The sequence below is a fragment of the Eubacterium ruminantium genome, from assembly GCF_900167085.1.
In the GTDB taxonomy this organism is placed as follows: domain Bacteria; phylum Bacillota; class Clostridia; order Lachnospirales; family Lachnospiraceae; genus Eubacterium_Q; species Eubacterium_Q ruminantium.
This window is the reverse complement of record NZ_FUXA01000014.1, coordinates 1-57,671: the sequence shown is the minus strand read 5'-3', so window position 1 is coordinate 57,671 and position 57,671 is coordinate 1. Positions and strand designations below refer to the sequence as shown.

General features: G+C 37.8%; 52 protein-coding genes, 2 pseudogenes and 1 riboswitch (1 of these 55 running past the window's edge). Of the genes and pseudogenes, 7 read left to right on the top strand and 47 right to left on the bottom strand.

Annotated features, from left to right (window positions below; genetic code table 11):
• From B5D25_RS10665 to B5D25_RS10630, 8 genes and pseudogenes are all read right to left on the bottom strand, one after another.
• Nucleotides 1-394: the 5' portion of a LacI family DNA-binding transcriptional regulator gene (locus B5D25_RS10665; protein WP_078787951.1), read on the bottom strand. The gene continues 602 nt to the left of window position 1, outside the view; 394 of the gene's 996 nt are visible here — the first part of the coding sequence; its start codon is at nucleotides 392-394; its stop codon lies off the left edge, out of view.
• A gap of 150 nt (nucleotides 395-544) precedes the next feature.
• The gene (locus tag B5D25_RS10660) at nucleotides 545-1,402 is read right to left on the bottom strand and encodes a sugar ABC transporter permease (protein WP_078787950.1); all 858 of its coding nucleotides are present in this window, start codon (nucleotides 1,400-1,402) and stop codon (nucleotides 545-547) included.
• A complete protein-coding gene (locus B5D25_RS10655; RefSeq protein ID WP_078787949.1) occupies nucleotides 1,402-2,814 on the bottom strand; it encodes a carbohydrate ABC transporter permease in 1,413 nt (470 codons plus the stop codon). Before B5D25_RS10655 ends, B5D25_RS10660 begins: the two co-directional genes overlap by 1 nt.
• 110 nt (nucleotides 2,815-2,924) lie before the next feature.
• Nucleotides 2,925-4,187, bottom strand: a complete 1,263-nt coding sequence (locus B5D25_RS10650; RefSeq protein ID WP_078787948.1) for an extracellular solute-binding protein — start codon at nucleotides 4,185-4,187, stop codon at nucleotides 2,925-2,927.
• Nucleotides 4,188-4,423: 236 nt separating this feature from the next.
• Nucleotides 4,424-6,001 (bottom strand): annotated as a pseudogene (gene malQ / locus B5D25_RS10645) (4-alpha-glucanotransferase); the annotation flags it as partial.
• 148 nt (nucleotides 6,002-6,149) lie between these two features.
• Nucleotides 6,150-7,907, bottom strand: a complete 1,758-nt coding sequence (locus B5D25_RS10640) for a glycoside hydrolase family 13 protein (protein WP_078787946.1) — start codon at nucleotides 7,905-7,907, stop codon at nucleotides 6,150-6,152.
• Nucleotides 7,908-8,009: 102 nt separating this feature from the next.
• Nucleotides 8,010-9,920, bottom strand: a complete 1,911-nt coding sequence (gene pulA / locus B5D25_RS10635; RefSeq protein WP_159444154.1) for a type I pullulanase — start codon at nucleotides 9,918-9,920, stop codon at nucleotides 8,010-8,012.
• 20 nt (nucleotides 9,921-9,940) lie between these two features.
• On the bottom strand, nucleotides 9,941-11,614 hold the full coding sequence (locus B5D25_RS10630; RefSeq protein ID WP_078787944.1) for an alpha-amylase family glycosyl hydrolase: 1,674 nt from the start codon (nucleotides 11,612-11,614) through the stop codon (nucleotides 9,941-9,943).
• A gap of 271 nt (nucleotides 11,615-11,885) precedes the next feature.
• On the opposite strand from B5D25_RS10630, the gene B5D25_RS13160 reads away from it, so the two are divergent.
• Together B5D25_RS13160 and B5D25_RS13155 are read left to right on the top strand one after the other, a co-directional pair.
• Nucleotides 11,886-12,377, top strand: coding sequence for a LacI family DNA-binding transcriptional regulator (locus B5D25_RS13160; RefSeq protein ID WP_242943584.1), 492 nt, complete (start codon nucleotides 11,886-11,888; stop codon nucleotides 12,375-12,377).
• Nucleotides 12,378-12,971, top strand: a complete 594-nt coding sequence (locus B5D25_RS13155) for a LacI family DNA-binding transcriptional regulator (protein WP_341465081.1) — start codon at nucleotides 12,378-12,380, stop codon at nucleotides 12,969-12,971.
• Nucleotides 12,972-13,066: 95 nt separating this feature from the next.
• Here the strand turns inward: B5D25_RS13155 and B5D25_RS10620 are convergent, their stop codons facing one another.
• A complete protein-coding gene (locus B5D25_RS10620; RefSeq protein WP_078787943.1) occupies nucleotides 13,067-13,981 on the bottom strand; it encodes a LysR family transcriptional regulator in 915 nt (304 codons plus the stop codon).
• 238 nt (nucleotides 13,982-14,219) lie between these two features.
• Nucleotides 14,220-15,533 (bottom strand): MATE family efflux transporter, encoded by a 1,314-nt coding sequence (locus B5D25_RS10615; RefSeq protein ID WP_078787942.1) that lies wholly within the window; start codon nucleotides 15,531-15,533, stop codon nucleotides 14,220-14,222.
• Between the two features lie 146 nt (nucleotides 15,534-15,679).
• On the opposite strand from B5D25_RS10615, the gene B5D25_RS10610 reads away from it, so the two are divergent.
• Nucleotides 15,680-16,534: an AraC family transcriptional regulator gene (locus B5D25_RS10610; protein WP_078787941.1), complete on the top strand. Its 855-nt coding sequence runs from the start codon at nucleotides 15,680-15,682 to the stop codon at nucleotides 16,532-16,534.
• Between the two features lie 15 nt (nucleotides 16,535-16,549).
• Here the strand turns inward: B5D25_RS10610 and B5D25_RS10605 are convergent, their stop codons facing one another.
• The 4 genes from B5D25_RS10605 to sufU all read right to left on the bottom strand — a co-directional run bounded on the left by B5D25_RS10605 (nucleotide 16,550) and on the right by sufU (nucleotide 20,527).
• Nucleotides 16,550-16,861, bottom strand: a complete 312-nt coding sequence (locus B5D25_RS10605) for an AzlD domain-containing protein (protein WP_078787940.1) — start codon at nucleotides 16,859-16,861, stop codon at nucleotides 16,550-16,552.
• Nucleotides 16,862-17,563 (bottom strand): AzlC family ABC transporter permease, encoded by a 702-nt coding sequence (locus tag B5D25_RS10600; RefSeq protein ID WP_078787939.1) that lies wholly within the window; start codon nucleotides 17,561-17,563, stop codon nucleotides 16,862-16,864. It lies immediately after the preceding gene.
• Nucleotides 17,564-17,677: 114 nt separating this feature from the next.
• Complete coding sequence (locus B5D25_RS10595; RefSeq protein WP_078787938.1) at nucleotides 17,678-18,865, bottom strand: PP-loop family protein; 1,188 nt, start codon at nucleotides 18,863-18,865, stop codon at nucleotides 17,678-17,680.
• A 12-nt stretch (nucleotides 18,866-18,877) separates the two neighbouring features.
• Nucleotides 18,878-20,527, bottom strand: coding sequence for a Fe-S cluster assembly sulfur transfer protein SufU (sufU, locus tag B5D25_RS10590; RefSeq protein ID WP_090168646.1), 1,650 nt, complete (start codon nucleotides 20,525-20,527; stop codon nucleotides 18,878-18,880).
• Nucleotides 20,528-20,732: 205 nt separating this feature from the next.
• Here sufU and B5D25_RS10585 point away from each other — a divergent pair, with 205 nt between their 5' ends.
• Nucleotides 20,733-22,649 (top strand): substrate-binding and GGDEF domain-containing protein, encoded by a 1,917-nt coding sequence (locus B5D25_RS10585; RefSeq protein ID WP_078787937.1) that lies wholly within the window; start codon nucleotides 20,733-20,735, stop codon nucleotides 22,647-22,649.
• 53 nt (nucleotides 22,650-22,702) lie between these two features.
• Here the strand turns inward: B5D25_RS10585 and B5D25_RS10580 are convergent, their stop codons facing one another.
• The 18 genes and pseudogenes from B5D25_RS10580 to B5D25_RS10495 all read right to left on the bottom strand — a co-directional run bounded on the left by B5D25_RS10580 (nucleotide 22,703) and on the right by B5D25_RS10495 (nucleotide 40,798).
• Complete coding sequence (locus B5D25_RS10580; protein ID WP_090348142.1) at nucleotides 22,703-23,785, bottom strand: SufB/SufD family protein; 1,083 nt, start codon at nucleotides 23,783-23,785, stop codon at nucleotides 22,703-22,705.
• Nucleotides 23,786-23,826: 41 nt separating this feature from the next.
• Nucleotides 23,827-25,236 carry a Fe-S cluster assembly protein SufB gene (gene sufB / locus B5D25_RS10575; protein ID WP_078787935.1) on the bottom strand — a complete coding sequence of 470 codons (1,410 nt, stop codon included), beginning with the start codon at nucleotides 25,234-25,236 and terminating at the stop codon, nucleotides 23,827-23,829.
• Nucleotides 25,237-25,245: 9 nt separating this feature from the next.
• The gene (sufC, locus tag B5D25_RS10570; protein WP_078787934.1) at nucleotides 25,246-25,986 is read right to left on the bottom strand and encodes a Fe-S cluster assembly ATPase SufC; all 741 of its coding nucleotides are present in this window, start codon (nucleotides 25,984-25,986) and stop codon (nucleotides 25,246-25,248) included.
• 262 nt (nucleotides 25,987-26,248) lie between these two features.
• On the bottom strand, nucleotides 26,249-27,952 hold the full coding sequence (locus B5D25_RS10565; RefSeq protein WP_078787933.1) for an ATP-binding protein: 1,704 nt from the start codon (nucleotides 27,950-27,952) through the stop codon (nucleotides 26,249-26,251).
• Nucleotides 27,953-29,014, bottom strand: a complete 1,062-nt coding sequence (locus tag B5D25_RS10560; protein ID WP_078787932.1) for a metallophosphoesterase family protein — start codon at nucleotides 29,012-29,014, stop codon at nucleotides 27,953-27,955.
• Between the two features lie 140 nt (nucleotides 29,015-29,154).
• A complete protein-coding gene (gene dusB / locus B5D25_RS10555) occupies nucleotides 29,155-30,129 on the bottom strand; it encodes a tRNA dihydrouridine synthase DusB (RefSeq protein ID WP_078787931.1) in 975 nt (324 codons plus the stop codon).
• A 12-nt stretch (nucleotides 30,130-30,141) separates the two neighbouring features.
• On the bottom strand, nucleotides 30,142-30,906 hold the full coding sequence (locus tag B5D25_RS10550) for a type III pantothenate kinase (protein WP_078787930.1): 765 nt from the start codon (nucleotides 30,904-30,906) through the stop codon (nucleotides 30,142-30,144).
• 36 nt (nucleotides 30,907-30,942) lie between these two features.
• Entirely contained in the window at nucleotides 30,943-31,257 is a 315-nt protein-coding gene (locus tag B5D25_RS10545; protein WP_078787929.1) for a DUF6145 family protein, read from the bottom strand.
• Nucleotides 31,258-31,446: 189 nt separating this feature from the next.
• Nucleotides 31,447-32,208, bottom strand: coding sequence for a 4-hydroxy-tetrahydrodipicolinate reductase (dapB, locus tag B5D25_RS10540; RefSeq protein WP_078787928.1), 762 nt, complete (start codon nucleotides 32,206-32,208; stop codon nucleotides 31,447-31,449).
• Nucleotides 32,209-32,248: 40 nt separating this feature from the next.
• Complete coding sequence (gene dapA / locus B5D25_RS10535) at nucleotides 32,249-33,136, bottom strand: 4-hydroxy-tetrahydrodipicolinate synthase (protein WP_078787927.1); 888 nt, start codon at nucleotides 33,134-33,136, stop codon at nucleotides 32,249-32,251.
• A gap of 73 nt (nucleotides 33,137-33,209) precedes the next feature.
• A riboswitch (Lysine riboswitch) is annotated at nucleotides 33,210-33,390 on the bottom strand.
• Between the two features lie 64 nt (nucleotides 33,391-33,454).
• Nucleotides 33,455-34,849, bottom strand: a complete 1,395-nt coding sequence (locus B5D25_RS10530) for a carbohydrate-binding domain-containing protein (RefSeq protein WP_078787926.1) — start codon at nucleotides 34,847-34,849, stop codon at nucleotides 33,455-33,457.
• A gap of 150 nt (nucleotides 34,850-34,999) precedes the next feature.
• Nucleotides 35,000-35,680 carry a DUF4956 domain-containing protein gene (locus tag B5D25_RS10525; RefSeq protein ID WP_078787925.1) on the bottom strand — a complete coding sequence of 227 codons (681 nt, stop codon included), beginning with the start codon at nucleotides 35,678-35,680 and terminating at the stop codon, nucleotides 35,000-35,002.
• Nucleotides 35,673-36,446 carry a polyphosphate polymerase domain-containing protein gene (locus tag B5D25_RS10520; protein ID WP_090168650.1) on the bottom strand — a complete coding sequence of 258 codons (774 nt, stop codon included), beginning with the start codon at nucleotides 36,444-36,446 and terminating at the stop codon, nucleotides 35,673-35,675. The genes B5D25_RS10525 and B5D25_RS10520 overlap by 8 nt, the downstream gene beginning before the upstream one ends.
• A gap of 328 nt (nucleotides 36,447-36,774) precedes the next feature.
• Entirely contained in the window at nucleotides 36,775-38,037 is a 1,263-nt protein-coding gene (locus B5D25_RS10515) for a sensor histidine kinase (protein ID WP_078787924.1), read from the bottom strand.
• A complete protein-coding gene (locus B5D25_RS10510) occupies nucleotides 38,037-38,747 on the bottom strand; it encodes a LytR/AlgR family response regulator transcription factor (RefSeq protein WP_143000672.1) in 711 nt (236 codons plus the stop codon). The genes B5D25_RS10515 and B5D25_RS10510 overlap by 1 nt, the downstream gene beginning before the upstream one ends.
• 248 nt (nucleotides 38,748-38,995) lie before the next feature.
• Nucleotides 38,996-39,216 (bottom strand): annotated as a pseudogene (locus tag B5D25_RS13145) (alpha-N-arabinofuranosidase); the annotation flags it as partial.
• 407 nt (nucleotides 39,217-39,623) lie between these two features.
• Nucleotides 39,624-39,878 (bottom strand): helix-turn-helix domain-containing protein, encoded by a 255-nt coding sequence (locus B5D25_RS10500; RefSeq protein ID WP_078787922.1) that lies wholly within the window; start codon nucleotides 39,876-39,878, stop codon nucleotides 39,624-39,626.
• 527 nt (nucleotides 39,879-40,405) lie between these two features.
• Complete coding sequence (locus B5D25_RS10495; protein WP_078787921.1) at nucleotides 40,406-40,798, bottom strand: pyridoxamine 5'-phosphate oxidase family protein; 393 nt, start codon at nucleotides 40,796-40,798, stop codon at nucleotides 40,406-40,408.
• A gap of 224 nt (nucleotides 40,799-41,022) precedes the next feature.
• On the opposite strand from B5D25_RS10495, the gene B5D25_RS10490 reads away from it, so the two are divergent.
• Together B5D25_RS10490 and B5D25_RS10485 are read left to right on the top strand one after the other, a co-directional pair.
• A complete protein-coding gene (locus B5D25_RS10490; protein WP_078787920.1) occupies nucleotides 41,023-41,781 on the top strand; it encodes an SDR family NAD(P)-dependent oxidoreductase in 759 nt (252 codons plus the stop codon).
• A 261-nt stretch (nucleotides 41,782-42,042) separates the two neighbouring features.
• Complete coding sequence (locus B5D25_RS10485; protein ID WP_159444153.1) at nucleotides 42,043-43,755, top strand: bifunctional diguanylate cyclase/phosphodiesterase; 1,713 nt, start codon at nucleotides 42,043-42,045, stop codon at nucleotides 43,753-43,755.
• Nucleotides 43,756-43,850: 95 nt separating this feature from the next.
• Here the strand turns inward: B5D25_RS10485 and pgaD are convergent, their stop codons facing one another.
• The 12 genes from pgaD to B5D25_RS10425 form a co-directional block, all read right to left on the bottom strand.
• Nucleotides 43,851-44,342: a poly-beta-1,6-N-acetyl-D-glucosamine biosynthesis protein PgaD gene (pgaD, locus tag B5D25_RS10480; RefSeq protein ID WP_078787918.1), complete on the bottom strand. Its 492-nt coding sequence runs from the start codon at nucleotides 44,340-44,342 to the stop codon at nucleotides 43,851-43,853.
• An 85-nt stretch (nucleotides 44,343-44,427) separates the two neighbouring features.
• Nucleotides 44,428-45,687 carry a poly-beta-1,6-N-acetyl-D-glucosamine synthase gene (gene pgaC / locus B5D25_RS10475; protein ID WP_078787917.1) on the bottom strand — a complete coding sequence of 420 codons (1,260 nt, stop codon included), beginning with the start codon at nucleotides 45,685-45,687 and terminating at the stop codon, nucleotides 44,428-44,430.
• A 549-nt stretch (nucleotides 45,688-46,236) separates the two neighbouring features.
• Nucleotides 46,237-46,896 (bottom strand): TatD family nuclease-associated radical SAM protein, encoded by a 660-nt coding sequence (locus B5D25_RS10470; protein ID WP_078787916.1) that lies wholly within the window; start codon nucleotides 46,894-46,896, stop codon nucleotides 46,237-46,239.
• A 2-nt stretch (nucleotides 46,897-46,898) separates the two neighbouring features.
• Complete coding sequence (locus tag B5D25_RS10465) at nucleotides 46,899-47,735, bottom strand: pyridoxamine kinase (protein WP_242870241.1); 837 nt, start codon at nucleotides 47,733-47,735, stop codon at nucleotides 46,899-46,901.
• Nucleotides 47,736-48,111: 376 nt separating this feature from the next.
• A complete protein-coding gene (locus B5D25_RS10460; RefSeq protein WP_078787915.1) occupies nucleotides 48,112-49,251 on the bottom strand; it encodes an RtcB family protein in 1,140 nt (379 codons plus the stop codon).
• Nucleotides 49,252-49,266: 15 nt separating this feature from the next.
• The gene (locus B5D25_RS10455) at nucleotides 49,267-49,458 is read right to left on the bottom strand and encodes a hypothetical protein (RefSeq protein ID WP_078787914.1); all 192 of its coding nucleotides are present in this window, start codon (nucleotides 49,456-49,458) and stop codon (nucleotides 49,267-49,269) included.
• A 534-nt stretch (nucleotides 49,459-49,992) separates the two neighbouring features.
• Entirely contained in the window at nucleotides 49,993-51,468 is a 1,476-nt protein-coding gene (locus tag B5D25_RS10450) for a sensor histidine kinase (RefSeq protein ID WP_078787913.1), read from the bottom strand.
• Between the two features lie 93 nt (nucleotides 51,469-51,561).
• Nucleotides 51,562-53,019, bottom strand: coding sequence for a sensor histidine kinase (locus B5D25_RS10445; RefSeq protein WP_159444152.1), 1,458 nt, complete (start codon nucleotides 53,017-53,019; stop codon nucleotides 51,562-51,564).
• A gap of 51 nt (nucleotides 53,020-53,070) precedes the next feature.
• Nucleotides 53,071-53,505, bottom strand: coding sequence for a DUF3021 domain-containing protein (locus tag B5D25_RS10440; RefSeq protein WP_159444151.1), 435 nt, complete (start codon nucleotides 53,503-53,505; stop codon nucleotides 53,071-53,073).
• Nucleotides 53,506-53,544: 39 nt separating this feature from the next.
• Nucleotides 53,545-53,988 (bottom strand): LytTR family DNA-binding domain-containing protein, encoded by a 444-nt coding sequence (locus B5D25_RS10435; protein ID WP_078787910.1) that lies wholly within the window; start codon nucleotides 53,986-53,988, stop codon nucleotides 53,545-53,547.
• Between the two features lie 86 nt (nucleotides 53,989-54,074).
• Entirely contained in the window at nucleotides 54,075-54,650 is a 576-nt protein-coding gene (locus B5D25_RS10430; protein WP_242870242.1) for a DUF6609 family protein, read from the bottom strand.
• Nucleotides 54,651-54,763: 113 nt separating this feature from the next.
• Nucleotides 54,764-55,093: a CPCC family cysteine-rich protein gene (locus B5D25_RS10425; protein WP_078787909.1), complete on the bottom strand. Its 330-nt coding sequence runs from the start codon at nucleotides 55,091-55,093 to the stop codon at nucleotides 54,764-54,766.
• A 276-nt stretch (nucleotides 55,094-55,369) separates the two neighbouring features.
• On the opposite strand from B5D25_RS10425, the gene pnuC reads away from it, so the two are divergent.
• Complete coding sequence (pnuC, locus tag B5D25_RS10420) at nucleotides 55,370-56,053, top strand: nicotinamide riboside transporter PnuC (RefSeq protein WP_078787908.1); 684 nt, start codon at nucleotides 55,370-55,372, stop codon at nucleotides 56,051-56,053.
• Nucleotides 56,054-56,095: 42 nt separating this feature from the next.
• On the opposite strand, the gene B5D25_RS10415 is transcribed toward pnuC, so the two are convergent.
• The 3 genes from B5D25_RS10415 to B5D25_RS13065 all read right to left on the bottom strand — a co-directional run.
• Entirely contained in the window at nucleotides 56,096-56,683 is a 588-nt protein-coding gene (locus B5D25_RS10415) for an NAD(P)H-dependent oxidoreductase (RefSeq protein WP_078787907.1), read from the bottom strand.
• 25 nt (nucleotides 56,684-56,708) lie between these two features.
• A complete protein-coding gene (locus tag B5D25_RS10410) occupies nucleotides 56,709-57,260 on the bottom strand; it encodes an NUDIX domain-containing protein (protein ID WP_078787906.1) in 552 nt (183 codons plus the stop codon).
• A gap of 213 nt (nucleotides 57,261-57,473) precedes the next feature.
• On the bottom strand, nucleotides 57,474-57,671 hold a 198-nt coding region (locus tag B5D25_RS13065; RefSeq protein ID WP_078787905.1), incomplete at its 5' end, for a hypothetical protein.

Genomic DNA, 57,671 nt, shown 5'->3' with positions numbered 1-57,671 from the left:
TTACCAAAGTTCTTGTTAAGATAACACCGTCTACTTTCTTATGCTCCACAACTCTTTTAAGATTTGTTAGATTGTCGTCATTAACCATAGAAATGATTATATCATATCCCTGTTCCGCAACTACTCGGTTAACACCCATGATGCAGCGCTGAAAGAACGGAAGATCAACAGCCTCATAATCTTCTGGCCATACAACAGCTATGTTGTATGTCTTATTCTCCGCAAGTCCCCTGGCAAGTGGGTTGGGGTTATAATTGTGCTTTTCAATATAGTCAAGCACCCGAGCCCTGGTAACTTCGCTGATTCTTCCTTTTCCCGATACCGCTCTTGATACAGTAGTTTTGGAAACACCAAGAGCTTCAGCTATATCATCGATAGTTATCTTTTCATCCATAAATAAATCCCTTTTTGCCGGATAACGTGTCCGGCCTAATACATATGAACTATGATTAGGTTAGCATTAGACCGGTCCAGAATCACATTTATGAAACTGAACCGGCCTATAAGTGCTAAAACATAATTCGATAAAATAATATTTATTGCATTAACCCTTAACGGCACCACCTGTAACTCCTTCAACATAGTACCTCTGTAAGCACATGAAGAGTATTGTTACCGGTATTGCTACCAAGATACCGCCCGCGCAGAATCTTGTGAAATATCCCTGATAATCGTTTGTCCATACCCATTTCTGAAGGGCAACGGCAACGTTGTAACTATCACTGTGGCCAAATGCAATGTAAGAAGCAAATATATAATCACACCAAGGTGCCATGAATGCAACGAGGAGCTGATATATAATTATTGGTTTTGAAAGAGGTGCAATAAGAATAGTCATGATCTGCATTCTTGTTGCTCCATCTATTCTTGCAGCTTCATCAAGTGATCTCGGGATTGTATCAAAGTAACCTTTACATACATAATATCCCATTCCGGATCCGGCAGCCGCTATAAGTATAAGTCCCGGTACTGCTCCTTCCTGTGTAAGTCCGATAGACTTAAGAAGGAAGTAAAGACAGATCATTGTAAGGAAGCCAGGGAACATTCCAAGAACAAGCCAGATATTCATGAGAAGCTTTCTTCCCTTAAATCTCATTCTTGAAAGTGCGTAACTTACACATACTACAACAAGTGACTGTACAAGTGTTACTGCAATCGCGATGATAAGTGTATTCATATACCATCTTAAGAACTTACTCTCTCCATTGAAAAGATATTTATATGAATCGAGTGTCCATCTCTTCGGAAGAAGGTAATTTACCATTCCTCCGCCGCCGTCAGCTGCACCGTATCCTCTAAAACTCTGTAAAACGAGACATACAAATGGGAACAGCCAAATAATACTTATAATGATGAGTACCAGATATGATACTGCAAGATTTGCTCTTTTTTTCGCTTTCATTACTGGAATTCCTCCTCATCTTTTACTGAAGGCATCAGGTTATACACGATGAGAGATACAACCGCAACTACTACGAATACCATGATACCAATTACCGCTGCCATCTTGTAATTTGAACTGTTAACTGTCATCTTGTAAAGCCATGTTACAAGGAGGTCTGTATAACCTGCATTATTCGACAGCTTTGTCGAAAGCGGCTGACCTGTCGTCAACAGGTAAATTACGTTGAAGTTATTGATATTTCCAATAAACTGTGTAAGAAGGAATGGTCCTGTAACAAACAGCATATATGGAAGTGTTATCTTGAAGAACATCTGAATATTAGTAGCTCCGTCGATTCTCGCACTTTCATATAAGTCAGCCGGAATATTCATGAGAAGACCGGTTGCTATAAGAACGAGATAAGGAATACCTACCCAGAGATTTATAATAATAACAAGTACCTGTGCCAATGTAGGATTGGTCCAGAAAGGTATCGCCCTGGATATCCATCCCCATTTCAAGAGATAGGTATTAACAATGCCATCTGCTGCGAACATCTTTCCTACGTAAAGAAGTGATACAAACTGTGGAACAGCGATCGTAACAATGAGGATCGTTCTCCACATCTTCTTAAATTTAATTCCCTTTTTGTTGATGAGCAATGCAAGTGCCATTCCGAGGAAATAGTTTAGGAATGTTGCAAAGAATGCCCAAATAAGTGTCCATGCAAGGACTTTAAAGAATGTAGAACCGAAACCGGTTCCGCCAAAACTAAAAATCTCTTTAAAGTTGTCAAATCCAACCCAGGAAAAAAGTTTTCCCGGTGGTGTATGATCCATGTCATAATTTGTAAATGCTATACAGATCATGAACATGATCGGAAGTACTGTAAACAGGAAAATACCTATCACAGGAAGTGCAAGTAATGTCTTGTCAAAGTTACTGTCAATAAGTGAATGAAGATCCTGCTTATTAGTAGGAATCATTCTGTTTTCTCTAAGAAGGTCATCTACCTTCTTATTCTGTTTGAGATTAATCCTCCAAAAAAGGATTACAAGAAAAATGGCTGTTATGGTCAAAAGGCCATAAAGAAGGATGAAGAAAGAGTTATCTCCATATGTCATTACGCCATAATCATTGTATCCGCTTGTTTCTGTACCAAGCGTACCAAAATCTTGAAGATATGGCATTCCAACACCGAAGATATAGAAAAGAAGTCCACCTTCTATAAGAAGGAACATTATACCTCTTGCAAACTGTCCTCTTAAAATCTGTCCGAGACCCGGAATAAAACATGAAACTTTAGTGAACCAAGTTCCTTTTGTAAATGTTGTTCCAATCTCCTTAAATTCTGATCCGACAATTTTGAAGAAGGTTCCTATTTTGCTTTTACGCTTCTTTTCTGAAGTTGATGCAATTGACTTATTCATAGTCCCCTCCGGATTCTAAACCGTAATTTTTTAACATTTAAATGTCTTTTTTATGTAAAAAGGCGGGAGTAAAACCCGATTCCCGCCCTGTTACTTCATCTTAAGTCTAATTATTTTGCGTAGCTTTCACAAGTATTCTGGAAATCTGTAAGTGCTTTCATAATGTCATCATCTGAAGCGTTATCAAAATCACCTGAAATAATTGAATCACCAAGTCCCTTAGCGAGATCCCAAAACTCATTAGGATACTGTCCCTGAGGAATTGTATAACTAAGCTGTTCTGCAAGAGCTGTAAGAGCAGGATCTGCTTTAACCTTATCGCTCTGCTGTGCTGCCTTGTTTGATGGACCCCAACCTACAGCATCAAATCTGGCAATCTGAACTTCTTCACTTGTAAGGAACTTAGCAAGTGCCTGACAAACAACGAGCTTCTTTGAATCTGTCTGTGGCTTAACACCAAGAAGCTTAAATCCACCAAATCCGCTCATCTGATAATCTTTTCCGTCTACATTAAATGTAGGAAGCTTAGCACATGCGTAGTTAGCACCGAACATATCCTGTGCAGCACCTGAATCCCATGTACCTGAAACGATAGCTGCAGCATTTGCAGCATTGCCTACAACTGAACCGTTAACGAATGCCTTTGACTTATGAAGATTAATAATAGCCTTCATAGCCTTAACACCATCTTCTGATGCATATGTTACTGTTGATGAATCAAGTTTTCCATCACTGTTGATACCGTACTCAAGCTTACATCCTGTACCAAAGAAGAAAGCTGTACTATACCAACCTGAGTTGATTTCCATATAAAAACCTTTGCCAGCCTTCTCACAATCAGCAATGATTGACTCAAGCTTTGAAGGATCTGTTACAACGCTCTTATCATAGTATAAGAAATATCCGTTATCAGATGTAAGTGGATATGCATATGTTGTACCATCAAAAGTAGCAGCGCCGTAAGCACCTGCATCGTTCTGCTGTTCAATCCATTCCTGTCCACTCTTTGGTACAGGTGCGATTGCTCCTGCAGAAACAAGTCTTGCGAGCTGATCCTGAGCGAATCCGTAGATATCTGCACCACCCTGAACGTCTGTGATCATATTTGTAGCAGCATCGCCTTCACCTACAGGCTCAATTGAAACTGTAAATCCTGCATAGTTAGGATTAGCTTCAAAGAACTTGTCAATTTCACTCTTTGTGAAATCTACAGTGTTATCTGCAATCCAAAGTTTGATCTCTCCCTTGTCTTCTGCCGTTACTTCAAGGGATTCCTTGTTCTCAGACTTCTTGTCTGACTTCTTGCCGCAACCTGTGAATACAGATGCAACCATCGCTGTGGCTAATAAGCCTGCAACTAATTTTTTCTTCATTGTTATTCCTCCTCTTAGAGATCCATAAGATCTTTCTCTCCGACTCTTTACAGAGCCTTCCAGTAAGTTACCATATAACAATTAACTTTTCAAACGGTGCTATTATTTCGAGCGCAACCGGTTGTTCATACAATTACTCTAACACTTATACCACCCCTTTGTCAATATTCAACTCATAGCTCTTAATATTTTATTAATATGTAACAAAGAATCTGTCTTTTTTTGTATAATTATTCCTAAACTCTTCCATAAGTCTTCGTGACTTTGTATATTCTTTTTGCAATTTTTTTACCTATCATTTTCTTATTTACTCTCCAAACCCAGTTGTCTCCAAGGGTGGATGGAGCGTTAATTCTTGCCTCATTTCCGAGATAAATGTAATCCTGAAGCGGGATTATGCAATAATCAGCTACTGAGTTCTGCGCAACTCTTATAAGCATTTGCGCAATTTTTTTCAGATTGCCATCGCTCTTTTTGAGTTCGCCGAGGCCCAGATAATTAAGAACTTTGCCATATGTTTTTTCATCAGCATTCTGAAGCCATCCGACAAGAGTTTCATTATCATGAGTTCCTGTATATACAACACAGTTACTGTAATGATTAAATGGCATGAATTCCGACTCACTGCCGTCTTCATTTTCATAAAACGCAAACTCAAGAACTTTCATATTCGGGAAGCCTGATTCTTTCACAAATTCCCTTAAAGAATCTGTTGTAAATCCAAGATCTTCAGCCACAATCTTAATGTCGCCAAGTTTTTCTTTAAGTCTGCTGAAAAGCTTCATGCCCGGGCCTTTAACCCATTTTCCTCTTGTGGCATCCTTGTCGCCTCCCGGAACAGAGTAATAAGCCTCAAATCCTCTGAAATGATCGATTCTGACAATGTCATAGAGTGTTCTGCATTTATCGAGCCTTCTTGTCCACCAGTCATAATCTGTTTTTTCATGATAATCCCAATCATAAAGCGGGTTACCCCAGAGCTGACCAAGAGGTGTGAATCCATCAGGTGGGCAGCCTGCAACTCTCTTCGGAATAGCATTCTTGTCCAGCTGGAAGAGCTCCGGATGAGCCCATACATCCGCACTGTCAGGCGCCACGTAAATCGGAAGATCACCTATGATTTCTATACCATTTTCATTGGCATAATCTTTCACAAGATCCCACTGCTCATAAAATTTATACTGGATAAATATATAAAAATTCTTTTCGTATTCCAGTCTTTTCTCTGCCTCTGCAAGCGCCTTTTCATTTCTGACTCTTAAATCTTTCGGCCACTGTGTAAAGCAGATACCGTTCATTTCATTCTTTATAGCCATGAAAAGTCCGTAATCATTTATCCAATATTCATTTTCTTTGACGAACTTCTTATAGACTTTATCCTCAAGTTTCCCTGTCTTCTCCGCCTTCTCATAAGCCTTTTTTAGAAGTGCAAATCTTGTATTGTAGAGGAATTCATAATCTACCTTTTCATTTTCTGAAGCATTACCTTTTCCGTAAACTTCTTCTACTTCCTTCTTCGTAAGAAGCTTTTCTTTTATCAACTGTTCCAAGCTGATAAAATACGGATTTCCTGCAAAGGAACAAAATGTCTGGTACGGCGAATCACCGTATCCGGTCGGTCCAAGAGGAAGTATCTGCCAATACTTCTGTCCCGCTTCCTTCAAAAAATCTATAAATTTATATGTCATTTCCGAAAAACAGCCTATTCCGTACTTTCCCGGAAGGCTGAATATCGGAAGCAGTATACCCGCCTTACGCATTACCATTCTCCCTTCATTTTTCATTTCATGATATATAACAAACCGGATATATTTATATTCCGAATCATGTGATCCTCTCGTCTCGCATGATTGCCGGTCATGTTATGATTCTCTATTCTCGCATGATTCCCGGCCATGTTATGATTCTCTATTCTCGCATGATTCCCGGTCATTTACCGATCCTCTCCGGCACATTAAATTTCTATAAAATACTGATCAGTATTCCTTTAGCCTGAAGCTTTCCGGCTTCATACTTTCTGCTGTAGATAACATGCTTGCAGCTTATCTCCGGCGGTATTTCTATGGTTTCATCGCCACAGTTAAGTATGATGCTTATATTTCCTTCATCACAAAGCTTGATATATTCAACAGTTCGCTTGTCATCAATACTGTTCGGGAAATGGAAATTCCTGCTTCTTGCCGCCTTATAAGTCTTTCTAAGGTTGATAAGCTTCTTCATTTCCTCAATCTCTGTATCGAATTTTCCTGCATCGATTTCATCCCATGGCATACACCTTCTACAGTCAGGATCAAACCCTCCCGGCATAACAATCTCAGTTCCGTAGTATATACAAGGACTTCCCGGCATGGTATAAAGAACCGCCAGCTGCTGATAGAAGACATCCTCGTCCTTCACCTTATCGATAAGTCTGTTGGTATCGTGGGAGTCAAGGAGATTGAACATCACATCATTTGCCTGCTGCATATACATGGTAAAGCTTCTGTTTACGCCATATTCGAATTCTATGCTGTCCCACTCCGGATAGATCCAGTAGTTGGAAATAGCTGTAGAAAGCGGATAATTCATAACCGCATCATATTCACTTCCGAGAAGCCATGGTGTTGCATCATGCCAGATTTCGCCAAGTAGGTAGAAATCAGGCTTAATACTCTTGGTCATAACTCTCAGTTCCTGAAGCAGCCTGTGAGATATTTCATTTCCCACATCAAATCTAAGTCCATCTATATCAAATTCCATCATCCAGAATCTCACTATATCTTTAAGATATTCTCTGACCTCAGGATTATTTGTATTTAATTTCGGCATCTGCTCAAAAAATGCAAATGAATAAAATCTTCCGTCTTTTGTATCGCACTTCTTATCCACCGGCCAATCATTTATCATGTACCAGTCTTTATATTTCGACATTTCTCCATTTGTAAGAATGTCCTGCCACATGGAAATGTCGGTTCCCGTATGATTAAATACAGCATCCAGCATTACCCTTATGCCGTTTTTATGAGCGAGATTCACGAGTTCACGGAGTTTTTCATTGGTTCCGAAATGAGGATCCACCTTCTTATAATTCGCAGTATTATATTTATGATTTGAGTCAGCTTCAAAAACAGGCGTGAGATAAATACCGGTAATTCCAAGATTCTTTATATGATTGAATCTGTCGATTATTCCCTGAAGGTCGCCGCCGTAATAATCACAGTAACCCTTTATCTCTTCGCATTTCCAAGGTTTTGTCCCCGGATTATCATTACTCTTATCGCCATTGCAGAAGCGCTCCGGAAATATCTGATACCACACAGTTTCATTTACCCAGTCCGGCGTTCTGAATGTATCAACCGGATTCATCCATGGGTAGATAAAGTACGAAAGTACCTTGCCCGGACGATGCATTTCCTCCTCGGTATAGAAACCGTCTTCAAAAAGAAATACACGCTCCTCCCCGCTGATTATTTCGAAATAATATTTGCATCTCTTATATTCCGGAAAAAGAGTCGTGGTCCACCAGATATGTTCTTTCTCTCTCTTTTTATAATAAATCTCTTCTCTTTTGCCTTTCCATTCTTCCCTGCCGCCCATAATTCCGGCAAGATACGGATCACCTTGATGAATATAAATATGGTCGACGTCGTATCCCGTCTCAATATTTATTACAAGTTCCGTATCCGATAGCTGATAAGCATATTTATCGGTAGTTCTGTGATATATCGCTGCGAGATTCATAAATCCTCCTTAAATCTCTGACAATTTTTTATTGATTCAGTCCGCTTAATCCGTGTCTTTCAAAATCGATCAATACATTTAACTCTCGACTTTTTCGTTGGATCAACTTTCCTGATCTAACGGAATTTTCTTGCCGCATTTATAAACAGCAGCCGAAACTTCATCCGCTTCAATCTGAACATTATCTATAGTATCTTTATATTTTTCCTCACTTCCGTTAAATATGATCAGATATTCTCCCGCCGAAAATATAACGATGCCGTCTTCACTTTTATGTATCTTTATCTTTTCAGCCGACTGACCTGTAATATCCGAAAGGACTTCCGAATCCTTACGTATCTTGATAAGTTCACTGTAATAATCGACTATTTTTTCATTTGTAAATGCTTTTTCCCAATCAAGCTTATTAAGACTTATAGGAAGATTATAGGAATTATCTTCTCCATCCTTACTTCTCAGGAATTCCTCTCCCGAAAGCATGAAGACACGTCCGCGTCCAAGTATATAAATAGCAGCGGCAAGTTTAACTTCTTTTATCCTCTCCTCATGATCCTTCGATGTTATGGAAAGCTTGTCCCAAAGCGTCAGATCATCATGAGAGCTGACATATCTTATGATCTGTGACGGACAGAAGCCTTTATTTTCGAAACCGAGTGCAGCATCAGCTATTTCTTCAGCATACTTCCCGCCATTTACAAAGCCTCTGCTTTCATCATCGAAAACAGACCCCTTTATAGCATCTCTAAGGTCATCACTGAAGAAACCTATATTTTTATCAAGATACTTCGAAGCATTTTCCTTAAGAGCCTGCTTAAATCCACTGTCCATGGTTGTTTTAGCCGGAGCCCAAGGCTCTCCGTAGATAAGTTTCTCGTCTATTCCAAATTTCTCATCGAGACTTTTCCTGATTTTATTCATCAGTTCAGTATCAAGAAGTCCCATGAGGTCGAATCTGAATCCGTCCAGGTGATATTCATTTGCCCAATACATTACGGAATCAAGGATATATCGACTAACCATTTTTCTTTCGGAAGCTATATCATTTCCGCACTTTGAGCCATTTGATTCTTTGCCGTCTTTATCTATTCGGTAGTAATAATACGGAACTGTCCTGTCAAGGAAGCTGTCCCTGTTGTATGTATGATTGTAGACAACATCCATGATCACGCGGAATCCCGCTTCATGAAGTGCCTTTATCATTTCTTTATACTCACGGACTCTTAATGCACCATCAGACGGATTCTTTGAAAAGCTGCCCTCCGGAACATTATAATTCACAGGATCGTAGCCCCAGTTGAAATCCTCAGTTTCAAATCTTTCATCCACTGATCCAAAATCATAACTTGGCATAAGCTGAACATGAGTAACACCAAGTTTTTTCATATATTCAAAAGGATTGATAAAATGATCTGTCCCCTTTATCTTAAATTTCTCTCCGCTTAAAAATCTTTTAAATGCAGAATATTTTCCGCTGTCTTCACCCATTTCTAGGCAGTATGAAAATTCTCTGATATTAATTTCATAGATAATATCAGTTCCCTGTTTTTTTGGTGCAGTGTCACTGTCCCAGCCATCTACAAAAGTCATTTCATCTGAAATGATCATTGAACGAAGTCCATTCACTCCGGCTGCCTTAGCACACGGATCGGCTGTTCTTCTTGTAACACCTTCAACAGTTACGTCAAAATCATAATAAGCTCCCGAAAGATTCTCCGGAGTACTGTAACTATATACACCATTTGTACTGTCATAAGTCATCGGCACAGTCATCGCAATATTACTGCTATCCTCAGGATCCTCTGCCACAAATACACCGTAGCCGTTTTTAACAATCCCGCCTTTTCCGCCGTCATAATAAAGATTCAGCCTTACTTCGTCCGCCACAGGACTCCATAATCTTATGACTGTTCCTTCTTCAGTAACCTCTGCTCCAAGAGGCCCATCATAATTATATTCTTTTCTTTCCTGATTCTTTTTATAATATTCTTTCCAACGAAGTGGTGTTCTTTTCACTGTTACTCTCCCATCCCGATTTATCTGGTCAGAAATGCTATTCCCCTTGCAGGAATCTTCAGTTCCTTTTTATTGAACTTAACCCTTTTCTCAGATACTGTAAGTACCGCCGAAAGATTTCCGTATTCCTCAAGTCCTGCCATCTCTACAGTCTGATCTTCCGAAGAGAAATTAATAACAATTAAAACATCACCCAAATCCGGTGTGTCGGCAAGCGCTCTCTTAAAAGTAAGAACACTATCTGTAGTCTTATCTTCGATGACAGTAGTTCTGCCCTTTGAAATTGCCGGAAATGCATTTCTTATCCTTATTGCATTTTTATAATAATTATAAATTGAATATTTATCTTTCTTTTGATCTTCTAAGCTGCCGTACGTAAGCTCCTGCTTTGACGCATCTTTAGGCCCCTTACAATTCGTTATACCTTTCTCTCCTCCGTCTTCACCAACCCACGGAAATGCAGTTCTCTTATTTTCATCCTTGCCTGAACCTCTCATTCCAAGCTCCTCGCCATAATAGATAAAAGCATTTCCTGTCACAAGAAGATTAAGGGCACCCGCCTGCTTTACCATATCTTCTTCCAGATAGTAGCCGGCGCTTCTTGCCATATCATGGTTAGTATAAAATGGTGCATTAATAGCCTTTCCATCCGACATTTCACTGTAAAGCTCTTCCTCTTCCTGAAGGGCTTCGCCATAATAAGAAGGTCTTTTAACACCCTTAACGGTACTAGCTATAACTCCATCCGGCCCCGAAAATCTAAAATCAAAAAATGAATCAGCTCCGCTCTTATAATATTCGCTGTAAATCTTCTGATCCGCCCAGGCCTCTCCAACTATATAAGTCTTATTATTGATTTCTTTGGCCTTATCATTAATCCACTTTGTAAATTCAATATTTCGGTTTTTGTCTTCAGAATAATAAGATGTAACTGCATCGAGCCTGAATCCGTCCACGCCCTTCTCAATCCAGAAACGTAAAATGACCTCTATCTCATTTCTTACATCTTCATTATCAAGATTAAGATCCGGCATTCCTGACCAGAATCTTGCTTCATAATACCAGTTATCTGTCAGCTTCTCGTATCCGTCAGCCGGTTCATGACTGAAATTATAATAATCTATATATTTGCAGGCTTTACTGTCCGGTTTCTCTCCCGACTTAAGATTCCTGAGATAATCCACAGCTTCCATAAACCAAGGATGCTCAACGGAAGTATGATTGAGCGGAAGATCAAGAATAACCTTAATCCCTCTCCCATGGCATTTGTCTAAAAGAGTCGTAAAATCATTCATCGTCCCATACTCTTTATCAACATTCATATAATCCGTAACATCATACTTATGATATGTCGGAGATGGAAAAATAGGCATAAGCCAAAGTTCAGTACAACCAAGTCCCTCTTTATCATCACGCTCGGCTGACCTTATATAATTAAGATTGTCCGTCAAACCGCAAATATCGCCTATTCCATCCGCATTCCCATCTGCAAATGAATAAACAAACACTTCATAACAGGTTCTGTAAAAGTTTCCGTCATAGAGAAGTTCATCATAAGGTGTGAGTTTACTACTCAACTCCTCCATCTGTGACTTATTCCCCTTCTTGTGATGAAGTAAAAAAACAGCCGCAACCCCTGAAATAATAACAAGAACAAGAAGGATAAATACTGCAATAATCTTCTTTACCTTCATACAACCACCCCTGTCTGTGTATATTACACAAATCCAATTTATATATTTCGAAAAGTTTCGTTCTTTTATATTAAATTTAATTCAAGAAAGTCAATTTGTCAACATGAAAGACTATAATGTTCGATAAATTAATTTTTATGCCAAAACTGTTTCGTTTATTTTCGTTTTTAACTTGTAAATTTTCACAAAAAATATTATAATAAAGTTACAAATATCCCCTTATTTTAAGGGGTTCCACACCACAAAATTTTTACGAAAGGAGTGAAAGATCATGGCAACAATGAAAGATATTGCTGATAAGCTGGGAATATCTCTCGGAACCGTCAGCAAAGGACTTAACGGCGGCAGAGACATCAGTGACGACCTCAGAAAAACCATTCTCGACACCGCTGTTGAAATGGGATATATCAATCGTAAAGCCCTTAAGATTGAAAGGCGTAAAGTCGTACTTTTCGTCGAGAATATGGAATACAAAGATGAAGACTCTTTTGGCTATGACATTGTCATGGGCTTTCAGAAGGCATCCTTTAGTGAAAAATGGAACTTTTCGGTTATACCGATTTCTCATGAGTTCCAGGAAAACAATAAGTACGATAACTACATGCTTCAAGAGGGATACAGCGGTGCGTTTTTCATAGGTCTCTCATTGGATGACCCATGGACATCTCAACTTCGTACTACTAAGATACCGACTGTTCTCCTTGATAATGCTATCGAGACCAATCCGAATGTAAGCTATGTCGGAACAGATTCCGCAGAATGAATCGATGCAGCCATAGGATACCTTGCAGAACTCGGGCATGAAAAAATTGCTTTTCTTAACGGTTCAGCAGGTTCAGTCATTTCCGATGACAGAATGACAGCTTACCTTTCGAGCATGGCCAAATACCATCTGACTGTCGATCCAAACCTCGCAGTATATGGATATTTCGTTGCAGACTGTGCACCATACCATGTACCGGGATTTATTGATAGAGGTGCAACTGCCATTCTCTGCGGTAATGATCTCATTGCATCAGGAGTTATCTCGACATTAAATGACATGAATATATCGATCCCCGGTGACATAAGTGTCATCGGTTTTGATGATATTCCTCTGGCAAGTACTATAACACCAAAACTTACAACAATCCGTCAGAGCAGAACCGGAATTGGAAAATGTGCTTATTTTACCTTATATTCACTTATAAATGGGGTGCCTGTAAGCAGAAGTCTACTCAGACCGGAACTGATAAAAAGAGAAAGTGTTGCAGTTCCAAAACCTCGTGTTGCAGTTAAAAATGAAAATGATCCTGATTCAGTTATGTATGTAAATCCGGATCTCTATAATCATTTTTCCAGACTAAACATGATGTAAAACCAAATATTTATCCGCTTGCTTTTCAGACTAGAAAAAAAGAGATAGATTAATTGAGGGGTCACCTCAAATTTCTATCTCTTTTAATTTGCTATTTATTGTTTGTTATAAGCATATTTCTTATACTGTGCAAGATGATCGATATAAAGCTTTCCAAGATCCGAAAGAGTAGCTCCTCTTCTCTTGATATAACCGATCGTCATCTTCTCGGATTCCTTGAGTGGAATCGCAACATAAGCATCTCCGTTAAGGTCCTCACTTATGATTCCCGAACAGAGAGTATATCCATTTAAGCCTACCATAAGGTTCAACATTGTAGCTCTGTCATTTGCACGAATAAGCTTCTTATATTCATATGAACTAAGCTGCTCTTCCGCAAGGAATAACGATCCGTATCTTCCCTGGTCAAATGCAAGACAAGGATATTCTTCAAGTTCCTTTATAGAAATTTCCTTTTTCTTTGCAAGTGGATGACCACCCCAAATATATACAAAGGTATCACATGTGAAAAGCGGATCAAATTCTATACTGTTCTCATGAAATATCTTCTCAAGTGCTTTCTTGTTGAAGTCATTTTCATATAAAACTCCAATCTCACTCTTAAAGAATTTAACATTTTCTATAACTTCCTCGGTTCTTGTTTCATGAATTGCGAACTCGAAATTATCCATACCGTATTCATTTACAACCTCTACAAAGGCTTTTACCGCAAATGAATAATGCTGTGTTGAGACACTGAACTTCTGTCTCATGGTCTTATTGATGAACCTGTCCTGAAGAAGGCTATACTGATCAGTAACCTGTCTGGCATAGCTCATGAATTCTTCGCCGGCCGGCGTAATGACAATACCTCGATTCGATCTGATGAATATTTCAAATCCAACTTCGTCCTCAAGATCCTTAACAGCTCCCGAAAGACTCGGCTGTGAAATGTATAGCCTCTTTGCAGCCTCATTCATAGAACCACACTCAGCTATGGTTATAGCATATTTTAACTGCTGTAATGTCATACACTTTCTCCCTTTACAGATTTTCAGATCAAGGACCGATAAATCTCCCCGATCATCCTATAGACTCCTAATTAAATTTACTCTGTATGGTTATTTTTGTCAAACATCTAATTATTTTGTCAAATATATTGTTAATTCATCCGCATTTCCATTTTTTTAATAGCCCCTGAGGCTAAAAGTACACGCAACCTCAGGAGCATTACACATGGGAAATAGCTGAATGAAATCAGCATCATTATCAGTTAAGCAAGTTTTTCTTGCGCCATACTCCGCTTCGCCATCTGAGCATTACGCAAATACCTCTTATGAACTCATCTGCTGCAAGACCGATATAAGCACCAACTACGAGAAGTCCAAGTTTGATTCCAAAGATGTACGTTCCTCCCACGGCCACAGCAAACATTACTATGACTGCGCATATAAGCGGGAACATAACATCGCCACTGGTCTTGAGGGCATTTCCATAGACAAGATTTGTTACTCGTCCTACCTCAAGGATTATATCTATAAACATTACTTTACAAACAAGTCCGATGATCTCTTTGTTGTTTGTGAAGAATGGCATATACAGAAATGCTGTAGTTGCAAGAAAAAGATCTAAAGCTGCAGCAACGATGATACCGTTAAATGCTGCCTTTCTTGTAGTCTTATCACATTCATCATATTTGCCGGCACCAACAAACCAACCGGTCATGATTGCATTTGCCTGGGCCAGACCCGCGCCTATACAGTATGAAAATGAAGCAATCTGATTTGCGTACGACCTGATCGTAACATTTATACCTTCCCCATCCATACCGTTGAGGTAACGCATTACAAGTGTTATAGAAACATTATATGCAGCTGTTTCAAGTGCAGAAGGAAGTCCTATCATAATGATCTTTTTAAGTATCTTCGAAGGTTTTTCTCTGTCTTTTCCTTTTTCCATATGAACCTTCAGCTGTGCAAGTATGATAACCATTACCATGTTGAAGATTCTTGAGATAACAGTTGCAAGGGCAACCCCCATAACACCCATGTTAAATATAAAAAGGAAAACTGCATTGAAAATAATATTTATAATATTCGAAATGATGGTTGCATATAACGGAAGTTTTGTAAAACCAAATGATCTTAAATATCCGGCAAATACAGGAGTTACTGCCATGAGGATACATCCTCCTCCGACGATCTCCATATATTCAGTCGCATCTTTTGCAAGTGCTTCAGAGATTCCTATCTTATTCAGAATATCTCCTGAGAAGAAGAATAAGAATACAGAAAGTAAAACACCGATAATGATATTGAATATAAGACCAATCTGCTTAGCCTGTCTTGCAACACCTTTATGACCTGCACCTATGTACTGAGTCATAACTGCGATCATACCACTACTTATAATAGAAAATGTAATTATAAAAAGCGAAAGATATGTATTAGATGTTCCAACAGCACCTACTGCATTATCGCCGACTGTTGATATCATCATAGTATCAACAACACCCGTCAGCATATAACAAAGTATTTCAAAGCTGATCGGTATAAATAATTGTTTTAATGTTTTCCCTTCCATAATTCCCTCCGAAAACAACAAATCTTTCTTTTTGACACATTTCGGTATTTTACTCTATTCAAATGCGTATTTCTTGTATATAATCTATTAATAATTGTACATTTTCTACTTTTTGTCGTAATTATGATATAAAGGAGGACAAAAATATGCGCATGGATTTAAAGGAAAATATTCCTCACGGAACAAAAGAATATCCTTATACTCAGTATTATCTCATCAATACTCCGCGCCCTCATCACATACCTGTGCACTGGCATGAGGAGTTTGAAATAATATATATAACAAAAGGAAATATCATTCTTTCCATAAATGATATTTCATACACCGGCAAAACAGGAGATATTTTTATAGTAAATCCTGCAGACCTTCATTTTATGGAAGCAAATGATACAACTCCTACATATTACACTGTTCTTTTCCCACTCGAATTTATATCATTCAGAACCGACGACAATCTTGAAGAGAACCTTCTTAAGCCCCTTAGGCTTGGAAATATCAAATATAAAAATCATATAGAAGACAAAAAGCTTACCGAAGAATTAAAAGAAATTCTCGATAAGCTTACTTCACTTGATCATACGATTGCCAAAGATCATTTCAAATGCAGGATACTTCTCCTTACATTTTTCCAGCTTTTATATGAATATGAACATCCAATATATAATATTTCGAATCTGGCTGATACAGAACGTCAGAGAGAGATCATTGATTTCATTCAGGGAAATTTCCAAAATGATCTTTCCCTGTCAAAGCTCGCTGAGCATTTTCATACATCAGAAAAATATTTTTCAAGATATTTCAAGGAGCATTTCAGAATCAACTTCTCGGTTTATCTTATGCATCAAAGACTTACCAATGCCAAAAAACTCCTTGAGCAGAGCGACCTCAGTATTACCGATATTGCTCTTAACTCCGGCTTCCAGAACATAAGTTATTTCATAAGAAGCTTCCATAATAATTATGGAATGTCGCCGCTGCAGTACCGCAAGCAGTCTAAGTAAAATTCAAAATATAATTTAAACCACTATCAGTTCCACCAAGAAAACTGTTATACATGCTACAGATGCAACAACGATAAGCGACTTTGTCTTTAGAGCCACAAGAGCTGCAGCCGTAATTCCCGCAACAGCCGATATTACGCTTCTTGTTGCATAAAATGCAGCCGGCACTGTCATTGCCGCAAGCACCGCATAAGGAATATAAAATAAAAACGATCTGATATATTTATTCGTCACCTTTTTACTCACGAGTATAAAAGGTATTACTCTTATTAAATATGTGGATCCTGCCATAACGAACAGGTATGCCAAAAATGTTTTCATTTCCATCTATGCTTCCTCCTGTTCATCCGGAATAGGTCTAAGGAATGCCATAACAGCCGCAGCTACTACAGCCGAAATGCTTATGGCTATACCAATAGAAACATTTTTAAGAAGCGGCAGATAATAAAATGCCGCACTTATGGCCATAGCAAGGAATGCCAATATAAATATGTCTTTATTCTTCTTCATATCGGGAACAACGATAGCTACGAACATTCCATACATCGCAAGCCCCATGGCACTCATTACCGATGCACTGAGCACATTTCCGAGAACTGCGCCGATGAGTGTTCCCAAGGTCCATCCCACAAAAGGAAGTATCATAAGTCCGCCAAAGAAACTTGAAGTCACCTTATTCTTCGTACTGGCAACCGCAAATATCTCATCCGTCATAAGAAATCCCATACCGAGTTTCTTCCTGTTCGTAACATCTTTATCCAGTTTCTGAGACAAAGATATCGACATAAATGAATATCTTATATTAATTGTTAGCTGTGAAATAAGTGTAGAAAAGAGAGACCCGCCGACAGCCATAATTCTGACACCTGCCAACTGTCCCGCAGAAGTAACCGTGAGCATGGAAATAAGAACAGCCTGCCACCAATATAGCCCACTTGCTACCGCAAATATTCCGAATCCTGTTGATACAGAAAGATAACCAAGTCCTATAGGAATCCCGGCCTTAACTCCCGATTTAAAATCGTCCATAAACTGCTCCTCAAAATTTAGTCCTAAAGTATATTTATACTATACCGGACCCACTCTGTCAAAGCAGAATAAATATATTCAGACAAATCATCAATTACATTGGTAATCATGGAATTAATAATCTTCCGTGAAGAAATGTCTTATGCCATCCTTCTTATATCCGACTATGGTATTTAGATTAACATTTTCAACGCATTTAAAGATATTTCCTTCAACAAAAGGATTTATCTTCTTCATATCGGCAATGAGACTTTTAATCTCCTGCCTCTTTGAATAATGTGGCTCATCTTCTTCTCTGGCACTGCTCTTTTCAGTAAATCTACATGCACATTGAAGAAATTTCAGATCATTATAATCACGCCACCATTTTACATCTGATTCTCTTATAAGATACATAGGTCTTATAAGCTCCATTCCCGAGAAATTCGTACTGCGTAATTTCGGCATCATAGTCTGAACCTGACCACCGTATAAAACTCCCATAAGAATGGTTTCTATAACATCATCATAATGATGTCCAAGGGCTATCTTGTTGCATCCAAGTTCTTTGGCATTGCTGTAGAGATAACCTCTTCTCATCCTCGCACAAAGATAACATGGGGATTTATCAATATTATAGACATTGTCAAAAATATTTGATGCAAATATTCTGATCGGAATCCCCAGTGTCTTTGCATTTTGCTCTATAAGCCGTCTATTCACTTCTGAATATCCGGGATCCATAACTATAAATGTAAGTTCAAAAGGAAACTTATTATGTCTTTGAAGTTCCTGGAAGAGTTTCGCCATAAGCATGGAATCCTTGCCACCGGATATGCAAACTGCAACATTATCTCCGGGACTCAGCATTTCATATGTATTTATCGCCTTGGCAAAGGGTGTAAAAAGCTGCTTATGAAATTTCTTTCTGATGCTTTTCTCTATCTCTTCCTGTCTTATTATCTGTTCTTCATTTTGCTCATTTGTAGTAACAGCACTAATAAGCCATTCATGATATCCGCCTTCAAGAAGGGATGCATTGTATCCTCTTTCTCTAAGTGCTTCCGCCGCTTCTTTACTATCATCTTTACCGGTTGTGCAATAAACTATCTGCCTCTTTTTCCTGTCAAGATGTATGCCATCCACTGTAATATCACAGCTTTCCACAAGCATTAGATCTCTGATGATACTATCCTTACTGATATTTACAGCCCCGGGGATCAGCCCGTATTCTGCGGACTCTCTTCCCCTTATATCAATCAGCTGTACAGTACTCATATCAAGTTTTTTAAATTCTTCAAGGCTTATTACGATATCATTCATATATGAACCAGATTAATCCTCTGACTTAAGTGCTTCCTCAAGTGTATGCCATCCGAGAACAGCACATTTTACTCTTGCAGGCATATGTGCAACATCCTTAAATACTGATGCTTCTTCAAGTGATTCAATATCATCTTCACTAAGTGTTCCCTTGATCATTCCAAGGAACTTATCCTTAAGACTGAGAGCTTCCTCTTTAGTCTTTCCGATTATCATATCTATCATTATATCTACACTTGCCTGAGATATAGTACATCCGTCACCGATAAATGCGCCATCAACGATAATTCCGTTATCATCAACATTAAGCTGAAGATAAATGTCATCACCGCAGGATGGATTTACACCTCTATGCTTATTTGTTGGCTTTATCATCTTAAATCTGTGTCCCGGATTATTCTTATGATCCATCAAAACTTCTTCAAAAAGACTTCTGTTGTCATCTTCAAACTTAGGAACCTTCTTTATATCTTTAAGAACCTTGATAAATCTGTCCACATCCTCATCAGTATTATAGAACATCATACTTGCCCTTACTGTTGAAGGAATATTAAGAAACTGATGAAGCGGTTCAGCACAGTGATGACCTGCACGAACTGCAACTCCGGCATCAGCAAATTTTCCTGCAATATCATGCGGATGCATATCTTCTATAGTAAATGTTATGATTCCATGTCTTTCCTTTGGATCTGTACTTCCTACGATTTTCACATAAGGCATATCTTTGATAGCTTCCATAGCCTTTGCTGTAAGATAGTATTCTCTCTTCTCAATGGAATCAAAGCCAATCTTCTCAATATATCTTATTGCTTCGGCAAGGGCATAAGCACCTGCACCGTTAACTGTTCCAGCCTCAAACTTATGAGGAAGTCCTGCATAAGTAACATCATTAAGGCTGACATTTTCTATCATCTCGCCACCTGTCATATATGGAGGCATCTTCTGAAGAAGCTCTTCTCTTCCGTATAAAACTCCTATACCCATAGGTGCAAGCATCTTGTGTCCTGAAAATGCAAGGAAATCGATTCCGAGATCCTGCACATCAACTGCCATATGAGGCACACTCTGTGAACCGTCAGCCACAAAATAAGCTCCTGCCTTATGAGCAATTGCTGCAAATGTCTTGATATCATTTACACGTCCAAATACATTTGAAACATGTGTCATTGCTACGATTTTTGTTTTATCGGTGATGAGTTTTTCTAACTCTTCAGCCTTAAATTCACCCTGCTCAGTGCACTTAAGGAACTTAACTGTTGCCCCCTTCTTCTTAGCTATATGAGTCCAAGGAAGCATATTACTATGATGCTCAACAACAGTACTGATGATCTCGTCGCCTTCATTTAAGACAAGCTCACCGAGACTGCTTGCAACAAGATTAAGACTTTCAGATGCATTTCTTGTAAAAATGATTTCTTTCCTTGAAGACGCATTTATAAATCTCTGAACTGTTCTTCTCGCATCTTCATATGCATCGGTAGCATCTATAGATAACTGATAAAGTCCTCTGAATGGATTAGCATTAAGATTCTCATAAAAAGCAGCTTCAGCCTTGATAACACATTCCGGTTTCTGAGATGTAGCGGAATTATCAAGGTATGCCAATGTGCTCTTTTTAAAAAAAGGAAAATCTTTCCTTACTTCTCTAATATCTATACTCATTTTATCACTCCTTACTGCTTTTTAGGTTTCATATTATACCACATATTGTTCATTCTTCAAATGAAATCAGTCCATATTCTTCAAAATGGATTATAACAATTTCCTTTATTCTTCTATAGATTTTTGATATAATAATCCATATATGTCAAATAGTTTTCGGTTATATAGATTAGTTTTATCAGATTCATATTTAGGGGGATAGCATATGAAGCATAAAATCGCGGTATTTACCAATGGCTTCAGTAATGAATTTATCGAACTTGTCTTGACCGGTCTTCAAAAAAAGGCTGCCGTCGACGGAACCGATATTTTCGTTTTTCTGACTTTTTGTTCACAAATAGATAATGATCTCCAAAATAAATGCCAACTGAATATCTTCCATCTTCCAAATCCGGATGAATTCGATGGCGCTATAGTACTGGCAAATACTTATAACTCTCTCGCAGAACAGGAGCGTGTATGTGCCTGTTTTCAGCGCGCCGGAGTTCCTATGTTATCTCTTGAAGTTAAGATTCCGGACATGTCATGTATATATTCAGAAAATTATGAAGGAATCCGCGATCTTACCATCCATTTAATTGAAAAACATAATGCAAAAACATTTATGTATGTAAATGGTGTTGCCGAAAATGTTGAAAACCTTGAACGAAAGAGAGCCCTCACCGAAACTCTTGCTCATTACGGTCGAGAGCTGAATGTAGAACTCGAAGGGGATTTCAGCTACTACAACTCATATTTGAGAATGAAGAAATATCTGGATGACGGTAACAAACCTACGGATGCCATAGTTTGTGCCAACGATCTTACAGCCCTCGGAATATGCAACTGTTTACATGAACATGGCTATAGAGTCCCTGAAGATGTAAAAGTTACAGGCTTTGACAAGATCAATGCCGGTCAATATACATCTCCTATTCTTGCATCGGTTTCAAGAGGATGGGAATCTTTTGGCGAGATAGCTTATGATAAATTAATGTATCAGATTGAAAATCCTACTGTAAGATTTTCAGAAGTTTATAAATCATATTTTGTTCCGTCGGAAAGTTGTGGCTGCGAACCATCTGAAGAAAGCAAGGAATATAAATATAATAAGATTCAAAATCTTTATCAGGATAATCTCCACTCAGACATGATTGAGATATTCTTCCAAAGACTTCAACTTTCTCTTTCACGCGCTGACAGTAAGGAGGATTTTTACAATAAAGGCATGAAACCAAACCGCGAACTGCCTATCATCGGAAATAATTACTGCATCTGTACAGAGCCTGCTTTCTTCGAGATTGAAGATGATGTCTATGCCAGCAGGATCAGAGGATACAGCCCTCAGATGGATGTTCTATATGAGAACAAAAATGGTGAAAAATTGCCTCTCAGAACATTTGATTCGAAGGAACTTTATCCGGGTTATAAGCATGTTAAGGGCGAGTCAAATACTTATATCTTCGCTCCTCTTAATCATATGGACTTTATCATCGGATATGTTGCCATAAAGAATTCTCCAGGTATAGTTTATACTCAAAAGCTTAGAAGCTGGATAATGAGTATGAATGCTGTATTATTTGGAATGAGACAATATATATTTGCACAAAGAGTCAATCGAGAACTTAAAAAGATTTATATGACCGACGCTCTCACCGGTTTATATAATCGTACCGGATGCAACCAGGTTCTCTATGAATTCATCAAAGATCAGAAAGCAGCGGGCAAGAAATCCATACTTGCATTTGCTGATATAGACCGCATGAAAACGATCAATGATCTCTATGGTCACTTAAATGGCGACCTGGCTATTAAAGCTACTGCCGATGCATTCCAGAAATATGCTCCAAGCGACTGGCTTTTCGGAAGATATGGCGGAGACGAATTTATAGCTGTAGGCACCTGTCTCAACCCCGATAGTATTCCTCTCGAGATTCAGGCAATCACCAATTCCATGGCTGACTACTTTGAATCACTGAATCTTACATTCACTCTTCATGCCAGTATCGGATATACGGTAATCGAACCTGATGATGAGGATCAGATTGAAGATTATATCCAAAGAGCGGATAAGTCGATGTATAAAGAAAAAGAAAAAATCCATAAAATCCTCGACTCTACAAACCTGAGGAAAATTAAATAAAAAATTCCGGAAAGGAAGCTTCATCATAAAAGCTTTCCCTTCCGGAATATTTATTATTCTTCTTCGTCGATTGTCTCGCCCACAAGAATATCAGTCAATTTCTTTTCATATTCAGCATCATCGATCTCTGAAATAACAGTAAGTATCTTACCATTTGCCATAAGATCATAGATTGATTCATCAGAAAGACCTCTTGCTCTGAGATAGAATAATATCTCATCAGAAATCTTACCGATTGAAGCTCCATGCTCACCTTCCACATCTTCTTCCTTACAAAGAATAAGTGGAATGGATTTATTGACAAGATTCTCATCCATAAGGAGAACCTCTTCTCTTTCTGCGCCCTTTGACTCACTACATCCACGAAGGAAATCTATAGTCTGTCTCATGAGTTTATATGAATCCTGATACATTACACCATTTGCATGGATATCTGCCTCAGTTTTCTTTCCCTCGTGTCTTGCTACATAATTAAAATCATACTTTGCGCCTGTCTCAACCTTATATCCTGTTCTTTCATAGTATGATGCTTTGTCTCCCTTAAGACATGCAAGACATCCTGCATTCACATTCTTTCCACCCAGGAATATCTGAATAAGCTCAAATCTCGCTTCTTCACCAACTTCAGCACCGATATTACTGATAAGTGAAGTTTCCTTACCAAGATTATAAAGCTGTACAAGTTTCACACGAGCTCTATCCTTAATAAGGATCTTTGTCTGTATACCAACATCAGAAATGTTCTGATCGATCTCTGTTAAATCAGCTATAAGCACAACATCGCTGTCTTCTCTTGCAACAACATTTACGCTTCCAACCGAACTATCTTTTGTATATTCAGGTTTGATTAATACAGTTGATGCAGATTTTACACCTTTCTCAACCAAAATATCCTTTGAAGATGCAACAAACTTATCGAATAATTCTTCTGTTTCTTTACCCATTCCGGTTTCAACAGATGTAAGTGCTTTTGCCTCTTCCGGATCAAAACCTGAAAACTTTATATTATCAGGAGCATTAACTGCTAATGTTCCTTCACCTTTTATACCGCCTGCATCAATCGAAACATCATTCATCTTGAGCCAGTTCCATGTGATGCCGGGCAGTCTATTGGCTGTTATAATATTATCTGCCATATTATAATCCTTTCTGTCTGACACTTTCCTACTTATACTTCCTAACCGATGCTTCCTTTCATCTCAAGACGTATAAGATTATTCATCTCAACAGCATATTCAAGAGGAAGTTCCTTACTTACATTATCAGCAAATCCACTAACGATCATAGCTCTCGCATCTTCTTCCGAGATACCTCTCGACATAAGGTAGAAGATAGCATCATCACTGATTCTTCCTATCTTAGCTTCATGTCCGATATCAGCATCAGCTGTTCTGATATCCATAGCAGGAATTGTATCTGACTGTGAAATATCATCGAGCATAAGAGATGAACAGTCAACCGCTGACTTAGCACCACTTGCTCCGGACTGAACAACAACAGAGCTTCTGAATGTACTGATTCCGCCATCCTTACTGATTGATTTGGAATTGATTGCAGAAGTTGTATTCTTACCGATGTGTGTAACCTTAAGACCTGTATCAAGATTCTGTCCATGTCCGGCAAATGTTATTCCGGTAAATTCCATACGCGAATCATCACCCTTAAGGATGGTCATAGGATAGAGATAAGATACATGAGAACCAAACGATCCTGATACCCACTCCATCTTTCCGCCTTCTTCAACTACAGAACGCTTTGTATTAAGGTTATACATATTCTTAGACCAGTTCTCGATAGTAGAATATCTAAGCTTTGCGTTTTTACCTACAAAAAGTTCAACTGCACCTGCGTGAAGGTTTGCTACATTATATTTTGGTGCTGAACATCCTTCAATAAAGTGAAGGTCTGCACCCTCGTCAACTATAATAAGTGTATGTTCAAACTGTCCCGCACCCGGAGCATTAAGTCTAAAGTAAGACTGAAGAGGAATCTCTACCTTAACTCCCGGTGGAACATATACAAATGAACCGCCTGACCAAACCGCTCCATGAAGAGCTGCGAATTTATGATCTGTCGGTGGAATGAGCTTCATAAAATGCTCTCTTATCATATCACCGTATTCACCATGCATTGCCGATTCAAGATCAGTATAGATAACTCCCTGAGCAGCAACTTCTTCTCTGATGTTATGATAAACAAGTTCCGAATCGTACTGAGCACCAACACCGGCAAGAGATTCTCTCTCTGCCTTAGGGATACCGAGCTTCTCAAATGTTTCCTTAATATCACTCGGAACTTCGTCCCATGTTGCACTCATTTTATTATCCTTAGGCTTAACATATGTGACAATATTATCCATATCAAGCCCGTCAATAGAAGGACCCCATTCAGGAACATTTATCTCATTATATATCTTGAGTGACTTAAGTCTGTGCTCCCTCATCCAATCAGGATCATTCTTCTCCTCAGATATTCTTAAAACTATATCTTCTGTTAATCCTTCGTCTACCTTATAGAAGTCTTTCTCTTCGTAACGAAAATCATATAAACTTCTATCGATATCTCCAACTTGAGCTTTTTCTTTCATATAATCACCTTACTGTTCCAAATATTTCTCGAAACCGCCTTCATTGATCTCAGAAACAAGAGACGAATCTCCTGAACGTACTATAGTTCCATTAACTAAAATATGTGTCTTATCAACATTCAGTGCATCAAGAATTCTTGTACTGTGAGTAATGATGATCATTGCGCCCTCACCCTTTTCCTGGAAATCCTTAACACCCTCTGAAACAGTACGAACAGCATCTACATCAAGTCCTGAGTCTGTCTCATCAAGAATAGCAAGAACAGGATTAAGCATGAGCATCTGAAGTATCTCTGCCTTCTTCTTCTCACCACCTGAAAATCCAACATTAAGATCTCTGTCTGCATATTCTTTATCCATATTAAGAAGCTTCATCTTAGCTTCAAGTTCTTTACGGAAAGCCCAGATTCTATTCTTCTGTCCTTCAACTTCATCCTTAGCATTTCTGATAAAGTTTGAAAGAGTTATCCCCGGAACTTCTATAGGATTCTGAAATGAAAGAAATATTCCATTCTTTGCTCTTTCAGTTACACTTGTTTCAGTTATATCTATGCCTTTATATATGATAGATCCTTCTGTTACTTCATAGTTTTCGTTACCCATGATAACGTTACCAAGTGTTGATTTACCGGCACCGTTAGGTCCCATGAGAACATGAGTCTCGCCTTTTTCTACTGAAAGATTTACATTCTTCAGTATCTGCTTATCTCCAATTTTGACTGATAGATTTTTAATCTCAAGCAGTGCCATATTACACCTCCAAATAATTTAAACGATATTTTCCTTATCGATTGTTAATATTATAGCCTGATAAAGATTTTATCAACTAAAAAATAAGTTTTTAATATATTTTATCCATATGACTCGTTATAAGTTTTATATTTATTTCTTTTACGAAAATACCCGCGTAATAACTCAGATTCGGTATAGTATCGAAATAAAGTCATTACACGGGCACTTTTATAATCCTTATATCGGTCACATAAATTCTAAACCATTACTTTGCTCATGATTAAATCTGAACAAAGTTGAAACTAAGTCCTGTATTAGCAAGTTTATTACCAAGCTGGGCATCGCTTGTAATAATGATCTGCTGTTTGCTCTTCATATTGCTGATACATCTAAGTACAGAGTTTATCATATCTGTATCGAAATCATCAAGCATATCTTCCATAATTATCGGAATATCCGCTAAACCGAAAGCTTCTGCTATTCCAAGTCTTGCTGCGACATAAACAAGTCTCTTCTCATGATCCGAAAGATCCTTCATATCTCTAAGCTCGCCGCCGCGGCTTACCGAAACATTATAATCCTTATCAAAAAGTATGCTGTCATATCTTCCGTCTGTCACTTCACTGATATGATCTGAAATATGTCTCTTAACCTTCGGAAGATTTTCAGTCATTATCTTCTCACGTTCTTTAATAAGCTGATTCATAGCAGCTGTGATAGCATAATTCTCTGTCTCAAGCTCACTCTTCTTTTTAAATACAGCATTGAACTCGGCCTGAAGTTTATTCTTCTCATATCTCTTCTGAAGAAGACCGCCGACTTCCTTACGAAGATTTTCTTTGTTGCTGGCATATTCTTTCGCAAATGTCATATCAAATTCTATGGCTTCGCGTTCATCCTTCTCATCTTCGATTTCTTTAAGAACCTGTTTAAAGTCTTCTTCCGACGGCGTCATGTCACCGGAATCAAAAAATCCATTTATTCTTAATCCGTCAATTATTGTGAATATTACAAATACAACCGTAAATATAATGAAGAGTTTTCTAACAAGACTTTCGAACGGAAGGATATAAACTATTATTGCAATAGCTATGATAACAAGAAGACCGGTTCCTAAAATAACAGGAAGACTGTCAGTAATCTTCTTCTCAGGTTTTTCCTCTTCACTCTTAAGCATATCCTGTCCTGATTCAGCCAGGATATCCATTTTATTATTAAGTTCTTCATCTACTTCGTACTTAACGGTTCCGTCTTCTTCCTGAACCATCTTTCTGGCAACTCTTTTTCTCTTAGCTGCCTCTATGGCAAATTCTTCATCAAGATCTTTGATCTTCTTCTCTGTCTCATCGATCTCACCATCAACATAATCATATGAATCAATCTGCTTTGAAAGTTCATTAAGTCTTCGAACCATCGGCTGGGAACTCTTTTTATTTCTGATATTTCTGAGGTATTCAATGGATTCATCAAAATTAATATCAGCACAACCTGTCTCTATCGTATTTCTGATGAACTTTTTAGTCTTTTCATCATACTCACTATCAGGAGTTCCTTCTTCGTCCGATCTTGACTGATCATCGATCACACAACTGGTAATATAATTATTCCTGTCGATCGGTACCATATTTCCAGGAAGGTCAACCATTCCAAGATAATCATCCTGCTTTCCTTCTGTGATATTCAGTACCGTTGTTGATCTCGAGCCGCCTGCAAAACTTCTCTCAACCAGATATGTTGTGTCATCTGCTTTTATATATGCGGCACCTTTATAATCGCTTACAGGTTTTCTCTTCGAGTAAATATCCTCACCTATTCCAAGACTGTTCCATCCTGAACTTCCATATAACATACTTACGATAAAATCCTTGAAAGACCTTCTCTTTTCTCGGTTATTATCATAAACCAGATTTACACCATCTTTAAGTTCAACCTGTCTATTATAAAACTGACCATATTCCTTAAGTAATAACTTGCTAAGAAACATTTATCTCTCTCCCGTCATTGACATGGCTTCAATTCCGTACATCATCATTTTTTCTCTGATCTCTTCATCGAAATCTTCAGCCTCTTCCGTAGCCTTGCAGAAAGCTCCCGCAAGATCCCCCTTATGTAACTCAGCTGCGCACAAAAGATCACTTCTGTAAACAGTATTATCAACTACATCATAAATGTTATATCTGTCTTTGATTCTCTTAAGATCTATCTCAGGACTCTTATCAACAAGTCCTGTATAAGTAATAGTATAAATGTTGTCATAGCCCATCTTTCTGACTCTGTCAACTATGGCATCAGAAAGCTCTTCTCCGGAAATACCGTTACTTACATCTATATTGAAAGTTACATAGCTTCTTTTATTACATGGAATCCATTTGATTGAAGTCTTTCCATCTTTAACTTCTCCAAGTATATATCCATGTCGTCCGGTATCTCTTACAGAAAGCGGTTCAAGTGAACCTGAGTAAGCCATTCTGTTCTTAAGTATATGTACTGGCTTCATGCTTCCGCCCAAAGCTACATAATCATAGCCTTTTCTGGCAAGACTCTTTCTGTCAAACGGCATATGTTTCTGATCGCCGCCGCAAGCAAGAAGTATATTGACCGCCCCTTCTCTACCCGGAGATATCTCATCAATGATATCCTCAGTATATTCAGGTCTGTCATAACTGAATCCTGTTACACATGTATTGATACCTTTAAGGTATGCATTTGTTGTCTTTCCGCCCGGAAGAACAACAGTCTTTGACTTAAATTCATACCCATTGTATGCGCTGTCTGCGCCCATATAATCAACATAACCGCAAAGAATTACGGTTCTGGTTTTTTCAAGTTTAAGTAATCTCTCATCCAGATCCACGAGATCCTCTGTTGTAGGCTGTCCCGCAAACAGATTTCCGGCAATCATCAGAAGTCCGACTTTCTCATCAAGGCAAACCTGTATGATATTATCAAGTGCTTCATACAGTTCCTTTTTTCTGTCTTCGCTCCACTCTTTTCCCGGATCCGGTTGAGCTCCCAAGTATACATCTGATATATGAACAAACTTCATAATCTTTTTCCCCTAAAATAATCTATCCGAATCTTATCACAAACATGTGCCATGAAGATAATTCATCGCACACACTTCTATATTTTAATACGTTTTCCTGTATCTTGTCTAGTTTTATGTTGAAAATATACATTTTTTATTCAAATAAAATGTATATTTCCGTTGTCAGATTGTTTCTCATCACTGTAACTGTCAATAAGCCTTACCAGCTCATCATAGCTTTCAACCTGATTGATATAACGTCTGATATGAGAAGCATTTCTTCTTCCTGCCATATACCACGCGATATGTTTTCTCATCTCATGAACAGCAGTATATTCGCCTTTTTGACTAAGCATCATATCTATATGTCTCATCATGACACTCTTTAATTCATCAATAGTCGGCTCCGTATAACCTTCCGGATTCTTTAATTTAGCAAATATCCACGGATTACCCTTAGCAGCTCTTCCAACCATTACGCTATCGCAACCTGTCTCTTCCTTCATCTTCCGGACATCTTCCGCAGTAGCAATGTCACCATTTCCGATTACAGGTATACTAACATTTTCTTTAACCTCTTTAATGACATTCCAGTCCGAATGTCCCATATAATATTCTTCTCTGGTTCTCGCATGAACCGCAACGGCTGCCGCACCATTTTCCTCTGCTATCTTTGCTATATCAGGCGCATTAATATGTTCCTTATCAAAGCCTGCACGAAACTTAACAGTAAGAGGTTTACTGATGGCATGACTCACTTTATAAATGATCTTTCCTATAAGTTCAGGATCCTTAAGCAGTGCCGAACCCTCGCCGTTATTTACAATTTTCGGAACCGGACAACCCATATTTATATCTATAAAATCAAAGCTTCTCTCTGCAAGGACTGCCGCCTGCTCCGCCATGATATCAGGATCACTTCCGAATATCTGAACACCTACCGGATTTTCTCTTTCATCCGTAACCAAAAGCGGTTCCGAATTCTTCATGTTATAGAGCATACCCTTGGCGCTGACCATTTCCGTATAAACAAGGTCGCATCCCTGCTCTCTGCATAACAAGCGAAAAGGCAGGTCTGTTATACCTGCCATTGGTGCCAATATTATCTTATCAACAAATAATTCACCATTCATTCCGCTTATTCCTTATTGCTTATCATAAATGATCCTGAGTCCGTGAAGTGTAAGTTCAGGATCGTAAACATCTATCTGATCTGTAGCCTCAGAGATAAGCTTTCCGAGTCCACCTGTCGCAACTACCTTTACATTAGGGAGTTTCGAATCATTTTTGAGCTTTTTGATAATATACTCAGTCTGACCGATATAACCAAAATAAATACCGGCCTGCATACTTGATACAGTATCTCTTCCAAGTATAGTATCAACCTTTTTGATCTCAACCTCAGGGAGTTTTGCTGTTCCGCGCCATAAAGCATTTGCAGCCAGTCTTATACCCGGAGAAGTAACTCCGGCATAAAATGTACCATCTTCAAGAACAAGATCATGTGTAGTAGCAGTACCAAAATCAATAACGATTATAGGACCTCCGTAAATCTCATATGCAGCAACAGCATCAACAAGTCTGTCTGCACCAAGCTCCTTCGGATTAGGTATTGAAACATTTATACCTGTCTTGATACCCGGCGCAACTATAACAGGGGTAACATTAAAATATTTAATGATTCCGCTTGTAAGTGAATGCATAATATTCGGAACTACCGATGAAACGATAACATCAGTAATATCTGTTGGTTTCATATGATTAACAAAAAGCCATTCCCCGAGGAATACTCCATATTCGTCAGAAGTTCTGTCTGTCTGTGTGATCATTCTGAATTTATTAACAAGTTTCTTACCGTCAAACAGTCCTATTGTTATATTGGTATTTCCTACATCAATTGCAAAAAGCATGGTATTTCTCCTTATCTCGAATATAAAGCCGGTGACTTAGAAAAAAGCTTTATAGTATGATTCAAGCTGTTCAAAAAGTTCTCTCTTGTCAGCCTGAAGCTTTCGTATCTTCAGCTCACTGCCAATCTCATCATACAATATATCATCTTCCTCAGCCTCTGTCATCAGCTTAAGGTTTCCACCCTTATCAAACATAAGAAGTATAACCCCACCAACCTCTTCTGTAAAGAGAACGCACATTATTTTAAGTTCATCCTGAACTTCCTTTGGAAGATTTTGAAAATCCGGATTCAGAAAATATTTTTTGGTATATCTGGAAGCGCTGCAAAGCACTACATCCTTCTGATACATTTTATCCTCCTGTAAGTAAGCAGCAATGCCGCCCCTTATCCTGATCAAAATTATAACCGATATAGCCGCCGCAAAATAACTCGGCCCAGTCGACTTAGTCGACCTACTTAAAAACCGTTATTTATACACAGTTGTTTATACACAGTTGTTTATGCACAGTTATTTATGCGCAGTTATTAATGAGCAATACTAGACCATTGCAGCGATCACGTCGCTCATGTCATACATACCCGGCTTCTTATCAGCAAGGTATTTAGCTGCATTGATAGCACCATTTCCGAAAATGCTTCTTGAATATGCTATATGCTTTATCTCAATAAGCTCATCCGGTCCTGCGAAGAAAACTTCATGAGTTCCCGGAATATTTCCTGCACGAACAGCAGAAATTCCAAGTTCCTTCTTATCTCTCTTCTGACGTACTGATGATCTGTCATAAACATATGTGAATTCACCATTTCTGGCTTCATTTATAGCATCAGCAAGTGCTATAGCTGTTCCTGAAGGAGCATCAAGCTTCTGATTGTGATGCTGCTCAACAATCTCAACATCATATCCTGCCGGAACAAATACATTTGAAGCATCCTTAAGAAGCTTAATGATAGCATTGATACCAAGGCTCATATTAGCTGATTTTAGGATTGCAACAGTCTTTGATTTCTCTCTGATATAATCAAGCTGCTCTGCAGAAAAACCTGTTGAGCAGAGAACTACAGGGATGCTCTTCTTCTCAGCAAACTGAAGAAGATTTTCAAGTCCTGCAGGATTAGAGAAATCAATTATTACATCAGCTTCAACATCGCAAAGGTTAATATCTGTAAAAACAGGATAACCCATGTCTGCATAAACTATATCTACGCCTGCTACTATCTCAGCGTCTTTGTCATTCTTAACAAGGTCAGAGATAACTCTTCCCATACGGCCGCAACAGCCGTTCATTATTATTCTTGTCATTTAAGCGACTCCTTTCACAAAATGTGACCTGTATCAGTTATTAAAGGCTGATACCGTACTCGATCATAGCCTTCTTAAGTACCTCTGCCTTAGCAGGATCCATATCAGAAAGAGGCATACGAACCTTTCCGTTTGAAAGTCCCATATATTCTGTAGCTTTCTTTACAGGAATTGGATTAACTTCACTGAAAAGAGCCTTGCAAAGAGGAATAGCTTTAAGCTGAAGTTCTCTTGAACCTGCAACATCTCCATCGAAGAATTTCTGGCAGATATCATGTGTATCTCTTGGAATAATATTTGAAGTAACAGAGATAACACCAATTCCTCCAAGTGAAAGAAGAGGAAGGATCTGATCATCATTTCCTGAATAAAGATCGATGCATCCGTCAGCAAGTGACATAAGCTTAGCAACCTGTGAAATGTTGCCTGAAGCTTCTTTGATACCAACAATGTTCTTTACATTCTTTGCAAGGTAAACAGCTGTCTCAGGCTCGATATTTACGCCTGTTCTGCTTGGAACATTGTAAAGTATAATAGGTATATTAACTGATTCAGCGATAGCTGTGTAATGTGCAATAAGTCCCTTTTGAGTAGCCTTATTGTAATATGGTGTTACAAGAAGAAGTCCGTCAACTCCGTCCTTCTCTGCATGCTGTGAAAGTTTGATAGCTGTAGCTGTATCATTAGAACCTGTACCTGCGATAACAGGAACACGTCCTGCAGCATGCTGTGCAACTACCTTGATAGCTTCGCTGTGTTCTTCTTCTGTAAGTGTAGATGATTCGCCTGTTGTACCGCATACGATTATCGCATCAGTACCGTTCTCAATCTGAAAATCTACAAGTTTCTTCAGCTGTTCATAATCAACTGAAAGATCATCCTTAAATGGTGTCACAAGTGCAACGCCTGCCCCTTTGAAAATTGACATAATTTTTTCCTCCTATCAAATAAAAAATCGGGCTGACGAAGCGCCAACCCGAAACAATTATCCGCAAATCATTTCTATAAGTAGCACTCCATCAGATAAATCTGACGACAGTTCCGTGACTCTTAATCACGATCCCAGCAACCTGATCCCTTAATTACCAGATCACTTCGGCAAATCACCCTTTCACCTGTCTTCGTATGAATTAAGGTTCATCCGACAGACTACTAATGATCATTGCGTCCTCTACTGCAAAATTATGTATTTTTGCATTTAAATTTATACAAAAAATATTATACAAACATAGGATACTAATGTCAATCATTTTACTTCGATTGTTTTTTCTTTATTTCCAGTAATTATGCGGAATTTTCCTGCATTAATCTTGGGTGAGCTGTAAAATACAGACGAAAAATCTACCGTTGCAATAATTTTTTCAAATTCATTATCTTTTTCATCTTTTATTTTTATCTCTGTACCCTCCGGAAATCGTTCATTTAGATCACATGCTATGTACTTCATTGCGGATTTGGCATTAATCCTACCGGTAACGCCCGACTTCTCGAGCATGAGGAGTTCGCCACCATTCAGATAGAATCCGTCTACTGCATCAACAGCACCGTCATCATCCTCCGCTGCACTTAATAATGTAATTTTTCCTCCTTCAATATAAATACTTCCATTGGAATCAAGACAATCACCTTCGGAAAAAAGTTCCAGCTCTCCCCCTTTTACAGTAAGGCATGGTTTCGGCCCGTCTTTACCAAATGCATTTATATCATCATCTACAGAGTGCACTTTGATCCGGCCGTCTGCTATCAAAACATCATGTCCTTCAAACCCTTCTCTGCACTCAGGAATTTCTATATTCCCCCCTTCAACCGTAAGCTCTTTAACTGAGTGAATCGCGTCATCGCTGCATTTAACAACAATATCGGAATCCTTCTCATAGAAAAATCCCTTTCCGACATTGATTCCGTCGACTCCTGCAGTAAGATCCAGTTTTGCCTCAAAGAGTCTTGCCGAATCATCTGCACAAAGAGCGGTCTTATTTGCAGCTATAAGCATGTCGCATCCCAAAATTTTCAGATCATTTTCACTAATTATTCCATGCTTATAGCCTGCATTTAAAACCAATTTTCCGGTTCCGTGAAATACAATATCGTCTTCACTATAGATTACACTTTCTATAGTTGTATTTCCCATGTATGTATCCCCCGTATCCGACAATGTACTCACGGAACCTTCAGGAAGATTAACCAACGCTTTATCTGCATTCTGTATGTAAATACATGCGCTGCTTTTGCTTGTTATATTAACAGAATTAAGCACAAGTTCTACCTTTGCTTCATCATCTGCATTAACAACTATTTGTGTATTTTCACTTTCCCCTTCAAAGATGAATGTTCCCGCACCTTTGATATTTATAATTAAGCCGCGTTCCTTCGAAGTCTCTGTCGTAAGTATGTCCCTGTCGATTTCATCAGGAAATGATATGTCGGCCTTATCACCATCAAGTCTGATCTTTGCTGCCCCGGCCTCATCATATTCATACGTCAGTTCCCTGTCGGTGAAAAGCGGCTTATTGTCTTTATCGCCGGATTCGGTCGCCGCTTTGGCGCCAGCGGCAGTCTTCCCGCATCCGGACAGAGAAAAGAGAATCATAAGAATAAATATATAATAAATTTTAAACTTGTTACCTTTATTTTTTATCATGTACACTTCCTGCTCAAACCAGTCTACGTTTCATATGATTTATGTACAATTATTTTACTTATTCTTTTTCTGTTTCTTCTCACTTAATAACTATCTTAACTGTCAGCATATACGGTTCATTTTATTTAAACCGTCGCCGCAATATGCATTTTATAATTCATCAATATTGGTTACGGCTCTTGTAAGACAGATTTCAAGATTTCCGTTTTTCTCACGGATCTCATCCAGGAATTTTTTGATACTCCCTGATGATTTCATTATTATCTCATAATCAAGTTTAAACATAGTACCCATATCACAGCTCTTAACCTGAACAAGCTCGCTCTTTCTCAGATATCTCTCGAATATGTCGTCGAACCTTCCTTCAAAATCAAGATCTTCAGGAATCATGATCTTGAGGAATCTTGCACTTTCAGAACGACCTCCGAAATTAACTGCACGAAGCAGCAGTCCCACAAGTGATATAAGAACTGCAAAAATAAGTCCCAGATATATAAATCCCATTCCGGTTGCAAGTCCTGTTGCCATAGCTAGGAAAATGCTTGTTATCTCCTGGCCTTTTCCCGGAGCGGATCTGAATCTTATAAGACTGAATGCACCTGCTACCGCAACGCCTGCACCTATATTTCCGTTTACAAGCATAATGATGACCTGCACCACACACGGCAGAAGCACAAGACTCAAAATAAAACTTTGACTATATGAACGTTTGTACATATACGATCCGGCAATTATAAGTCCTGCCACAAGAGAAACTGCTGTCGCAAGAAATAAACTGTCCGGAGATATTTTGCCATTTTTAATGATCGACTCAAATAAAAAATCAGACATATTTTCTAATCCCTTTCTCGTATTTTTCTCTTTCAAGTAATTGCAGGTAACCGCTGCCATATTTCGAATACGAGCTCTTATATATCTTTAATTCACTCAATATCCTTGCAATCTCAATAGGCATGGCGCCGGCGATCTTGATCTCCATGAGCCTTTCCCCTTTATTCAGAAGATTAGTGCCGTACGCTCCTTTAGATATATCAAGATCCGTATCTCTCCATTTGATGTCTCTGTCGAAAGTTATTCTAAAATCCGGATCTTCTATACCTCTATAAGCGGTTCTGTCGTAGATTATGACCATCGCAGGAATCAGAGTTTTATAATTATCGATCATACTGTTGATTTCTTTTTCTATCTGCGCATCCGTGAAAAAGCTCTTGTCATCTAAGTAACGGTTTTCCATTTCACGGAACGGTATTTTATAATCCAGGTGCCATTTGGCTATACTGTAAGGAAGCGTGATCCTCCTTTTGTAAACCACACCTGCATATTTTTTCTTTATCTCTATAAATGCCCCCGTCGTATCTTTTGGCATCCTGTAGGTTCTAAGCCTAATTTTTTCCTTATAGACCGGTTTAGATATAGATTTTCTGATAAGTCTATAGTCCGGAGTATCATAATAAATGTTAAATATCTTGGTTTCTCCGTATTCATCCGGCTCCACATAGTCACTGAGTTTTTGCAAGAGGGCTTCGTATTTCGAAGCGGGCACCCGATATTTCAGTTCTATACGTGCAAAGCTGTCTATAATACCGTTGTTCGCCATATTCTACACCACCTTTTACTCCTGTAACCTATAATCCCAGAATAAACTTAACTAACTGAACGATTACCTCGCTGTCAAAAAGTATCATACTAATCCTCCTCTCTTTACCCTAATACCCTTGTTGAAATGAATTTATTTAAATGATTTTCGTCCCCCTAATCCAAATAACTTTTTGTAATATTTCACCATTTACATTCAACATGTTCAATATATCTGTGTCAGATTACACAATCAAGAAATATGTTACGAAGCAGGGTATATTTGTTACGAAACTCAACCACGAAAAAAAGAGCACCTTGCTCAGTACTCTTTTTACGAATTATCATATCTATCTAACCGGCAGTTCTACCCTGACTTCCATCATGCCATTTTTATATTCCCAGTTAACTGCCCCACCGTTTTTCAGCACCACATCTTTTATCTTACCGGCTCCGAATCCGTGTCCTGCTTCTTTCTTCTTTGAGATAAGATCTTTATCTTCGACAGCGGCTGAATTTGCAACATCAAGATATAACATATTTTCAAAATGCTTTATCTCGATAAGCAATTTCTTCGTCCCGGAAATCCTCTGCATCGCTTCTAACGCATTGTCCATAATATTCGACATCAGAGTGCTCATATCCACACTGTCGATCTTCATATCCTTCGGAAATTCACCTATAACCTGGGACAGAAATCCGTCATCATCAGCCATTTCGCCAATGACTTTATTTATGAAAACATCAGCTATCCGGTTTCCTGTTGTGATAACATTTTTTATCTTATATTTCCCGAATATATCATCAATATATCTAACTACTTCCTGATCCGAATTATCACTCGCCATACTTTTGATCATCATCAGATGATTATTAAAATCGTGCTTATAGCTTCTAAGATCCTTCTCCCTTTCGACCAAAGAATCCACATACTGCCGGCTTATATCCAGCATCCTGCTCTTATACTCATCAACAGCAAGAATCTGACTGATCCTTGTTATATGATATATCCCGACCATCAAAAGGAACAAAAGAACTCCCGCAACTATGATGCTTATAAATGAAGCATAGCCCGATATTCTGCTTTCCGGTCCCGCAGTAAAGATAAGCTGAAGAACACCAACCCAAAGATAGAGCACAAATGAAATGATAAGTATGCCGAATTTTATCCCGGGATTAAGAGAGGAAATTGCCTTATTCACCTTATTTTTATATCTGAAACATAAAATAGCAGAAAGCAAAATTAATATTACAGACATATCATTTCGCCAATCATAATTCGCCGGTTTCTTCACCTTGATATAAGACAGTAAATTAAGTATCACAATATCGATTAATGAAATCAAAGTGCTTACCGCAAATGTCAGCACCGCCTTCAAACTTGTTTTACCTTTGAAGAAAATAATAGGAAATGCAAAAAGCCAAACAGCCTTATAAATAAACAGCCTGTTACTGTCACAGACAGCTACAACAGGCAGAACGATAATAGGGTACATGAGAACAAACCAAATGTAGATTTTTTTGTTGATCTCAAACCCCAGAATATAACGGAACATCAGATAAATCTTTAAAGCTTCTAGAAATGACCACAGATATATAATCTCCATTTTCATCAGATATACCCTGCCCTCTTTCTTCCGTACTCAGAGAACTTCTTTCGAAAAGTCGAATAGTAACTCTCGGAAATCTTAAACTTCTCTTTTCCGAGAAATACATGATGTTTTCCTTCGGGACTGCTTTCGATCTTCGTCACATATCTCAGATTAATGATATAAAACCTGTGAGCCCTGCAAAAATCATACTGCTCCAACCGTTTCATCATATTGTTCATGGAATCTCTGTATAGAATCTTATTGCCGTCATCGGTACAAAGATTGACATAGACACCGTTGGATTGTATATATCGTATGCTTCGAAGATTGATATCATCAATATATCCAATATCTTCCATCCTTCGGCTTATTGCTTTATCAAGATATCTCGGGAGAAGTTCAGCTATCTCGCTCTTATCTATAAACCCCATAACATTTAGACCGAAAGACTTCATCACATAGCTTCTAAAACCTGATATAAAAATGATTATTATATCAAGCCTGTTTTCTTCTATATAGTCTTTTACTTCAATCCCACTGTCTTCGCCAAGTTCTATGTCAAGAAGAAGAATATCAATACCTTTCAGATTCTCTTTCAGAACCTTAACATTATCGAATTCAGATATTTCAAATCTTACATTGCATTTTTCTCTGATTTTTTCACACTCTGCTATAATTTCACGCCTGTAACTTCTGTTGTCATCGCAAACTGCTACATTCAATTTACCCAAAAACTCCTCCTTATAAAATCTTCTCTCACAATAACATATAATGCGAAACCATGTCAAAAAACATATACGTTTTTACAGCATAAAACCTACAGAAATTACTTGCTTTTAAAAACGCGAAATGACCGGACGATCTTTCGATACGTTCGGCCACCTCATGTAATTCGATTTTCGTTAACAACAAAAATCATTTTATGGAAGTATTACCACTTTTTCTTAGGGCATCTGTTATCTTTGACAACGGCCTTTATCTCGACAAAACATCCACCCGGCCATCTGAGAACCGGAACTTTTATATTCTTTAAAGCTTCAACAACATCATTTCTTATACCGTTTGTATTCGGAATGTCGCTGTTTTCGCCAACATAAATACCCTCATAAATACATCTGCCAAATGCTCTGAAAAATGTCCCTGTAATTCAGGATTTATATGACTAATCTTATGTTTTGGATTAATAAATAATTTGAACATATTTTCCCCCGATTGAATTAATAAAGAAAAAACTTCCAAAGGTGATTCACGATTTAACAGATGCTTATGCCGAAAAAAATAGCTTTTAGAGATTTGGATTTTCGAAATCATATGTCATAGAACAGATGAACTGTTACTGTGACATATAATTCCGGAAATTCCAGCATTTTTAAAAGGAAGTTTAGACTTATTATAAAGCGGGCAGTAAAAATTGAAAACCCGATTAATTATAAAAATATACCCTATACATACGAAAAACGGAGCTGCATTCGATATAAAATCAGCAGCTCCTTATCTATAAAACCACGCAAATACGTGATATTTCATCATATTAGATTTGTTTACTAAAATATGCACAAATTTTCCCGTCATATTTACTAAACAACCGATCAATTGTTTATTTCTGCTTACGCAGTTCTTGCCATATCAACGGATTTATCAATAACGATTATCTCGTCCATTGATACTCCGAGTACCGCCGCAAGGATTACAAGATTATCTATAGTCGGAAGCGCAGATCCATGTTGCCATTTGTAAATAGCCTGGGGAGTTCCGAATCCGAAAATGTTCTGCAGATCCTTAACAGAAAGCCCTGCATTTTTTCTCAGAACAGAAATATTAATTCCCGTTTTTCTCATGTCAATTGCCGGTATCATGTTCATTTCATCCTCCTGTCTTTAAGAACCAAGGGATGACATTGCCCCTTAATCCTTAACTCTTTATTGTCTTTGTTTCTCTAACTGAAATGGCATTTTTCAGTATATTCATTTACGCATTACCTCTATTCTAAGCTAAGATTTATCAGCTTTTAACCTGCAAATTCCATATATAAATGAATAAAAATAAAACGCCTATCTGTAATTAAGATAAGCGTTTTTTAAAATTCAAATATAACAGATGAGTAACTACCCTTCGAAATAGTTACTATAATCTTCGCTTATCTTCTTTTTCAATATAAAATCAGTATACTGAGATGTTGATCCAGTATATATTCTATCCTTAGTAATATGCTGTTTTATAACGTATGTAACTATATTCATGGGTTGTCACTCCTTTCTTAAGTATTTGCTGTTTATTTCCATAAGACTGACTCAGCATTTTTCAGTCTCTTTTCACAACTAAGCACATATTAACATAATCGTCACGAGTTGTCATTATACTTACGGTATAAATTTTAAAATATTTACAATTACAGATTTATAACTTCAGGTGCCTTTGTGAATGATGAAATAGTCGCTACTGCATTTGTAAAATAAAATACTTCTGTATTGTCATCATCTTCATTATACATTCCGCGAAGATCAGGATATGCATCAAGCATAGAAGCCTTTGCTTCTCTTCCAGGATCCTCAACAAGTTCACCTGCAACTCTTATCCATTCGCCGTCCTTGAAAGCTGAGATCTCAACCTTTGGATTTGCATGAATCTGCTTAGAAACATTCTTTGCCTTTCCTGTCTGGATATAAAGCTTTCCATCGAAAATATGAATAGTACCAAATGGTCTTACACGTGGCTGATCACCTTCAACTGTTGCAAGATAATATACACCGGCATCTTTGATAAATTTACATACTCTTTCCATTTTTAATCTCCATTCCCGTCCATTTTTATGCTTTTTTTCATCGCTTTTAAGCCATTTTTTACTATGGAACACCGCACAAATAAAAACTATAAAAGTGACAAAAAAACCATATTTCTCATATATTTTTTATATAAAAAAAATCATAATATTGCAATATAATTTTGAAATTGTTATCACAAACGATTTCTTATCTATCACGACTAATCAAAAGCGAGGAAAACTAAATGGTTGATGTTAAAGGACGCTGGGCCCTTATTACAGGTGCCAGCAGAGGTATAGGCTACGGCGCTGCCAAGGCTTTAGCCGAAAGAGGATGCAATCTTATTCTTCACGGAAGAACAATCGAACACCTCGAGAAAGTCATTTCCGAGGTTAAGGCTCTCGGAGTTGAAGCTTATCCTGTAGCTGCTGAACTTTCTGATATAGATTCAGTTAATAAGATGCTCCAATATATAGATGAACATGGAACTGATGTCGATATCGTTCTTAATAATGCAGGTCTTCAGATTGCATATCGTACAGACTATATCAAAACACCTGTTTCTGATTATGAAACAAGCTTTGTTATCAATACTATCGCTCCAATGGTAATCCTTTATCATTTTCTTCCAAAGATGGAAAAGAAAGGTTTTGGACGTATTGTCAACACAACTAGCGGCATTAGACGTGAGCCTGAACAGGCAGGTTATTCTGCCAGCAAGGCCGCTCTCGATAAAGTAACAATGGATATCGCTTCCAAGTACGACGGAACAGACGTGATCATCAGTCTTACCGATCCGGGATGGTGCAGAACCGATCTCGGTGGTCCAAACGCTCCTAATTCTCCTGAAAGTTCGCTTCCGGGTGTTATAGTCGGAGCATTTGTTGATGACAAAAAGTCATGCAGATGTTTTTCTGCAGAAGCTTTCCATGGCATGTCACTCGAAGAAGCAGTTGATTATGCCGAAAAGAATATCCCTTACTATTCAGGTTCTCTGGATTAACGCATTCCAATTCATAGAATCTGATAGACGCCCGGAAACTCTTATGAGTATCTTCCGGGCGTTTTATATTTTCAATAAAACAAGCCCTCGTGGATAACAATATAGTGGATGACAACGAATAATGCTGTGGATAACAACGTATCCGGAGGAATAATCGCCCTTCCGAAAAAAATAAATATATTATTAAGATTTTCATAACATTTTATTTTGAAATGTGTTATAATTAGTGTGTGGGTGTATACGCAAATGAGGGGTGTTACTATGGGTAATAAAGAATCATCGCAGGAAACTGACGATAAAGATCAGAAATTTCATATATTATTCGAACAACTCATCTCGGAAATAACTTCAATGGAAAAGCCTGATATTCCAAAGATTGAGCAGATTCTTATCGAAATCTCTTCCATGTACAGATTGTCTATGGCAGAGACTCATTTATATCGCGATTCTGAACTTGAACTTAAAGGAGCAGGTGAAGTACTCAGGTGTTATGATACCGGTAAACCGGGCAAACAAATTCTTAAATTCAGAAAGCAATCAAGTGTTGGTACCATCGCCGAGATGACTGCATATATGTCAGAAGACGAAGAACCTTTAACAGAGAAGGAACGCGCAAATGTTGAACTTACTATGCGCGCTACGTTGAGTTTTGTCAGCCGTAATCGAATGATCGATATAATAAACGAACTGACTTATTATGATGAACAGAGTTTTCTTAATTTCAGAGCTCTTCGCAAATATCTGACAACTGAAGCAAAATCCGGTAAGCTTTTCGGACAAACCGCGGTTCGCTATAACCTTCGACATTTTTCTCTCATCAACCGCGAACTCGGAAGAAAAACCGGTGATATTATAATGAAGAACCATTATAACTGTCTTACGGATATTGTTGGTTCAACCGGTATTGTTGCGCGTCTTGGCGGCGATAATTTTGTTACCATCTGTCCAACAGAAAAGCTCGGAAATGTTCTTGCATTTTTAACCGAAGCTCCGATACAGTATGAAAGTACTAAATCAGTAAATATCTCAACAACCGCCGGAGTATACCGTATTAACGATGATGCAGATATTGATAATCCGGGTATCATCATTGATAAGAGCATAATACCGTTCAACATCGCTCAGGGAGGCGGTGCAGATAAGATTGTCTTCTATGATGAATCACTTATCAAGCGAAAAGAAATAAGCATGCGAGTTCAGCAGCTCTTCCCCGAAGCTCTTCGCAATGAAGAATTTCAGGTATATTACCAGCCTAAAGTCAATATCATGACCGGTGAACTTGTGGGCGCAGAAGCACTTTGCCGATGGTTTCACGACGGCAAAATCGTACCACCTTGTGACTTCATTCCTATGCTTGAAGAAACAAACGACATCTGCCAGCTTGACTTTTACATGCTTGATCATGTATGCCGCGATATTCACAAATGGATTAAATCAGGTCATAAGTCAATACGCGTTTCGGTAAATCTTTCCCGCAAACACATGATGAATGTTAACCTTCTTCAATCTCTTCTTAAGACTATCGACAGGCATAATATACCTCATAGCTGTATAGAGATTGAGCTTACTGAAACCACTTCGGATGTTGAATTCAGTGATCTGAAACGAGTAGTTAAAGGCCTTCAGTCTGTGGGTATCTTTACATCGGTTGATGATTTCGGAATCGGGTATTCATCACTTAACCTTATCCGTGAACTTCCTTGGAACGTTCTTAAGGTTGACCGAAGTTTCCTTCCGACCGAAAACGGAAACAACAATGAGAACCAATCCATAATGTTCAAATATGTTGTGGCCATGGCCAGGGAAATGGGGATTGAATGTATAGTAGAAGGTGTTGAAACCCTTTATCAATTAAAAGTTCTTCGTTCAAACCACTGTGATCTGGCGCAGGGATTTTATTTCGATAAACCTCTTCCAATCAAAGATTTTGAGCAAAGACTGACCAAAAGATTCTATGATATAAGTAATTTTTAACCTTATACATTTTAAAAACCCGCATACACCAATCTGATGTATGCGGGTTTATCATATTGTATCTATAAAGATAAATAAGATTAAAAAGCCATAAATTATTTATTACCGATTCCCATATCCTTTGGAATGATATTCTTTTCGAGAATCGTAACTCTCTGCGTCTGCATTTCAACTACCTGTTCCTTTGTAAGCCCAAACTTCTCAGCAATCTCATCTGTACCAACTGCAGGTCTGAACTCTCTTCTATGATAAGAACCGTATTTCTTCTTGTTGTAGTTCTTCCATACAATGAAAACAAGTATACTGATAAGCAGAATTATAAATAAAATATAATAATATTTATTTACCTGATGGATTGTGTCTTCATTTAAGAATAAAAATGAACGCACTTCCCAACCGTTATGTAAAGCTATGTTGCCATATGCGATATACCCAAGAAAACCGAGTATTATAACCCATCCTAATATGGTAACCGCCCACTCTATAATCTTCTTTTTCTTTGTCTGCTTTCCCGTTATAAGATGCGCATCAAGGTTGTAATCAACTTTCTGGGGAAGAGAACCATTGTCCATCTTTTTAAAAAACATGTTAATTCTCCTCAAATCACTACTCTTAAAGCGCAGGTATTTAATTATGTAACGATCGTACCTAAGCAGTTCCTCGGTACATTTTCTAGCTGACACCCGCTCCCTCGCTTACTTTCACACTGCATCCGGTTCCTATGCCTCGATCCGGACTGCTCCATCTAGCAAGATTCTTTCTGTCCTTAAATAATGTAGGTAATGCTTTTATTACCAGTATTGCATTTATGTACCAATATACAAATGGATACCAAACTGCAACAACGCTGTGTCTCAAAAGATGAGGATCGTATTTCCTGTCAAGGTACATCGCAACACCAAACTGAACAAGACATACTGTCGACAGGAAAAGGCTCTTCCAAATGTATGGTGACTGAATGTAGTTATGATCTAATACAAGATGAACCACAATAATACATAACATAAGCGCCCAGCAAATTGACCAAAGTATTGATAAAAGCTGTTCCATATAAACAGGGAACAATCTTCTTTCTTTCCATGTCTTGAAGATTCCCATATGTCGTCTGAGTATCTCCATTCCTCCGCTTGCCCATCTGCCTCGCTGCTTAGCAAGACCTTTAACTGTCTCAGGAACAAGCATCATACAAAGTGCTCTAGGTTCATATCTGATATCCCAGAAGTTTCTCTCGAGCTTCCATGTAACTCCGATATCTTCGGTTATCATATCTCTGTCCCAAAGCTTGGCATCAAGAAGTGCTCTTTTTCTAAATGCAACAACAACTCCCGAAACCGTCATTACCTTACCCCAAACTCTCTGAGTTCTTTTGATAAGACTTATAATACTTGAATACTCGCAAAGCTGTATCTTCGCAAGAAGTGAACTTCTGTTTCTAACTCTCGGATTACCTGTAACTGCTCCGACTCTTTCACCGTTAAATCTGTTGGTGAAATGAGGAACCATATAATTAAGCGCATCCGGCATAACATATGAATCCGAATCAACTCCGAGAAGTATCTCGCCCTTTGAAGCGATAAGGCCAAGATAAAGCGCATTTGCTTTTCCACAATTTTCTTTTAAATCGATAAATCTAAGTCTCGGATATTTTGAAATAAGTGATGTAACTATCTCTGATGTATTATCAGAAGAACCATCATTTATAACTATAATCTCATAATTAGGATAACTAAGTTCTGAAAGACGCTTTACCGTATTCTCAATAGTATCTGCCTCGTTAAAACAAGGAACCAGAACTGATACCATAGGCGTCTTGTAGAGAGGAAGAGGTCTATTCTTCTCAACACTGAGGTAGAAGACTATACCACCGGCAATCCACACAACAGACATGATTGCAGGGTACCAAAAAACAAATAATTCAATAACTTTGAGCATAATTCATCTCACTTTCGAAATAAAAAACAACAACTCTCTTCATAGTTAAATAAATTACTGATTCACAATTAATTACTATTCAAATTTTCAAATAATCGTGGATTCGTAGTTTTAATTCATAGTTTCATAGTTAAGTTAATTCATAGTTTTCAATTGTTGATTATAGTCACCACTTTTTCTTTTGTACATTAACAAAATGTAAGAATAATTTACGAAAATACTATTATTAATGTTAATTATCACTAAATGCCCCAAAATGCGCTCATTCGTGACATTTGTTTTAGTGCTTTTAGCTCAAATACATATGTATTTCGGGCGGATTTTATTGTAATAATTACCTGTTATAGTTGAATTGAAATCCGGGATCACCTGTTATATTTCCCCCAAATACAAATAAGGCGCCATTAATGTATGCTCCCGGAATCCCGGTTACACATACGAATGACGCCTTTTTATTATTTCATAAGTGTCAAAATCAAAATGCATTCCTGTTTACAGGAGAATCATATCGTCCTTATGACACTACATCATTTTATTTTATAAAAATTATCAGTCTTCGAATTCACGTACTCTAAGTGTTACGCCCAGGTCTTCGCAAATCTTTCTGCATTTTTCTATCTTTTCTTCCGGCATAACTTTTTCAACTACAGTCATTACAACATTCGGTACATATCTTTTTGCAAGAACCGCAAATTCCTTCAAAGCTTCATATGACCGGATGCCGAATCTTGATCTTGTTAATTCAAGGAATTCTTTCTCATCCGGTGCATTGAGCGAGATGGAGATTGTATTTACTCTATCCTTTAAAATAGGAGTAACGTCTTTCTCATATATAAGATTTGCAAGACCTATTGTATTAACTCTTACTTTAAGATCCGGATACTGCTTCTTTAATGAATCAATGATAATACAAATATCATCCAGCCTTTCCAGCGGCTCACCGAATCCGCAAAATACTATCTCATTTATGATACTAAGATCATATTGTCCGAAAAGATCCAGAACGGTTTCAACATCCGGCTCACCCTCTCTAAGCCAGAGCGAGTTACCTTCAAGCATCTTCTTTGTCTGTCTGAGACAGAACACACAGTTGCATGGGCATTTGTTGGTCAGATTAACATATATATTCTTACCGGTAAGATCACCGCTTTTTGATATATCAAGATAACCTTCATTTCCGGCCTTTCCGGTAACGGTATAAAGAATCATTTCTAGTCCTCCATAAGATCTTTCATAAACATTTCGAAGCACAGTCCCCAGTGCTGAGGAACCTGATTATCCTCACAGAACTTTATACATTTGGAAGCGAAGTCCGCTGCCTTCTTAACTGCATCATAAAAGTTATGACCATTAAGGCATCTTCCGATTATAACAGAACTGATAACATCGCCTGTTCCGCTTCTGTCTCCACCGATTCTGTCAACCATAACGATTCTTGGTTCCTCACCGGTGCTGTAAATATAATTCATTATCTGCTTCTTATATAAGGGAATTCCTGTAACAACGATATGCTCCGGTCCCTTCTTCGCAAGCTCGGCACACATATCATTTAACTCATCTGTTCCAAACTTTCCATCGCCGTAATCAATATTAAGCAAAGTACAAAGTTCCGTAAGATTAGGTGTTATAATATTGGCATACTCAACAAGTTCCTTCATCTTCTCACACATTTCAGGCGTGTATGTCTTATATAATTCGCCGTAGTCTCCCATAACAGGATCCACAAGTATGAGCGAATCATTTTTTCTGAATGTATGTATAAAATCGATAACTATATCAACCTGCTCCTTCGAACCAAGGAAGCCTGTTGCTATACCGTCAAAATCCATATTCAGATTCTTATATGTCTGTATATAGTCTCTCATTCGCGGAGTATAATCATCAAAATAAAATTCCGGAAATTGTGTATGTGTCGAAAGTATCGCTGTAGGAATAGCGACCGCCTGTATCTTGAACGCTGAGAGTATAGGAGCCATAACCGCAACGGAGCATCTTCCGAATCCGGTTATATCATTTATGAGCGCCATTTTCTTCTGTTTAATAATCACAAGACTACACTCCTTTATAACTTAATAAATTCAGCCGGATCCTCTACATCAAATGTAGATCCGGCTGTCACGTTTTAATTTATAATTTTATTTATGCTTTGTCAATCTATTATCTATATGATTTTGTTATTACTTGTTATCTGTCTCTGTCCATCACCGAATGCTGTTGCCCGATATAATTTATTAACAGATCATACCCATCACCGAATGCTGTTGCCCGATATAATAATTAACAGACCACACCCATCACCGAATGCTGTTGCCGATATAATTTATTAACAGATCATCCCCATCACCGAATGCACTGACTCTCTTAGAATAGCGCTATCCCTGTGAGGCGGCTAGTTATCAATAGGATCATTTGTGAACAGCTTTACTAGTTCTCCCCACCGGCCTTATAGTTATATACCGGTTTTATGATCTTATCGATTCTGACTGTTTCGCCGATAACATTTGCTATATCATCTATATTTCTATATGCAAATGGACTCTCATCAAGGGTGCCCTTACTAATGCAAATAGAATGTATACCTTCCATAGCCTTCTTAAAATCAGATACAGTATGATGCTCTGCAACTTCAGAACGCTTATAGATCCTGCCTGCTCCGTGAGGCGCCGAGCAGTTCCATTCATCATTTCCGAGGCCGGTTCCGAGAATTATTCCGTCTCTCATGTTGATCGGAATGATAACCCTCTCACCTTCTTTTGCGCTGATCGCACCCTTTCTTAAAATGCTTTTTTCAGGGTCACTGAAATCAACATAGTTATGAATACATGTAAAGCTTTCTTCCACTTTCCACTTCATTCCGCTGACAATAGTTTCAATGATTGCTTCTCTGTTAAGCTTGGCAAACTCCTGAATAATTCCTATATCATGCAGATAATCCTCCATTAGGCTGTCTGTAAGACAAGTCATTTCATAAGAAGCAAACCCACTCTTCTTCATCTGCATTTCCTTCTGACCTATTCTGAGATAATGCTCTGCAACTTCAATCCCAAGATGTCTGCTGCCGGAATGAACAACCAGATAAATATTTCCTTCTTCATCCTTATCAAGTTCAATAAAATGATTTCCTCCGCCGAGAGTCCCTATACTTAAATCTGCTTTTCTCATATCGACATTCTTAGCACATTTAAGTCCGGAAAGATCAATTTTAGCGCTGTATTTATGTTCCTTCTTTCTGACTCTCGGTCCAACAGGAACATTATCTCTTATAACGCTGTCCAGCTGCTGAAACTGCATTCCCTTAGCTTTTATTTTCGCTATAGTCATCCCGCATCCGATATCAACGCCTACAAGACTTGGAAGTATTGAACTTTCAACTGTCATGGTAAGTCCGATGGTTCCTACCTTTCCCGGGTGAACATCCGGCATTATTCTGATTGTGCTTCCTTCAGCACTTGGATGATTGCATATCATCTGAATCTGTTTTCTTGCATACTCATCAAGAGCATATAATTCATTTTCAACTGTATAAACAGTCGCATTAGTATATTTTCCGTATATTGTTATCATAAAAACTCCCCTATTCTAATTCCATCTATCATGTCTGTCCTTATCCTTTTGTCTTCTCGCCTTAACGGAGTCCATTTTCTTTCCGCTTTTTCTTGGCTGATACTTCGGACAGTTCTTACATTTTTTCAGATCAACTTTTACAAATCCTTTTTTACAATCCGTATCTTTACATACGTAATAAATGCATGGTTCTATTCTATCTTTCATATTAAAAGCTCCTATTCAAATTTTACTTCTTCAAACAATCGAAGTATTCAAACAATCGAAGTATTCAAACGCATGCAGCAGTAAATGATATATCTCGCGTCCTGATTTTTGACAAAACAAAAACACCTCCCGTGCAGCATTCGACCACACGAAAAGAGGTGTCAGTTATCCTGTAATTATCTATTAAAATGAGAAATCAATCCTATAAATCAGTCCAAAGACATACCAAGGACAACTGCTGCCTCAATACTTGCTATTCTGTTGTTAATTCTAAATATCTGCATATTGTCCTCCTTTTTATCTTGGGTTAACAGTTACTAAGAGACCCGTGCTTAGTCTCAGATGCCTGTACTATAATCCAACATTTTTGATCTGTCAAATTATTTTTTGCATCACACTTCCCGGTTCATATTATTTGCATCGGAATATTTGACCCTACCCAATCATTTGATTCTGTGATTCATTTGATTCTGTAATTCATTTGCTTCTGTGATTCATTTGATTTTAACCGGATCAAATTCACCGGAATTTGAATCACGCTCTTGGCAGAATGATTGAAAGTGTAAATACTCCGTCCTCAGCACTCACTCTCTCAATTCCATCATATCTTGAAATAGCCGCTTTCATATTCTTGGTTCCGTATCCGTGAAGTGATTTATCCTTCTTGGTTGTAAATCTTTCACCATCGTAGAAAATCTTATTGATAACACCGGTCTTCTTATCTTCAACCATCGAATTAATAAGTGATATCGAGAAGAATTTATCCGTCCTCTTAATCTTAAGCTTTATCCATCTGTCGCTTTCTTCCGGCAGTCTTTCACAGGCTTCAATGGCATTATCTATCGCATTTGCAAAAATGGTACAGATATCAACAGGCTTCATTTTAAGCCCTCCGTCCAGCACACCATCCAGTGTAAAGTCGATTCCAACCTCTTCCATTTTCGATATCTTCATTCCTACGATGCAGTCAAGCATCTCATCTCCGGTAATATATTTCGGAGACATGGCCTTGATATTTCCAAGAAGGTTGCTCAAATATTTTCCGGCTTCATCGTATTTTTCTTCGGAATACATAGTCGAAAGTGTGGCAAGGTTACTGATAATATCATGCCTGAAGGTCCTTGTTTCATTTTGATCATTCTTATACTGCTTCAGATAATCAAGCTCAGCCAAAATATAATTTTCCTGAATCTTCACCTTTTCCATCGTATAACGTCTGGATATCAAAGTCACAAGAAATAATGGAATTACAAGACCCAAAAACGGAATGAATATTCCCAACTCGTATCCAACATATCTATAATGTTCATCTACACTAAGCTCCCTATTAAACGGTATCCAGTGAATTAACAATGTGAATATTTCCCAGATAATAAAGAAAATTCGATATTTCCAGGCAACATACATCTTCCTCTTCTTCTTAACAAATCCAAAATACAGTGTCATTAAAATGAAGATCAGGATTGCCAATACACTCATGATAAGAGCATATTCCAGCAAATAATTATTACTGGTCAGATCCATTTTTTTAACATCGCCATATGCTATTCTCGGATCTTCCTCCCAATATGCCACAACATTAATTGACATAACCATAACGTATTCGATAAAAAATATTGCAAATACCAACAGACTAATGCTGTTAATGAGCTTTTTCTTCTTGAACACGCGCATTCCCGACATTACTATAGCTATGAAATATATTATTCTTCCTATGGATACGACTTTCTCTTCTCTGGATATCAGATAAATGGATTCGTCGTATATTTCATTTGCTCTTTTACTTAACACACTGTAATCAATCGCATATGATACTATACGCAAAATAATCCCGACAGAAACAAATACTATTATAGGTAAAATAGCTTTTACTGTCATTTTACCTTCCTGGCCGAATAAATATTCCATTATGATGATTACACATACAACGGAAATAATTCCTTCGATATAATCAACACTCGCCAGGAAATCATAGGACGCTATTCTTTTTATCGCCTCACCACAAGTCATAGTTTAATCCTTACATATTACAATAATTTATCAGCTGCATTTCGTCTGCTTTTTCAGCTTTGTTTTATCAGTTGTTTTTTTTTTTGCTGCTATTTAATCAGCTGCTTTTTCAATCGGAAGATTTATGGTTAATGTAAATATTCCGTCGCCCGGTTTTATCTTTTTGTTGCCTTTATATTTTGAAATAGTATTTATCATACTCTGTATGCCATAGCCATGACGATTACTGTCCTGTCCGATCTTATTTTTTTCTCTTATCATGTTCCCGTTTTCGACATTCTGCATAGAATTCTGGATTGTCACACAGTATGAATCTTCTGTTTTATTCAAAAACATTTTTATCCATTTTTTCTCGCCTTTAGGGATCATTCCGCAAGCATCAATCGCATTATCTATAGCATTTGCAAATATACTGCAAATATCAACCGGCTTCATTTCTAAACCACCTTTAAGCGTGCCGTCCACCGCAAAATCAATTCCTTCTTCTTCCATCTTGAAAGACTTCATACCAACTATACAATCCAGCATTTCATCCCCTGTTGCATATTTAGATGACATTTCCCTGACATTATCCATGAGTTCTTTCAGATAGTCCTCTGCCTCATCATAGCCCTTTTCATTATGCAGGGTATTGAGCATGGAAAGGTTATTGATGATATCATGTCTAAAGGCCCTTATCTCATTTTGATTCTTCTTATACTGATTGATAAATTCCAGTTCAGCCGCAATATATTCTTCCTGGATTATGGTTTTCTCCATGGCATTACGAGCCGATACGATCAGAATCAGAAGTCCAGGAACAACAAATCCCATAAGAGGTATAAGCATGCCCATCTCGTAGCCCATACATCTTTGCTGACTTTTCTTATCCTTTACCAGCATCAGTGGAGCATAAGTAAGACAGATCATCGATACCTCCCAGACCATTAATAATATACGTCCCCTCCATCTTATATAAAGGGTTCTGCCTTTTTTATATAAGCTAAGATATATCACAAGGAAACTGCCCAGCATGATCAGGAGATAAACGAAAATAAATATACCCGAAAATGTATCCCCTATATTCTCATAGATAAACGATCCTTTTAATACATAATTTCTTGTTTTTGGAAAAAGATAAATTGTGGAACACATCATTTCAACGGAAATATAAAATTCATAGAAGATCATCATCACTCCCGCAATGAAGCAGTTCATAATCTTATTATCCGTAAATGTGATAAGTATTACAGAAACGATTGCTATAATAACCAAAATAGAAACATAAATATTAAACTGAGATCTGTCTATCAGTTTTATCTTGCCTTCAAAAAACGGTTCATTCCAATGATCCTTCAGTGCTAAATAATCATGAATTATCATAAAAATATTTATGCACGTTCCTGCTCCCAAAAATGCTACAAGCGGGATTACGGATTTCCCGGTAATGTTTCCTTCTCTGCCCAAAAAACATAGCATTATCATAACAACAGTGAGAATGCAGAAGCATTCCGCTATATAGGAAAAAAATGAAAGTACACCAGTATTTATTATTGTATGGAATTTATCCATGCACGTCATATCAGCCTCCACATATCTCCCGAAAAATTCTGTAAGTCCATTCTATTTACGCTTTTTTTCGATTGCCTTATTCATCTTCTCAGCCAGATTCTTATTATACTTCATAAAACATAACCAGATAACAAAACCAATTACTATTACACTCACAACCGTAATTAGACAGGCTTTTATACCTCGCTCTGCCGGAATCCATCCAACTAAAGACGCTGCCACAAAGTATATCACAAATCCTATTCCCAGATGTATAAGTGAAGCAAGCGTATAAGATATTTTATCTGAGTTGTATAGAATCGTCGGCACCCCGAATCCAAGCCCCGTAGCAACACACGCAAGTGCCATCTTTGTAAATCTGTAATTCGTAAGAGTAAATTCCCCTCCGTCATTTATATCAAATATAATCCCGATCACTATAAAGATAATAAAGCTCATCGATATACTGATAAATATTCTTTTCATGATTTCTTTATATAACTTCATGTTATTCCTCCTCATAGTTATTCTCTTCCATGACCAAATCTACAGTCCCAGATATTTCTTCAGCTGTGGCACAAACTTCCTTGATATATATTCCTTCTCTCCATTCTTCATATGAAGCAGCATCACACCGTTGAAGGACGGCTCCACACTTTCAAGATGTTTCAAATTAATCGCAGCCGACTTAGAAACCTGCATGAATCCGCTTCCAAGAATTTCCAGAAGTTCATACATCCTCTTACCTACACGATATGTATCATCATCAGTAACTATATAAACCTTCTCGACTACCACTCTTATAAGAACTATACTCTCCGGATTTATCACTACCTTTCTGTCATCCAAGTTTCCTATGATTATTCCCTTTCCTGTTCCGAATTGTGATATTTCCCTTGCCAGCTCTGCAATCTCGGGAGTCAGTTCTCCCGCATGAATCACAGCATATGGTTCTTTTATATTCTCAGCAATATTCATATCAACCCGCATATCTACTCCTCCGGTTTTAAGTCAAACGCTTCTCTACATCTTTACAAATGTAGAACTATGTTAGCATATTTGAATAATGATTTCCATCAACCTATCACTCTTGTCGGCTTTGAGAAGAAGAGCATCCATATCCCGAAGCCAAATTTGATCAAAGCATCTGCTGTAATGAATAGTGCTGCAGGTACAAATGCTAATGCATATCCGCTTACCGCTATCGCTATGCAGCTTGCTCCGAGAACTATCATTGAACGTCCGTGTACAAAGTAGAAAATAAGGAAATGTATCCCTGTTGCAAGGTTTACTCCAAGCCAGATCATTTTCCAATTCCAGCTTGGAATAAAAGGTCCCGCGATGAGAAACATCAAGATAAAGAGCAACGCTATTCCAAAGTAGATTATTTTTATCTGGAACGGACTTGCAGTTCCGTCAGAAAGCTTAGCTCTCACCTTATGATTAACATTTGCTAAAAAGAAGCTCAGATAATACCCCGCAAGGAAAATAAACGGATTAACGATGAAATGTCCACCGAAAGCAAGCGATGCGATTATCACAACTCCCACCAGGGTAAGCCAAAGCCCGCAGGATCTTTTGTTATTAAACTCAAGCTCTGATATCATTCCTTTTATAGTTTGCTTTTCCTCAATATTGTTATATCTTTCCATTTAAAAAACCTCCGTTTCGTCTTTGGATGAACCAATAATAACGAAAACGGAGGGTATAATGTTGTAAAAAACGGTAAGTGGCAGATTTCGGGCGGTAAGATGCATTTAGCGCATTATACCATTTCAGATTTTTTAGGTTTTCGGCAATATTTTAATTCCTCTTTGCAGCATGCGCCTATTTTTTTATAATTTTCTCTGCCCTGTCTTAACGTAAGTAAATGATTTGCACTTGACTTAATATCTAGTACATCTTCCCCATTATAGTCATCATCATCACAATTATTATGATTATAAATGGCATCAATTTCTCCAGTTTGATCTATTTTTTCGAACATAATATATACATCATCTTCCCAAAAGCATACTGGGCAAATATCAAATGCACCTCTTTCGTCAAGGGTTCTGTAACCACAACATAAACAAATTACTTTTTTCTTTTTCATCACATTTTATCAACCTTTATTTTATATGTTTTAACTGAAAGATATTATTTATAACTGCACCTTACCCTTGCGATATCTTCCGATAGAACTTACAATCGAATTATCACGAAAATTACTATATTGACGATTTCTTTATCCATTGATAAAATATCTAAAGTTTATTAAATAAATGTTGCCACCGGGTAACAGAATGCGGATGCATTCGCTTACTGCAATCGTTAGGTCTTAGAAGATGCAGTCAGGCGGGTGCTATTTTTTTTGAGGAGTGTATTTACAATGAATATCTTTCAATCGATCAAGAGGCTTAAGTGGTATGAAACTCTTATATGGGGTATTTCTGTTGTTACGATACTTATTTCATTCTTTATATTTTCAGAAAGAAACCCTTACACTCTTATTACGTCCCTAATCGGAGTTACGGCACTGATATTTGTAGCTAAAGGTGATGTGTTCGGACAAGTGCTTACTGTTATCTTCGCACTTTTTTATGGTATCGTCGCATACAAATTCCGATACTTCGGAGAGATGATAACCTACCTCGGAATGACTGCACCGATAGCTGTCGGTGCAATTGTAACATGGATAAAGAATCCCTTTCAGAATGGAGAAGTACGCGTAAGGCATACCAATCCACGTCTTTGGATAATTCTTTCTATTCTTGCCCTCATTGTGACAACCGTGTTCTACTTTATCCTAAAATGCCTTAATACCCCTAACCTTGCACCTTCAACCATTTCTGTAACCACAAGTTTTATGGCATCTTCACTTACCCTTGTTAGAAGTTCTTATTATGCTCTGTTCTATGCTGCCAATGATGTTGTTCTCATAATCCTATGGATTCTTGCAACATTAAATCATCTTTCTTACCTGCCAATGGTTTTATGTTTTGTTTGTTTCCTTGCTAATGACCTGTACGGATTTATCAACTGGCAGAAAATGAAACATAGGCAAACTGAATAATCAGATTAATTAAATCATAGAGTAAGCAGAAAGTTTTGAGTATCAAAAATTTATACCCATTTCATACGCCTTGGAAAGATGCCGAGGAATACTCTCACTACGTGCTTCTTCATTCCAATGCGTTACACCATCAAAAATAACCATTTCTTTCTCTTTTGCTCTATCACGAATTCTATCTCCCAACATTACTGTTTCCATAGCACTCTTTTCCCCAGTTTCAATGAGAGATTTCATTGATTTTCCTGCACTGACTATAAATAATGCTTTTTCAAGAACCTTCATCTTAGGATCCGGTTTATAAGCAAATCCTGTTGTCCAAATCCGATCAAACCAACCCACAAGCTTTGCCGGTGCTTCTGTCCAAAATACAGGATATATAAACACAATCGCATCACTGTTCTGTATTTTTTCCTGTTCAATTAAGACATCTTTTGATTTTATTCCATCAGTTCTGTAATAAGTTTCTCTTAAATATTCTTCTTCACTCATATCCGTTTGAAAATTCATATCATATAAATCAGATATAAGAATCTCATGACCTGCATCTCTTAAACCTCGTTCAAAAGATTTATATACATCATTCGTAAAACTATCTTTTGAAGGATGGCAATATACAATAAATACTTTCATACCAATACCTCTACCTTGACCCGTTTTAAAATATCCATTTATTTCCTTCCGGATACGTTATTTCAAAATCTTCTTTTCCGGAAACAAAAATATTAGATTTTCTCAAAGCCTTTAACGCCAGAAATTCTCTTCTATAAAGACCATAATCTGCGATATTTATATCATGAAACTCTTCATATCTTCCAAAAGTCCCAATTGCATCTTCGAATCGTATCCACCTTGGAACATCCCCGTTTTTTATTTCAGCATCGGTTAATGCTTGCGTACCTGTATCTTCTACAAATTCACACAGAAAATAATGCTGAATATGCTGCCAGTTCAGAAAGAATTCCTCTATCTCCAGATATTCCTCAATAGGTTTAACTATCATCCCTGTCTCCTCTTTTATTTCTCTGGCACAGCATTCGGCAAATGTTTCACCTTCTTCCACGCCACCTCCGGGAATAATATATTTATCCTCATTAGATTCGTAGCTTAAAAGAATTTTTCCATCTTTAATGACAATACCCCTGCAGGCATGCCTACAGACATCCACATGACCTTCGTAGTCTTCATTAACAAGCTGAATCTTTTTCATTAATATCTCCTTACATTCCCCAAAAAATAAGTGCATCTTTATATCCTGAAATTTCACTATTTTTTCACTATTTTTCATTATCCTTAGTCGATAAACCTGAAAAATAATTATATGCCAATTTTATCATAATTCTTGTCGAAATCAATTGGATTAGGTATAGTCAAAACGAGCTGGACAACGGTAATCTTACCGCCATACAGCTCGTCAATTATCTTAGGATATCTTATTTACAGAAAAACTTTCACTCCAATTAATCGAATAGTTCAATGTTTTCATATTTTTAAGTCCTTTATCGCTGTTAATCAGCTCACTGCCCTCCTGATGTTCTTCCATTAACCACTTACTTCTTTTTGATTGGAATCCATAACTCACAGAACACGTCAGGTCGAGTACCATCGAAGTAAAGTTCAT

Bases quoted from the DNA above. Each gene is read 5' to 3' on its own strand.
- B5D25_RS10660 (WP_078787950.1), bottom strand. From the start codon at position 1,402: ATGAAAGCGAAAAAAAGAGCAAATCTTGCAGTATCATATCTGGTACTC.
- B5D25_RS10655 (WP_078787949.1), bottom strand. From the start codon at position 2,814: ATGAATAAGTCAATTGCATCAACTTCAGAAAAGAAGCGTAAAAGCAAA.
- B5D25_RS10650 (WP_078787948.1), bottom strand. From the start codon at position 4,187: ATGAAGAAAAAATTAGTTGCAGGCTTATTAGCCACAGCGATGGTTGCA.
- B5D25_RS10640 (WP_078787946.1), bottom strand. From the start codon at position 7,907: ATGAATCTCGCAGCGATATATCACAGAACTACCGATAAATATGCTTAT.
- B5D25_RS10630 (WP_078787944.1), bottom strand. From the start codon at position 11,614: ATGAAGGTAAAGAAGATTATTGCAGTATTTATCCTTCTTGTTCTTGTT.
- B5D25_RS13160 (WP_242943584.1), top strand. From the start codon at position 11,886: ATGGCAACAATGAAAGATATTGCTGATAAGCTGGGAATATCTCTCGGA.
- B5D25_RS10620 (WP_078787943.1), bottom strand. From the start codon at position 13,981: ATGACATTACAGCAGTTAAAATATGCTATAACCATAGCTGAGTGTGGT.
- B5D25_RS10615 (WP_078787942.1), bottom strand. From the start codon at position 15,533: ATGGAAGGGAAAACATTAAAACAATTATTTATACCGATCAGCTTTGAA.
- B5D25_RS10610 (WP_078787941.1), top strand. From the start codon at position 15,680: ATGCGCATGGATTTAAAGGAAAATATTCCTCACGGAACAAAAGAATAT.
- B5D25_RS10605 (WP_078787940.1), bottom strand. From the start codon at position 16,861: ATGGAAATGAAAACATTTTTGGCATACCTGTTCGTTATGGCAGGATCC.
- B5D25_RS10600 (WP_078787939.1), bottom strand. From the start codon at position 17,563: ATGGACGATTTTAAATCGGGAGTTAAGGCCGGGATTCCTATAGGACTT.
- B5D25_RS10595 (WP_078787938.1), bottom strand. From the start codon at position 18,865: ATGAATGATATCGTAATAAGCCTTGAAGAATTTAAAAAACTTGATATG.
- sufU (WP_090168646.1), bottom strand. From the start codon at position 20,527: ATGAGTATAGATATTAGAGAAGTAAGGAAAGATTTTCCTTTTTTTAAA.
- B5D25_RS10585 (WP_078787937.1), top strand. From the start codon at position 20,733: ATGAAGCATAAAATCGCGGTATTTACCAATGGCTTCAGTAATGAATTT.
- B5D25_RS10580 (WP_090348142.1), bottom strand. From the start codon at position 23,785: ATGGCAGATAATATTATAACAGCCAATAGACTGCCCGGCATCACATGG.
- sufB (WP_078787935.1), bottom strand. From the start codon at position 25,236: ATGAAAGAAAAAGCTCAAGTTGGAGATATCGATAGAAGTTTATATGAT.
- sufC (WP_078787934.1), bottom strand. From the start codon at position 25,986: ATGGCACTGCTTGAGATTAAAAATCTATCAGTCAAAATTGGAGATAAG.
- B5D25_RS10565 (WP_078787933.1), bottom strand. From the start codon at position 27,952: ATGTTTCTTAGCAAGTTATTACTTAAGGAATATGGTCAGTTTTATAAT.
- B5D25_RS10560 (WP_078787932.1), bottom strand. From the start codon at position 29,014: ATGAAGTTTGTTCATATATCAGATGTATACTTGGGAGCTCAACCGGAT.
- dusB (WP_078787931.1), bottom strand. From the start codon at position 30,129: ATGAATGGTGAATTATTTGTTGATAAGATAATATTGGCACCAATGGCA.
- B5D25_RS10550 (WP_078787930.1), bottom strand. From the start codon at position 30,906: ATGCTTTTTGCAATTGATGTAGGAAATACCAATATAACAATAGGACTG.
- B5D25_RS10545 (WP_078787929.1), bottom strand. From the start codon at position 31,257: ATGTATCAGAAGGATGTAGTGCTTTGCAGCGCTTCCAGATATACCAAA.
- dapB (WP_078787928.1), bottom strand. From the start codon at position 32,208: ATGACAAGAATAATAATGAACGGCTGTTGCGGCCGTATGGGAAGAGTT.
- dapA (WP_078787927.1), bottom strand. From the start codon at position 33,136: ATGTCAATTTTCAAAGGGGCAGGCGTTGCACTTGTGACACCATTTAAG.
- B5D25_RS10530 (WP_078787926.1), bottom strand. From the start codon at position 34,849: ATGATAAAAAATAAAGGTAACAAGTTTAAAATTTATTATATATTTATT.
- B5D25_RS10525 (WP_078787925.1), bottom strand. From the start codon at position 35,680: ATGTCTGATTTTTTATTTGAGTCGATCATTAAAAATGGCAAAATATCT.
- B5D25_RS10520 (WP_090168650.1), bottom strand. From the start codon at position 36,446: ATGGCGAACAACGGTATTATAGACAGCTTTGCACGTATAGAACTGAAA.
- B5D25_RS10515 (WP_078787924.1), bottom strand. From the start codon at position 38,037: ATGAAAATGGAGATTATATATCTGTGGTCATTTCTAGAAGCTTTAAAG.
- B5D25_RS10500 (WP_078787922.1), bottom strand. From the start codon at position 39,878: ATGAACATGATACCGGCAATTGACATGAGAAAAACGGGAATTAATATT.
- B5D25_RS10495 (WP_078787921.1), bottom strand. From the start codon at position 40,798: ATGGAAAGAGTATGTAAATTTATCAAAGATGCCGGTGTATATTATCTT.
- B5D25_RS10490 (WP_078787920.1), top strand. From the start codon at position 41,023: ATGGTTGATGTTAAAGGACGCTGGGCCCTTATTACAGGTGCCAGCAGA.
- B5D25_RS10485 (WP_159444153.1), top strand. From the start codon at position 42,043: ATGGGTAATAAAGAATCATCGCAGGAAACTGACGATAAAGATCAGAAA.
- pgaD (WP_078787918.1), bottom strand. From the start codon at position 44,342: ATGTTTTTTAAAAAGATGGACAATGGTTCTCTTCCCCAGAAAGTTGAT.
- pgaC (WP_078787917.1), bottom strand. From the start codon at position 45,687: ATGCTCAAAGTTATTGAATTATTTGTTTTTTGGTACCCTGCAATCATG.
- B5D25_RS10470 (WP_078787916.1), bottom strand. From the start codon at position 46,896: ATGATTCTTTATACCGTTACCGGAAAGGCCGGAAATGAAGGTTATCTT.
- B5D25_RS10460 (WP_078787915.1), bottom strand. From the start codon at position 49,251: ATGATAACAATATACGGAAAATATACTAATGCGACTGTTTATACAGTT.
- B5D25_RS10455 (WP_078787914.1), bottom strand. From the start codon at position 49,458: ATGAAAGATAGAATAGAACCATGCATTTATTACGTATGTAAAGATACG.
- B5D25_RS10450 (WP_078787913.1), bottom strand. From the start codon at position 51,468: ATGACTTGTGGTGAGGCGATAAAAAGAATAGCGTCCTATGATTTCCTG.
- B5D25_RS10445 (WP_159444152.1), bottom strand. From the start codon at position 53,019: ATGGATAAATTCCATACAATAATAAATACTGGTGTACTTTCATTTTTT.
- B5D25_RS10440 (WP_159444151.1), bottom strand. From the start codon at position 53,505: ATGAAGTTATATAAAGAAATCATGAAAAGAATATTTATCAGTATATCG.
- B5D25_RS10435 (WP_078787910.1), bottom strand. From the start codon at position 53,988: ATGCGGGTTGATATGAATATTGCTGAGAATATAAAAGAACCATATGCT.
- B5D25_RS10430 (WP_242870242.1), bottom strand. From the start codon at position 54,650: ATGGAAAGATATAACAATATTGAGGAAAAGCAAACTATAAAAGGAATG.
- B5D25_RS10425 (WP_078787909.1), bottom strand. From the start codon at position 55,093: ATGAAAAAGAAAAAAGTAATTTGTTTATGTTGTGGTTACAGAACCCTT.
- pnuC (WP_078787908.1), top strand. From the start codon at position 55,370: ATGAATATCTTTCAATCGATCAAGAGGCTTAAGTGGTATGAAACTCTT.
- B5D25_RS10415 (WP_078787907.1), bottom strand. From the start codon at position 56,683: ATGAAAGTATTTATTGTATATTGCCATCCTTCAAAAGATAGTTTTACG.
- B5D25_RS10410 (WP_078787906.1), bottom strand. From the start codon at position 57,260: ATGAAAAAGATTCAGCTTGTTAATGAAGACTACGAAGGTCATGTGGAT.